The following is a 57,671-nucleotide window of genomic DNA, read 5'->3' as shown; positions in this document are numbered from 1 at the left end:
TGCGGTGTCGATCGCCTGGACCTTTATCGATCGCTCCTATTGGGCCCTGTTTGCCGGTACGCTGACCGGTGCCGTGTTGCCGACGCTCTGCTATTGGGCGAGCTCGCGCTGGCGTCCGGGCCTGCCGCGCAAGGTCGCCGGCATCGGCGAGCTGATCAATTTCGGCGCCGGCATCACCGGCTTCAACTTCGCCAATTTCTTTGCCCGCAACCTCGACAATGTGCTGATCGGCAAATATTGGGGCGAGGCGCAACTCGGCCTCTATGACCGCGCCTACAAGCTGCTTCTGTTTCCGTTGAGCCAGATCACCAACCCGCTGTCGAAGGTGATGGTTCCGGCGCTTTCCAGGCTTAAGGACGAGCCGGATCGCTACCGCAGCGCCTATCTGCGCGTCATGCCGCTGATCCTTCTGGTGGCGCTTCCCGGCGTCGCCTTCGCCACCGCGATGTCGGATGTGCTGATCCCCTTCGTGCTCGGCGAGCAATGGCGCGCAAGCGCCTCGATTTTCCTGGCGCTCGGCTTTGCCGGGCTGCTGCAGCCGCTCAACAATCCGGCCGGGTGGCTTTTCGTCAGCCAGGGCCGCTCCGGCGATTTCATGCGCTGGGGCATCATAACGGCCGTGACGTCGGTGCTGGCTTTCATGCTCGGCCTGCCCTATGGCGCGCTGGGCGTGGCGATCGCCTATGCGATCAGCGAATATCTGCGGACGCCGTTCCTGTGGCTTTATGTCGGCAGGAGCGGGCCGCTGCAGGCGCACCATGTGCTTCGCGCGGCAACGCCGTTCGTGCTTGGCGCCCATCTGGCGCTGGCCGTGATCTGGTTCATCAAGCCCCTGCTGCCCCAGCAGCATGTCGTCGCCCTGGCCAGCGGCGCCGTGCTCTCCTACCTCATCACCATCGTCATCGCACTGGCATTCGCCTCCGGCCGCGAAGCCTTGCGCGAGGCCCTCAAGATGCTGCCGGCAAGGCTGCCTGCGGCGGCGGCGCGCGAAGCGCAATAATTTGGGCGTCTTCGACTGCTACGGACATCTCCTCCAGGACCAGGTCTGAACCATGCACTACCGATCGATCTCCGATATGAACGACGCCATCGTCAGGGGCCTGCACCGGCTGCCGCGCGATATCGACCTCGTGGTCGGTGTGCCGAGAAGCGGCGTTTTGGCAGCGACGCTGGTCAGCCTTGCCGCGAACATCCCGATGACCGATCTCGACAGCTTCCTGGCAGGTCGGATCTATACGTCTGGCGTCACCAAGCGCCGTGCCGCTCTCGACCGCAAGGTTTCCGAGATGCGCAAGGTGCTGGTGATCGACGACAGCGTCGCCGGCGGCAACGCCATGCGCGACGCACGCGCCCGCATCCAGGCTTCGGGCATCGAGGCGGAGTTCACCTTTGCCGCCGTGTTCGGCCTTGAGCCCCAGCACCAGGAAACCGACCTCGTCTTCGAAGTCGTGCCGCATCCGCGCATGTTCCAGTGGAACTTCATGCATCATAAATTCCTGGCGCAATGCTGCGTCGATATTGACGGCGTGCTGTGCCTCGATCCGACAGAGGCGGAAAACGACGACGGCCCGGCCTATGAGAAATTCCTCAGCGAAGCGCGGCCGCTCCATGTCGCGACCCACAGGATCGGCTGGCTGGTCACCAGCCGGCTGGAGAAATACCGCGCGCTCACCGAGGCATGGCTCGCCAAGCATGAGATCAAATACGACCAGTTGATCATGCTCGATCTGCCGAGCAAGGCGGAACGGCAACGGCTCGGCGCGCATGGCAGTTTCAAGGCCGACTTCTACCGCAAGTCCGATGCCATCCTGTTCATCGAGAGCGAGCACGAACAGGCGCTGAGGATCACCGAACTGTCAGGCAAGCCGGTGCTGTGCGTGGAAACGCATATGGTCAGCTTTCCCAACACGCTGTCGCTGCCGGCACTTGGTCAGGCGGCCAGGAACCTGCCGGCAAGGCTGCGGCAGATCAAGTCGCAAGAGGGCCGCAAGAGCGCTGCCAAGACCATTGCCCGCGCCCTGCTTGGCGCCCGCGGCTACGAGACGCTGAAAAGCCGGGTCAAACGCCCGGCCTGACCTGCTCAGGCGGCGCCGTTAGGGCAATTCCAGGAAAAGTGTGAACGGTTTTCCCGGGAAAAGCGCATAGCGCTTTCCCTTGGGAATTGATCAAAACAAAGAGTTAGAGGAGTTCGCCGTTTCCGTGACACGGCGAACTCCTCTAGGCCGCCTGTCGCGCGCGTTGCTGCATCGCCCTGTCCAGTATCGAGAAGAAGGTGATGAACTGGCGATCGGGATCGAGTTCCGGGCGCCCGGCGAAGCTGCGGGCGAGGCTTGAAAGCCGGTCATATTCCTGGTTGTCGTTCCACAGCCGCCTGACGGCCGCGACCCAATCGGCCAGCGGAGCATCGTAATCCAGCACCACGCCACCGGAGCCGACAGCCTCGGGCAGACCGCCGCGCCGCGAGCCGACAACCGGGATTCCGCTGCAATGGGCCTCCGAAGCGACGCGGCCCCACGCCTCTTCCCACTTGCTGGGAGCAAGCAGGATCTTCGTGCGGCCATAGACCGTCTTCATGTCGCTGGTGCGGCTCTCCAGGACGACATTGCCCAAGGGAGCGATCGTCTGTTCGATCCGCGCCCGGTGATCGTCGTCGAGCTTCCAGCTTTCGACGAACAGGAATGGGATTTCGCGGCAGGCGCCGGCGATCCGCACCGCGAGTTCAAACCCCTTTTCCTCATAAGGGTTGATCAGCGTGACGAACTGGCCCGTCGTTGGCGTCGAGTAGTGCGCCGGGTTGATGGTGGGCGGGATTACCACCGCCTCGATGCCGAACTCCTGTCTGTAGGTACGTGCGGTGAAGTCCGAATTGGCGATGTAAAGCGCTGAATGCAATTCGCGCAGATCGCCGCCCAATTCATGGAACTCGACATTGCGGAGATAAACGACCAGAGGCACGCCCTCCGCCTGCAGCGCCTTGCCGATCGGAACCGATTTGTGACACTGGACCACGGCGACATCGGGTTTCAGCCTGTCGACGGCATAGCCCGCCGCTTCCCAGGGAAACCAGGCCCGCACCACCGGATAGCCGGGATAGCTGTCGACAACCGCCGGCTGCCGCAACAGCTTCATCTTGGCGCGCGCCTTGAAGCCGAAGACACCATCACCGAACAGGGCGGCGAGCACAGCGGCTTCATGACCGTGCTCGATCAGCTGTTCGGCCAGATGATGCGTGCTCGACTGAACGCCGCCGCTGAACTCAGGCGGGTAGCCGTTGCCGCCTGCAAAGAGAACTTTCATGATCGGGCTCCTTGTCGCATCTCGTATTCCTTGCTCGGAGACAACAGCAAAGTCCGCCGCCTCTCTTTTCGACGTCAGGCAAGTTTCGGCGGCTCCAGATTGGCGAAGGGATTGGTACAGGATTGCCAGCCGGTAAATCGGATCGGGTCGTTGGGCGAACTGCGCCAGGCGTAGTCCGTCAGCATATGGAATTCGGCGACGACCCAGCGGTCGAAATGCAGCAGATCTTCCCGCTTCCGCTGGGGCAGCAAGCGGCGCGCGGCCCCCAGTTTGAGCTCCTCCACCAAGGTGACGGCGTCACTCAGTTTTTCGCTCGGAAAGTTCCATGGATTCCTGTCGCGGAACGCCAGCACGAACTGCTGCAGATGCTCGATGCGGATGTTCAACTTGCCAAGGTATTTTTCCAGCGTGACGCGCACCAGATCCTCGTCCGAGAACGAGGAAACGGCGGCGTAGGCGACCCCTGTCGAAACCACTCCGCCAGCCATGACGGCCAGGGCCGAGCGTCGGGAAATCTCGATCATGCGATACCTCCTTTCACGCGATCCGGCTCGCCGCCCGCAAGGACAGCGCTGCCGCGGTCAGGCTCGGGTTGGCGCAGGAGCAGCTCGGATAGGTGCTGGTGCCGACGACGACCAGATTTCTGAGCTGGTGGTGGATCATGCCGCTGTCGATGACCGAATCGGCTGCGCCCGTACCCATCCTCAGCGTGCCCTGGACGTGCGATTCGGTCGGCCGGATGCCGCGATCGAAGAGCTTTTCGACCGGCAGCGGCGCCAGAAGGCCAGGCAATTTCTCCAGAGCGCGCGCCATGCCCTTCACCGCATAGTCCGATGGCGCCTTGAAGCTGACGAAGGCATTCTCATCCTCGTCAAGCGTGACGAAGTTCTCGGGATCGAGCAAGTCCTCGGTGACCACGACAAGCGGCAGCGCCTGGCGTAGCCGCCCTTTTTCGGCACGCAGTCCGTGCTGCCAGCGGTTCTCGAAATAGACCAGTGCCGCCGCATGCTCCGATCGGTGAGGACCATCATAGAGGCCGAAATTCAGGCCGGTGGTGATGGTGCTGCCGTCGAAATTGTCGACGCCGTCTAGATAGACCTCGAAATTCCAGCCGTAGGATTCATGCAGGCCGCTGCCGACGAATTCGCCGCCCAGGCCGGATCGCAGCATGATCGCCGCGCTCTGGATGGCATTGGCGCCGAGAATGAAGAGATCGCCGCTGACCTGGTATTCCTTGCCGTCATGGCTGAACGTGACCGAACGGACAGCGCCGCCGACGTGATCGAGCCGGCGCACTTCCGCACCGAGGCAGACCGAAACGTCGGGATGCTCGAAGACGTGCATCAAGCCGTTGTTGACGGTGAATTTGGCGTCGACCGGACACAGCCAGCAACGCAGATTGGCACAGCACGAGGTGCGTTGCGATGTCGGCAGCCGCGCCCGCGCGGTTGGCATGACGAAGTGCTGGCCGGGCTGCGCCGCCTTCATCATCCTGTCCGGTGTCGACATGCGATGCGGCGGTTGCGGAAACGGCTTCGAGCGGGGCAGCATCGCCGCCATGTCGGGATCGCCGGAGATCGACATGATGTCTTCCGCGTCGCAATAGAACGGCTCGACGTCGTCATAGCTGATCGGCCAGTCATTGCCGATGCCGTAGGTGCTTTTCAGCCGGAAATCATTGGGATGAAATCTTGGCGTCTGCGCGAACCAGCAGTTCGTCCCGCCACCCAGTCCGATCGTGTAGTTCCACGGCTTGTTGGAATTGGTCTTGTAGGTCGTCTCGTCTTCGATGTCGGTGTTGACGTTCTGCTCGAGCTGCCATTCATGGGTGTTGTGGCGTCCCCACTCCAGCACCAGAATGCGCGCCTTTCGGCGCTTGGCGAACTCATGCAGGAAGAAGGCCGAACCGAAGCCGGAGCCGATCGCAACGAGATCGAAATGGTCCTTGGTGATTTGCCCCGGCTTTACGTCCAGCACCATCGGCTACAACTCCACACAGAAATACGCGCTCAGTCCCAGCGCCCGCAGGCCATGTGCGGACCGGTCTTGCATCCGTCTGCCAGGACCTGGTCTCATGCCGCCATTCTGCCGATCGAGTGATATTCGATGCCGTGGCGGGCGATGACCTTGGGGTCATAGAGGTTGCGGCCGTCGAAGATGACCGGCGTAATCAGCGCATCCTTCACCGCATCGAAGGAGGGCGCACGGAAGCTCTTCCATTCCGTGGCGATCAGCAGCGCATCGGCGCCGCGCAGCGCCGCCTCCTTGGTGCCGCACAGAAGCAGGTCGTCGCGCAGTCCGTAGATGGCCTGGCATTCCTGCATCGCCTCGGGATCATAGGCCTGCACATTGGCGCCGGCCTTCCAGAGCGCTTCCATCAGGACGCGCGCCGGCGCCTCACGCATGTCGTCGGTGTTGGGCTTGAAGGCCAGGCCCCAGAGCGCAAAGGTCTTGCCTTTGAGGTTGCCCTTGAAATAGCGGTCCACCTTGTCGAAGAGAACCGATTTCTGTGCGTTGTTGCGCTCCTCGACGGCGCGCAGCAGCTTGGCGTCGAACTTGACGCCTTCGGCGGTCTTGATCAGCGCCCGCACGTCCTTGGGGAAGCACGAGCCGCCATAACCCAGACCCGGATAGATGAAATGGTAGCCGATGCGGGGATCGCTGCCGATGCCCTTGCGGACCTCCTCGATGTCGGCGCCGAGCTGTTCGGCCAAATTGGCCATCTCGTTCATGAAGCTGATCTTGGTCGCCAGCATGCAGTTGGCGGCATATTTGGTGAATTCGGCGCTGCGCACGTCCATCACGATCATCTTCTCGTGGTTGCGGTTGAACGGCGCGTAGAGTTCGCGCATCACAGCCTCGGTGTCCTCGCTGTCGGTGCCGACGATGATGCGGTCCGGCTTCATGCAGTCGGCGACCGCGGACCCCTCCTTGAGGAACTCGGGATTCGAAGCGACATCGAAAGCCAGGTCCTCGCGGCCTCTTTTCTTCAACGTGTCGGCGATCCTAGCTTTCACCCTTTCGCAGGTGCCGACCGGCACCGTAGACTTGCCGACGACGATCTTGGGTTTGTCCATTTCGCGGCCGATGGTCTCGGCGACGGCCAGCACATATTTGAGGTCGGCCGAGCCGTCCTCGCCCGGCGGCGTGCCGACCGCGATCATCTGGATCTCGCCATGCCTGACCGCGGCGGCGGCATCGGTGGTGAACTTGATGCGGCCGGCAGCATGGTTTTCCTTAACGAGGTTTTCCAAACCGGGTTCGAAAATGGGGACCAGGCCCTGGTTGAGCCGCTCGACCTTGGCGGCGTCGATGTCGACGCACACGACCTGGTGCCCGACTTCGGCAAGGACCGCAGCCTGCACGAGGCCGACATAGCCAATTCCAAACACCGTCAAATTCATTCGGTTTCATTCCCATGCAAGGCAGCGGACCGTTTTCGGTCCCGCCGGTTCAAATCGACTTTCCCAACTACTTTACACTGCATGCCAGCGATTCCGGAAATTGACAGGGTTCGCCGAGCGCCGTGAAGGCAACCCGCTCGATCTGCAGGGAAAGCTTGCGGCCCGGATCCGCGAACGCTCCCATCCAACCCTTCATCGTATCGCTGCCCCAAAAACTGAAGAATATCTTCTGTGCATGGCTGGGCAGCTTCGCCGGGTCGGTAATCGTGTTCACCAGCTGGCCGTTGACGTACCATCGCAAGCTGTCCTTCTGCCAGACGAAGGCGTAGTCGTTGAAGGCGTTCTCCGTGCCGCCCGGCACGTTGACGAGCTTCTCGTTCTTGCCCTTGCCCGCGATATAGGCATTGACCTGCACCTTGGAGGTGTCCTTGGTCAGGACCTCGAAGTCGATCTCGTCCCAGGGCTGCTTGTCGCTGGGACCGATATAGGTGAAGAACGCCGCGTTGAGGCCGGAGCCGGTATCGGTCTTCAGCCGTGCCTCATAGGTGCCGTAGCCGAAGCGCTGCTTGGTCTGGATCTCGCCGCAGACGTAGTCGCGATCCTTCAACGTCTGCTTTTCGAAGCCGAGCGACAGCACATTATTCGACAGTCCGACCATGCCTTTCGACCAGGTGCAATTCTGATGGCTGCCGTTGTTCCAGCCGTCGGAAACATACCAGCGCGCACGATCGAAGCTTTTGAAATCATCGACGAAGGACGGCGATGTCGGAATGTCCTGGGCGTAGGAAGGGGTTGCCACGAAAGCGCCAAGAGCAGCCAGCAGCAACGCACCGAGCGACCCCAGCCGCCGCCGGGCGGCTTGCCCGGCCCGATATGAGAGAGACGGTGCGTCAATTGCTGTCGTAGGTTTCGGATTCGAATTCATACCAAACTCACCTTTGCGCTGTGTGTCCCCAACCCAAAGTCGACGTTCGAACCGCTCCTGAACGGGCCAACCTTGACCTCCCTTGTGACCCTCTCGATTGCTTCCCGCCCTGCATCAAATCTGTTGCAACAGTTCCGAGCCTTCACGTTCAACCTCTGCCTGCGCCTGCCGGCCAGGCGAATTCCGCCGAGGTGGCCGAATCGGCATTCTCGTCGAAGACCATATCCAGCGAATGACGGAGCTCTTTCATCATGCCGTCCTGGCGCGACAGCGCCGCGATGCGGCGTTCGCAATTCAGGATCGACTGTGTCAGTGCGCTGACTTCCGAAGACCGCTTGTCGGAAGCTGAGCCGTTTTCCATGGCTTCGACCAGGAAGGCGGCGTTGGTCGACGTTGTCCGGTAGCGATTCTCAAGCCCGGTTCTCTCGGCCTCGATCTCGGCCGCAATCTGCTCGAACAGCTTTGCCAGACGATCAAGACGTGAAACATCGGCCTGCCGGTCGCGGGCCGGATCCCTTGATCTGAAACCGAATATCGAGGCCATGGACTCAGGTTCCTGTCATCGCCGGCTTGTGGGCCGGGCTTCTGGCCGATCCCCGCAGCCGGGGCTCAAAAACTCGTGTTGCGTTGTCCTGCTCCGGAGAGACATCAGACCAATCCGATCGGGGGCCAGTTCGGCTGGTCGTCCACTATGCTGCACCGCAACATAGACTGCCATCGTCGGAGCCGCGAGGCAACCACCCAATTCGTAAACTCATAAATCCGGCCGAAATGGTTTCCGTGATGACGTGCCGCGAGGACAAATTGCAAGCACCGGGGCCCGCTCTCAGCGTTCCTTGCCCATGCTGGTTCCGGCCATCAGAAAACGCCGCGGCGGGACATGTTTTTGGCTGGACATAAGGCCGACGCGACGAAACAGCGCCTCGAGCTTGTCGGAAGCCACGCCCTGGACGATGGGGACGAGGTTGGACAGGCTGGCGAAAGCGTAAGCCGCAGCCGATGCCAGCCCCCGCTCAGCCTTGACGTCAAGGAAATTGCGCAGCCGATATTTGTCGCGCACGTGCCGTTCATGCCGCCTTAGCACCGCCTTCGAGCCTTCTGGCAGACTGTCTATCGCCAGCAGCGCCAGATCCGCATCGGCCAAACGCTTCAGGTCCTGGGTCTTGTGGCGGCCGCTCAGAGAATCGGCGCGGACGACGGCGCCGTAGCCGCAGGAGCGAATGACCTTGAACCGTGCCCCGCATGCGACCGCGCGGGCGTAGAGTTCATAGTCCTCGCCCAGCCGCAGGCTCTCGTCGTAGCTCAACCCGTGGCGGTCGAGGAAGGCACGGCTGATCACCGGCTTCAAAAAGCCCAGTTCGCCCCTCTGCACGCGGCGCCTGGAGATGTTGCCTTCGACGAAGCGCTCGAAATCGAGGAATTCCGGATCGGCGGCAAATTGCGGCGCGACGATTTTCGTCGCGTCGCCCGTCGCATCATCCCTGATCAGCATGATGTTGTCGGCTGCGAAATCCCAATCGGCGCCGGCAAACAGGTTGCGAAACCGGCCTTCGAGGAAGAAATCGTCGGCATCAAGAATGCTGATGAACGGCGATTTCGAGCCGGCGATGGCTGCGTTGCGGGCAAAGGAGGGGCCGCGATTGACATCGAGGCGCATCACGGAGAGCCGCCCGCTGCCATCATCGGCGGATCGTGCGACATCGGCGGTGTGGTCGGTGGAGGCATCATCGACAACGACGACCTCCGCCACTTCCGGTTCGCGCAACGCGGATGCGATGGCGACGGCGATTGTCGCTGCGGCGTTTTTTGCCGCGATGATCACGCAGACCTCGGATTTCGTCATCGACATGGATTTGCCTCTCGTACAGGTAATATCGATTTGCCCTCGCCCCGTACTCCTTCGATGCCCTACAGAATTGCCATCAGCACCCAATTTGCCTTCATTCAGCGCCTCCCCGGCCGCTCGAAGATGCGGCGGCTGATATCGGCGGACGCCGCCCAGCCGGCTTCGGCCAGATAGCGGACCGGCGCGCGGCCGCACAGTTCCCACAGCACCGTTCGCCGCTGTGGCCACCGCAGCGACGGCAGCCACGGCGCGATGACCATGCTGAGCAGATCCTCATTGCCGATGCGCGACAGGATCCTGGTCGCGCGCTGCGACAGCAGCGTGCCAGCACCGCCGAGTAGCACATCGGCGGCGCGCAGGCCAAGCAGCAGCGTGTCGTCCAAACCTTGCACGGTTGCGGCATCGAGCAAACGCTGCTGATCCGCCTCGTCGAGTCGGCCGGCGCTGGCGCTGATATCACAGACGTAGCCCGCGCAAGGTTCCCGGTTGAAAAGTGCCTTGGCAACGCTGATGCAGGACAAAAGCAAAGTATCGGCAACCGAGGTGAACGGCACCGTCGCACCGGCGATTTCGACCTGTCGTTTGCGCCGCAGGAACCCGTCCGCGTCGCGCGGGCTTGGCGAGCCGGGCTGCTGGAGGCGGTAGTGGAGATCTACCGTGGACGACCTCGGCCCGTCGTCCCGGGTCATGTGCTGTTCGCCGAGGAAGCGGACCCACCAGACGGAGTTCGACTTGCCTGATACCTCATAACCGATCTTGCGAAGGGCATCACGCGCCCTGACAAATCCGAGCGGCGAAACCAGAATGTCGACATCGCCGGACGGCTTCATGAAGTGGTCGTCGTAGAGAAGCTGCTGCTGGAACGGACCCTTCAGAAAAACAAAATCGATCTCGCTGGCGCGCAGCACATCATGGACCGCCATGGAATCCATGATGCAGGACGCGTTCATCGAAACCGTTCTCCTGCGGTAGGTGTCGAGCCATCGGAAAAGCTCAGGCGGCCTCTCAAGCGCGGGTGCGCGCGAAAGGGCCTTGAGGACAAAGGTGGCGACCTTGTTCAGCCTGGCGATGTCGGCAATTTTGGCACCGTCCAGATCACGCATCGAAATGTCGCCCGCGCCGGCGTGCGGCCCGGCAAAATAGAACCGCAGGCAGGCCTGCACGTAGGCCACCTCGTCGGCACAGCCGGCGGCGCGCAATCGTTCGTATGAGCCGTCAGGCAATGCCATTTAGCGCACAATCTCCAAAGAAAGCGGTTTGCGCGAACACTTATGCTGCATGTGCGAAGCAAACATCACCAAAAACCTCGGTGCCGTAAAGCCTTTCCTTTTGCAGTGCGAATTTTTGCAACCGAGCGCCTATCGAGATCGCGTCGGAAAGAAGNGGTGCCGTAAAGCCTTTCCTTTTGCAGTGCGAATTTTTGCAACCGAGCGCCTATCGAGATCGCGTCGGAAAGAAGTGAGAACCGCGGCTGAAATATCCTTGTCAGGTCTTTTGCCGATCCCCGGCCGAATTTTCCAAACAGAAAATTCTTTCCATTAGCGACGCCTAAAAATAGGCACAAAGCAAACGACTTATGCAAGCAAAATCACATGCTTAAAGAATCAGCGCGGGCGCTGCCATCGTGCCCAAGGAATCGGCTAAAAAGTGACAAGTTTTCGGCATGGCCGCTCATGTCCTGACGCCAGCAACGTAATTGATTAACGGAAGGTAAAACAGTCTTGACTCATAAATGCTGCCGTGCAGCTATTGCATTGCAGCATAAAAGTGCTGACGGCACTCGACAGGCCGTTTCCAGTCCTAAATCGGAGAGTAAAATGGAACAGAATGTTGAAAAGCATGAATACGAGACACCAAGCCTGACGGTTCATGGTTCGATTGAGACCATCACCCAGGGTGGCGGCGGCAACACGGCGATCGACGCATCGTTCCCCGCGCACACGCCGATCGGCGACCTGACGTTCTCCTGAGACTTATAGCCGTTTCCAGAGTGACATTTCGGGACTCTGGATTCAAAAGCAGACGTAAGAGGGTCGGGGGGCCAGCCTCCCGACTTCTCCTGCGCCAACCGGAGATGTCGAAGCGTTTTGTCAGTGAGGTGCGGGGATGAACTGGAAGCAATCCGACCATGATCTGGCCGACCACGATAGCGTGAGTGCGACCAAGGATGCCGTGGCTTGCGAGTTCGGCGATGGCTTGGCTCTGCTCAATCTCAAATCCAATGTCTACTACAGCCTGAATGGCGTCGGCGCCTTCATCTGGGATTTGATCCAGGAGCCCCGGTCGCTCGGGGACATCCGCAGCGCCGTTCTTGCGCGCTATAATGTCGACCCGGTGCGCTGCCAGGCCGATGTCGACGCATTGCTGAAGGGCCTGGCCGAAAATGGGCTTGCGAGACGGCATCATGAGGCACTTGTCTAAGCCGACCCAGCACAAGGCGCTGGTTTGGCAGGCCATAGTTTCGCGGGCCCTGGTTTCGCGGGCCCTGGTTTCGCGGGCAACGGCTTTACGGCAGGAACCCGCGAGGGAAACAGGCCTCAAGCAGTCGAAGCGCGGCGGAAGCCGGCACGGGCTGGTCAGGATTTTCTCCCTGAGCGGCTCGGAAATGATCTTCCTTGGCCATTGCCTGCTGGTGGTGGCGACAGTTCGGCTGGGGCTGACCCTGCTGTCCTACAATCGTGTACGCAGCCTGGTGACGCGGCTCGACGCGCGGCAGTGCGCCTCGATGGGCGAACTGCGGCGTGTCGCCTGGGGTGTTGCCGCCGCGGCCCGTTTCGTCCCTTACGCTACGTGCCTGACCCAAGCGCTCTCCGGCCAGTATATTCTCGCCCGCCAAGGCAATGAATCGACGATACGCATCGGCATCGAACGTGGTACGGGCGAGCAGTTGAAAGCACATGCCTGGCTGGTCAGCGACAACCATATCGTGCTTGGCGGATCGATCGATGGCTTCGCCCATCTCGTCGACCACGGCAGCCGATGAGCGGCGTCGCCGGAATCCTGCTGCGCGGAGCACACGCACCGGCGGTCGCGGCGGCAGACATTCAGCAAATGCTGGCGCGCATGCGCCATCGCGGTCCCGACGGCGGTTCATGGTGGCTGGACACCAGCATCGCCCTTGGCCACGCCTGGCTCAACACATCGGATGAGGTCGGTCCAGGCCCTTTGACGATGGCTGGCGGCCGGCTCGCCATCACCGCCGATTGCCGGCTGGACAACCGTGACGAGTTGCTGGCCAGGCTCGGTATCCGCGACCAGTCGGTGGCCGACGCGATCGTGCTGATGCGGGCCTATCTACGCTGGGGCGAAGCTTGTCCGGAGCATCTGCAAGGCGATTTCGCGTTCGCCATCTGGGATGACGAGCGGCAATCGCTGTTTTGCGCGCGCGATCATTTTGGCGTCAAGCCGTTCTACTACCACGCGGCGGACCGGCGTTTTGCCTTTGCGTCCGAGATCGGGCCGATCCTGGAGGTCGAAGGTATCCGCGCACGTGTCAGCGAGCGCCAGATCTCCGGCTTCCTGGCCGGGCTTCCCGACGACCCGCAGTCGACCCCCTACAGCGATATATTCAGCCTGCCGGCCCGCCACAGCGTAACCGTCACCGCGCAACAGGTGATGTTGCGTCGATACTGGCAGATCGAGCCGTCGGCGCGGCCCTTGCGGTCGGATGCATCGGAGGAATTCGCCCATCTGTTCTCGCAATCGGTGCGCAACCGCATGCGAGGGACCTCGGCAGTCGGCGCAATGCTGAGCGGCGGCCTCGATTCCTCATCTATCGCCTGTGTCGCCGGCCTGCAGAATGCCGCTGCGCGCAGGCCGAAGCTGCCGACCTTCTCGCTGATTTTCGAGAGGGGCTCGCCGATGGACGAGCGGCCCTTCATCGATGCCGTTCTCGACCAGCAGAAGGTCGACGCGACGCTGATCCCGGTCGGCAACTATGCCCCATTCGCCGAATTCGAACGCGTGCTGGAAGAACAGGAAGGAACGTTCCTGGCGCCGGGCCTGACGCTCACCCGCGGTATCTACCGGACTGCCGGCGCCAAGGGCATCAAGGTGCTGCTGGACGGCCATGGCGGCGACGAGGTCGTTTCCCAAGGCCATGGTCACCTGCACGAGCTTGCGAATGGCGGCCGATGGATGGATCTGTGGCGCGAGGTCCGCAGCGCCTCCAATACCTATGGCGACAGCACGCTTGGCCTTTATCTCCAGTTCCTGACCCTCTACGGGCCGGCCTGGCGCATCGCCAAGCTGAGGCATCTGGCCAACCGTGCCCTGAACAGGATCCGCAAGCCCGCGCACGTGCAGCGCGCACGAAGCTGGCGCGACCTGATCAATCCGGACCTTGCCAAGCGCACCGAGCTTGTCGACCGGTTTCACCGGGCCGGCTATATGCCGCCCGGCGTTCAGGCCAGCGACGCCTTGAGCCATCGCTGGATCCTGTCGAACGGCTATGTCCCGCATGCTTTCGAGGTTCTCGACAAGGCCGCCGCCAATTTCGGCGTCGAGCCGCGATACCCATTCTGGGATAAGCCGCTGGTCGAGTTCTGCCTGGCGTTGCCGGGCGAGGAGAAGCTGAGCCACGGCTTTGGTCGCTATGTGCTGCGTCGCGCCATGCAAGGCGTATTGCCGGAGGCGGTGCAGTGGCGGCGCGACAAGATCGACTTCACCGCCAATCTCGTCAACGGCATGCTGCGCAACCATCGCGACCTCCTGGAACAGCTGCTGGTCTCGGATGCGAACCGCATCGCGCCTTATGTCAATCTGCCGCAAGTGAGTGCTGCCTATGCGCGACTGCTGCGCCAGCCCGATCAGGCAGCCCCCCTGGATGTCCAGTATGTCTGGCGCTCGGCCTCGCTGTCGCTCTGGCTGCGGCAAGTCCAGCAAGGCGGGAGCCCCACGTGATGCCGCGCAACGAGCCGCTCGCTCTATACAATGATGATGCCTGTTCACATGGCCGGGCCATGCGAAAACGCCGCTTCTACCGCGCCTATGGTCTGACCATCGCGTCGGAGGTGATGTTGCCCGAACTGCAGCCGGCGCCGCCGGGGGCGGCGGATCTCGTGATCGCTGTCGGCGCGATCGACCTGCCAAAGCCGGCGCTCGAAGCCGCGGCCGACTTTCGCTTCGAGCCGGACCGGCAATATCTGGCTTGGCATGCCGTGGGCGCGTTCCTGATCACCGATTTCAGCCGTATCGACATCGAACCGGCGCCCGGCGTCGACGATGCGCTGCTCGCGTTTCCGCTGCTCGGTCCGGTCATGGCGCTGCTCTTGCACCGGCGCGGCCTGCTTGTCCTGCATGCCAGTGCCATCGCCGCCGCCGGCACGAGCGCCATCTTCATGGGTGACAAGGGAGCCGGCAAGTCGACGACGGCAAGCGCGATGATCCGGGCCGGGCATCGACTGCTTACCGATGACGTGGTGGCGCTGGACCTTGCCAATCCGAGTGAGCCAATGACCGTTCCGGGCTTTCCGCAGATCAAGCTGGCGGCCGACGCCGCTGCGGCGATCTCGCTCGGGGAAGCGGAAGTGCGGCCGCAAGTGCATCCGGCGATCGACAAAATGCAGCATCGCCTGAACGGTGACTTTTCAGGCGACAAGGTGCCGGCGACCAGGATCTATGTCCTCGAGCGCGGCGAAAGGGCTGACATCACGCCCTTGCCCGCCATTGCCGCCCTGCCGGCCATCATCAAATTCTCCTATGTGACGCGCTTCGGCCGTGCGGCGCTGCCCGACGACTTCGCGGCGGCGCATCTTCAGCAATGTTCATGGATTGCTAACCATATCGGCGTGTACCGGCTGGAAGTCCCGACGGGCCTGGACAGGATCGGCGAAGCCGTGGAGCTGATCGAAAAGGATCTGTCGGCTGGCAGCCGGCGGCCGTGAGCACAACCATGTCGAAGCCAATCCTTCGCCTGTCGCTGTTTCGAGAAATTGCCGCATTCGGCGCCGCCATTGCCCGGATCGGCGGCCGGCGAACATGGACGGCGCTGTTCTTCCTCATCCTCGGCAGCCTGACCGAGGGCATCTCCATCCTGCTGCTCATCCCGCTACTGCATCTGGTCGGACGCGCCGACCAGGATTTCGCTGTTCGGCTGCCCAACAATGATTTCGTGCGCTGGCTGGTGCCTGACGGCACGCTGCAGCTGACGACCGTGCTTTGCGCGCTGGTCGGGCTTGTTGCAGCGCAGGCGGCGTTCAATCGCTTCAAGTCGGTCTACATGGCCAAATTGCTGTTCGATTTCGTCAACCGCGTTCGCATGAACCTGTTCGAAAGCATCGGCAAGGCGCGCTGGGGCGTTTTTACCCGCATGCGCAGTTCCGATCTCGATCATGCCCTGACCGGCGACATCGACCGCGTCCAGGGCGCGGCGTTCTCACTGCTGATGCTGGTGCAGATCGCCGTTCTTCTGGCTGGCTATCTCCTGGTTTCCATGTTCATCTCGCCGGTCATGACGCTGTTTGCCGTCGTCATCGGCATGCTGATGTTCGTGGCGCTGCGGCCCTTCCGGGCACGGGCCACTGCCTTCGGCCGTGTGCTGACCGCCAATCGCCAGGATCAGTACCGGACGGTCTCGGAATTTCTCGGCGGCATCAAGGTGGCCAAGAGCCTGAATGTCGAGGACAGCTATTTCGCGCAGCTGCGGTCGACGCTTGAAAGGATGAAGGCCGACAACATCGACTATGTGCGCAACAGCACCATCGGCACCGCGGTATTCCAGGTGGCGAGCGTGGTGGGCCTGAGCCTGTTCATCTATGTGGCTTTGGTCCGCTTCAACCTGTCGCTGGCCGAGATCGTCGTCCTGCTCCTGGTCTTCATGCGCATCGCGCCGCGCTTCATGGACATGCAGACGCAAGCCCAGCAAGTGCTGATCAACCTGCCCGCCTTTACGGCAATGCGCAGCCTGCAGGCACGTTTCGACGCCGAACGCGAACCAGGCCATACCGAGTTCGCCGACGCCGGGACACTCTCCCTCAATACGGGATTGAATATTCGCGGTGTCTCCTTCGCCTACGGAGATGCTGGCGCCAAGATGGTGGTGAGCGGCATCACCTTCGGCCTGCCGGCCGGCAAGGTCACCGCCCTGATCGGCCCGTCCGGATCGGGCAAGAGCACGATCGCCGATATGCTGCTTGGCCTGCTGGAGCCTACCACCGGCATGATGCTTGTCGACGGCGTCGAGATCGATGCCAGCAATCGCCGTCGCTGGCGCGACCAGGTGGCCTATGTGCCGCAGGACGTGTTCCTCCTGCACGACACGATCGCGGCGAACCTGCGCCTTGCCGCGCCACGGGCCAGCGATGGCGACCTGTGGGCCGCGCTGCATCAGGCGCACGCCGGCGAGTTTGTCGAACGGCTCGACCTCAGGCTCGAGACGGTGGTCGGCGATCGCGGCGTGCGGCTTTCGGGCGGCGAACGCCAGCGCATCGCGCTCGCACGCGCGCTGCTGCGCAAGCCGTCGCTGCTCATCCTGGACGAGGCGACCAGCGCGCTCGACTGGCAGAACCAGTCGCTGATCGTCAGGTCGATCGACGAATTGCGCGGCACGATGACGATCCTGACCATCGCGCACCGGCCGTCGATGATCGCCTTCGCCGACTGGGTGGTGGCGATGGAAAACGGCCGTATCGTCGAGGTCGGCCAATATCAGCGGCTGAAGGAAAAAACCGGCAGCCGGTTGTCGAGGATGCTGTCGGGGGAACAGTCAGAGAGCGAACCCGCCGATGTCGCGTGAGCCGGCGACCAAGACGCGCCGAAACGGATTCACGCGGCGCCTGGTCTCTTGTTTCGAAGCATGCCTCCAAACCGGGGGCAGGTTTGAGCAATCTGCATCAATGCAGGCCGCGCCTGGCACCGCCCAGCTTCTCGCTTTCGGCGACCTCTGGTGCGTTCAGTTTGCGCTCGGCGTCACGGGCTATGTCGGCAGGCGTCGGAGCGCTCCTGGCGATCATGGTGTAGATGAGCACGAAATAGCCGGCCTGAATGATCACGGCGCAGATGATGACGCGCACCAATATCGTGCCTATCGACGCACCGCCCAGCCAGGACCAGCCGACGACGATCGCCAGAGCGAAAATCATCCCGAGGATGAATTTTGGAAGTGCCATGCCCAACAGCCCATAAACCGGCTCGGGTATTTATCACGATTGCCCCACCCGAGCGCCGTCCCTTGTCATGTGGGCTTGTTAAGGTCGCCCACTCTCGACCGGTTGCTTCCGGCCTTTTCCACCTGTCGTCACCGTGACAGGTATAATTTGCAATTCTATTAAGGCGAGCAATAGGCGGCAAGGGCAACTTCGGATATTTTTGATCGAGCTTTTGCGATCGACTCTGCCATGCTGCAATGCACGCGACGGGAGCTAAGCCGATCTGCTCTCCTCGGCATTTTCAGTAAGATAGACAATATTAAGTAGTATTTTATACGGTTTTCACCATGCATTAGGGCAGGATAAAGCACTAGTTTGCAGCTTGCCTTGACAGATAGGTAGGTCTGCCTAAAAACGGCCCCACAAAGGCCCCTATTTTTTCGGCCGTGCCCATTTATTGTCACAAATGTGCTAAATACGCCGAAATTTGTGCATGACAAGCTTATTATTTAGTCAATTCATGACGTGACTATTTCAATGGGGTGGTAAATTGTGTGTTGCGCTGCAACATTTTTTTGGTATGGTGCGCTGAACCATTCGTTCAACGCATGGAGTTTACGGCATGAGGGACGTTGCCAAGTCGGCCACGGCGAGCTTTTCGCAGGCTGACATCGATTTTCCGCCACCGATCGGCGGCTTGCTCAAACGCAGCTTCGATATCGCCGGTTCACTGATTGGATTGATCGCACTCAGCCCGCTGTTTGTCATGATAGCGCTGCTGGTCAAGTTTTCCGACGGCGGCTCGATTTTCTACGGTCACAGGCGAATTGGACGCGGCGGGCGGATTTTTCCTTGCCTGAAGTTCCGCACCATGGTTCCGGACGGCGACAGGGTATTGGCAACCTATCTCGCCACCAACCCGGACGCCAACGCGGAATGGATCGCCACCCGCAAGCTGAAGAACGATCCGCGCGTTACCCGTGTCGGAGCAGTGCTGAGGAAACTCAGCCTCGACGAGCTGCCGCAGATCATCAACATCCTGCAGGGCGACATGAGCCTTGTCGGCCCTCGTCCGGTCGTGCGCGACGAGCTGGAGATCTATGGCACGTCCGCCGTCTATTACCTGAAATCCCGCCCGGGCCTGACTGGCCTGTGGCAAGTCAGCGGCCGCAACGATGTGTCCTATGACAGCCGCGTCGCCTTCGATCGCCACTATGTCGAGAACTGGTCGCTGTTCGAGGACGTTCGCATCATCATCAAGACCGTCCCGGCCGTCTGGATGTCGCGCGGTTCTTACTGACCGGCCGGTGGCCAATGCCAGACATTGGCATCGGCCATTCGACGCAAGCTCATCGGGCGATGGGGCTATAGCGGATCGGAACGTTGAGTTGAAAACAGATTTGTTCGAAGCCTTTCGCAGCGGCCCGGATTCCGGCCGGCTGCGGCGGGCGCGTTTGCTGGCCACATGCCTTGCCATGGCGCTCGTCGTCCCGCATATCGCCGCCGCCAGCGACTATCGCCTCGGCTCGCAAGACAAGCTCACCATCCGCGTCGCCGAATGGCAGACCGTCGAAGGCACATTTCGTGACTGGTCGGCGGTGAATGGCGAGTACACGGTCGGTCCATCCGGTACGCTGTCGGTGCCGTTCGCCGGCGAGTTGCCGGCATCCGGCAAGACCACGTCCGAAATCGCGGCGGCGATCGGCGAGGCTTTGCAGAAAAAGCTCGCTTTGTCAGACCGACCGGAAGCCTCGGTCGAGATGGCGCAGTTCAGGCCATTCTACATTTCGGGCGAAGTCCAGAACCCAGGCCAATTTCCTTATGTCCCAGACCTGACGGTGTTGAAGGCGATCAGCGTCGCGGGCGGCATCAGGCGCAACGCCGATTACGGCCCCCAGCTCGGCAAGGACCTTGTCACCGCCAAGGGCATGTTCGACATCTCCGACGACCAGCGCATTCGACTGATCGTCAGGCGCGCCCGCATCGATGCGGACATGGCCGGCAAGGCGAGTTTCGACGTGCCTAAGGAAGTCGAGGGCGATCCAAGGCTGCCAGCCATCGTCGCGGACGAGATGACGATCCTGACGGCCGACCAAAAGGCGCTGAAGCTGAAACTCGAGGCGCTCGACGATCTGAAAGGTGTCTTGGAGTCCGAGATCGAATCGCTGCAGAAGAAGATCGTCAATCAGCAGCAGCAGGTCGACCTGGCGCAGCAGCAACTCGCCAGCATCGGTCCGCTGGCGCAAAAGGGCCTGATCGCCAATGCCCGTCTGCTGGATTCGCGCCAGTCCGTGGCCGACCTGCAGGGCAAGATCCTGGACTACGAAACCGCCATCCTCACCGCCAAGCAGGCGATCAGCAAGGCGAAGCAGGATGCTATCGATGCCCAGAACACCTTGAGTTCAAGTCTCGCCACTGACCGGCAGCAGACCGAAGCCGACCTGAACGAGGCCGCGTTGAAGGTGAACATGCAGAAAGGCCTGATAGCCCAGGCCAGCGATCCCGCGATGGCGGCCGCTATAACAAACGATCAGCAACCTACCCTGCTCTATTCACTGGTGCGCAATCTCGATGGCAAGACCACCGAGATAGCCGCCAAGGAAGAAACCCCGGTGCTGCCTGGCGATGTGATCAAGGTCAAGCTGGCGCCGCTGGCCAGCCAGTAGACTTGCTAAGCGCTGAGCGGTTCATCATTTTACAGAAATGCAGAACCGCTTCATACGCTCGTCGCCTTCTGTGAGCGGATGGTCCGCGGATATTCGCATTTGCACGTTCTGAGATTGGTTTTCGCGGCGCCGTAACTGGAAGTGCCGGCCGGACGCCCTGGCGCTTCTGGAGCACGGCTTTTGGACAGTAACAGCTGCGCGCCGGACGTCCTGGTCGCTCGGAGCACGCGAGTCTGACAATCCAGCGTTTCAGTCTATTTCGCGGAGGCATGGATTTCCCGCCTCGCGCCCGGCCTGCTTGAGCCTTCGATCAGGGGAATTTGTATTGACGCGACTTCAGGTCCCGAGACGATAGCTCACGCCTGATCGGCGACCGCCGGACGGCGGGCATGCCGAGGCCAGTCAGCCTCGCCCCCGGCCGCGTCAGCCGGCTCGGGACGAGGCGACCGCCGCCTGCGGGTAACGGGCAGCCGCGCCAGCTTGAAGAAGCTGAAATACATCAGGAAAGAACCCATGATGTAGGGGTTGAGAATCTCGACCTCGACGAAGGAGCGGATCAGCAGCAGCACCATCACGCCGAAAAGGATCACCGAGTCCGCCTGCCATGCCTTGAAGATCACCGCCGAGACGTGGCCGTAGAGCGTGCGCAGCATGATCAGCGACACCAGCGTCGCTCCGACGAAGCCGAGTTCGACGAGGGCCTCGATGTAGGTGTTGTGGAAGTGAAAGCCGGTGCGGGTGGTGATGTAGAATTCGTTCCACAGCCGCTCGGCTTCAGCGAAGCCCTGCACCCAATAGGCGGCATAGCCGACGCCGAGAATCGGCGATTTCTGCACCGTGTTCCAGCCTTGTTCCCAAAGATAGGTTCGCCCGGTGAGCGTCGAATCCTTGCCGAAGAGGCCGAGGACGAAGTCCATCAGCCCGAGATTCAAGGCGACGAAGGCCGTCACGACCAGCAGGCCGGCGCCGATCAGGAAGATGACCCGGCGATAGCGGCGTGACAGAAGTTTGCTCATCGCAAGAAGCGCCACCAGCGCCAGAACCGCGGGTATCGAGGCCATCGAGGTGGCGGAATGCGAGGCGACCAGTACATAGGCCGACAGCAGCACGACGGGCACCGCCAGTATGAAGCTCAGCCGGCCGCGTCTGTAGAACGCAAGGAAGACAACGCAGAAATAGATGCCAAGCGAGCCGACAAAGCCGATCTGATTCTTGGAGGCGAAGGCGCCGACGAAGTTCACGGTGCCGTCGAGGACATCCTCGGAATAATTCCCGACCTTCACAGAATAGAGAAGGACGACGAATATCCCGACCAGCGCCCCTATGGTCAACGTGCGCACGCTGACGGTGCGCGCAGCTATGTAGGCGCAGGCAATATGGGAAAAATACTGGACCGACGTCCTTGCGGTGACGCCGGGAGCCTGCGACCAGAAAACCGAGAAGCAGACATAGGCCGCAAACAGCAGCGGCAGCCAGGCGCTGGACAGATGTCGCAAAAACCGCCGGTAGTCGACCAGGATGAGCGGAAGCCAGACCGCATAGTAGGCCAGGATCAGCACCTGGCCGAAAATGACCGAATAGGAAAACGCCCAGATCGAGACGACTACGGCAAAGGCGCCATAGACCGAATTCTTCTCGGGATCGATCAGCAGGGACTTTGGAATCTTCATCTCAGAGTCTCGCCGACACGACCCAGGGCCGGCAAGCCATGAGCCGGCCGGAATCTTCGCAAATATGGGCGTGCAATAAACGGCGTCTCCATTGTGCAGTGCAATATAACCTATTGCGCCCGGCGCTCAATGGCAAATCCGGTCACCTTGTCTTACAGCGAGGCATCTGCGGAGAGATCAGCTGGTTGCGCGTCCGAGACGCTACCAAAGCGCTCCGCCGGTGATCTGGATGTTCTCCATGGTGATGCCCTTGGCGAGATCCGAGCACAGGAATACCGCCAGAGCCGCAATCTCCTGCGGCTGCAGCATGCGCTGCTGCGGGTTGCCTTTGGCGATCTCGGCCCTCGCTTCCTCAGCGGTGCGCCCCTTGCCTTCGCGCTCGACGACCTGCGCCACATTGCGGCGCATCAGTTCGGTCTCGACCCAGGTCGGGCTGATCATGACACAGGTGACGCCATGCGCTGCCCCTTCCAGCGCCACGCAGCGTGTGAGGCCGAGAAGGCCGGCCTTGGACGCGCAGTAGGCTGGGTTGTCCTTCCAGCCGACCGAGGCGGCGGTTGAGCCGATGTTGACGATGCGGCCCCAGCCGCGCTCAATCATGCCCGGCAGCACGGCGCGGGTGGCACGGAAGGCGCCTGTCAGGTTGGTGTCGACGATCTTGTCCCACAGCGCGTCGGAATGGCCGCAGACCGGCTGCTCGGCGGTGGTGCCGGCAGCGTTGACCAGAATGTCGGCCGGCCCGATGGCCGCTTCGGCTTCCGCAACAAAACGGTTGATGACGTCGCTGTCGCGGACGTCGAGATGGGCGGCGTGGACCCTGGTGCCATGGGCGGCGAGAGCCGTACGCACGCGCTCGATCTCGTCCGCGCCTGGATAGTAGGCGGCATCGGACCTGTCAGAGCTGGCCGGCGCGATGTAGGAGCCGACGGCGACATTGGCGCCGGCTTCAGCCAAAGCCGTGGCAATGGCAAAGCCCATGCCCGAGAACCCACCGGTAACGATGGCGCTACGGCCGGAAAGGTTTGTCATGGCGCACGGTCTCCACTTCGTTCCGGGCAGGCAATCAGGCCTGACCGGATTTGGCAATCACACCGGCGCAGCCTCCATCGCCAGCGTTTCATGTTTGCTGGAGCGGTTTGCCTAACCATTCGCGATAGAAGCCTTCGAGGTCGGGCTCGAAATCGTGGACGATGGGATAGCCAGGTGCCGCCGCCTCCACCTCGTGCAGCGTGCCGCACTCAGGACAGATGAATTCGCGGATTTCCATCCACTCGGGATCGGGGAGATCGCTGTTCGGATAGATTTCGCGCAAAGCCTCCTCGGTGTTGCGGACGTTGATCGCAGCCTTCAGCTTCCAGTTCTTGCGATAGTCGCCGAAGGAGTGGCCGCATTCACAGCGGGTAATGCGCTCATCGCCGCTCTGGCAGATGAACAGATGATCCGAGACCGGCAGCAGGATCGGGTCCGTCCAGGCAACGCGATCCTGATAGACGGCAACCATCTTGAAGAAACGGTCATCGTCCTTGTAGGCACTCATGATCCGCCTTGTCTGTGGCCAGGGCAGCTTGCCTGCGGCCAGATCGCCCAGGACTTCCTTGCTGTACGAGGTCATGGTTTTGCTCCCGGCATGAAGATCGATCTGGCATCGACGTTCCAGAACTCGCTGAATTCGCTGGTGAAGCGCGGCGACAGCTTGATCGCGCTGGCGTACATTTTCTTCACCTCGGGGGCGAAATCGGCCTTTTCGACGCGGCCGCGCTCCTTGGCGATCCAATCCGCCACCGGAATCGCCTTGACCAGACGCTGCTTGCGCATGGCGGCGCGGCGTTCGGCCGTGGCGTCGATATCGGCGATGGGATAGCCGTCTTCGTCGTCCTTCAGCACGATGCCGAAAACCTGGTCCGCCGCTTGCCGGGTGAGAAAGCCGTTCTCGACATCCCATGCCGTCTTGATCGGATCGCGCTCCAGAACGTCGCCGTAACCGCCGCCGCCATTGTAGGAATGGCTGAAGATGTCGCCGGACTTGTGCGGCGAGGTGATGTAGGGGCCCTCGACCACGACATGGTCGCCACCGATGTTCCGCTCGTAGTCGGAGACATGCGGATCGATGCCGGGCGCATGCGCCAGCGGTTCGCCTTTTGCCGCGAGTTCGTGAATGTCTGAGTTGCGCACCGAGCGATGCTTCTGGCAGGTCGGCGCCGGATAACCGCCGCACATGCCGCCATTGTCGAACACGCGCGAAGAATGTTCGGAGGTGTGGAGCCGCAGATGCGACGTCTTGTTGATCAGCCAGGTCGAGACGAAGGAACAGCCGCCGCGATATTTGCCGGCACCGCCGGAGTTGGGCACGATCGAGCGGCCGATATAGACCATCGGCATCGACTGTTCCCAGACCTCGATGTTGCCCATGTCGGATTCCGGGTTCCAGCCGACATAGGCGGTGTCGAGACCATCCTTGATGGCGAGCGCGCCGGAGCCGGCGGCGGCGCATTCAAAATGGGCCATGCCGAACGGCGTGCCGTACTGGCTCTCGCCACCCATTTCGATCATAGGACTGTTGACCTGGCCGACGAAGGCTTCCTCGACGAAGCCGCGGGCGATGAAGCCGCGCGACAGCAGGCGCTGGAAGACACCATAGGCCGGCAGCAGCAAGGCCCATGAGGTGGCGGTCGCCACCATTTCGTTGTCGGGGTTGGTCCAGGTGCCGTGCGGCAGTTTCAGTTCGGTTGCCATCCAGGCGCCGTCATTGACCAGCCCTTCGAAATTCATGTGCTGGGTCAGCGTCACGAACATGCCGCCATCCATGCCGGCCGGCGTGCAGTTCATCGAATGGTAGCCCCAGGGCTGCGTGCCCTCGAAGTCCATGGTGATCTTGCCGTCGGTGGTGATCTCCATCTCGATCGGGATATTATAGAGCCAGTCGGGATCGCCGAGCAGCTGGAAGCCGGGCTTTCCCGCCGTGACATGGCCGTAAAAAGTGTGGCCGCGATAGATGCCGGGCACGGTAAGCTGGCGGGTGCGGGCGAGCTGGGCGCGGCGGCCTTCCTCGATGAACTCCTTCGAGACCTTCATCCAGTAGTCTAGGCCGATCTCCGAGATCAGCTGCTTGACGCTTTCGCGCATGTCGATGCAGGAGGCGACCTTGGCCTTTTCGTCCAGCACCCAGTAGATCGGCATGCGCAGATTACGTTCGCAGCGGATCACGTAGTCGCGGCGGATCTCGTCATTCTCGCCGATCTTCTCGGCGCAGACGAACAGACCCTCGGTGAAGCGCTCCTGCGCCAGACACACGTCGCCGCCCGGCGTGATGCCGCCGGCTTCCAGCTCGTGGCAGACAGCGCCGGCCCAGCCGACCAGCGTGCCTTCATGGAAGATCGGCACGACGTCCATGACGTCGGGCACCTGCACGGTGCCTATGAAGGCATCGTTGTTGGCGAAGATGTCGCCTTCGCGGATGCGAGGGTTGTCCTCGTAGCCGTTTTTGATCATCCATTTGATGAAGCGGCTCATCGTATGGACATGCACCATGATGCCGTTGGAGAGCGCAATGGCGTCGCCCTCGGGCGTGTAGATGGCGACCACCATTTCGCCGACCTCTCGCACGCCGGGCGAAGCCGAGATGCGGCGGGCCATTTCGCGTGCCGAGACGCAATAGGCGCGCAGCTTGGTGTGCAGCGTCTCGAATTTCAGCGGATCCTGGTTGCGCAGCGTGAGTTCGGTGATGCCGTCATAGCAACCGGTCTCCTCCATCAGCCGCTCGGAATCGAGCAATCTTTCGCGAAGGCGCAGGGCCGAGGCAGGTTTGTCCAACATGGCGGTCGCCCTCTCAAGCGTGGGTGTAGTGCAGCAACGTCCATTCATCGACATGGACGCGGTCCTGCGGATGAACCACGAGCGTGGTGGCGGGATGTTCGATGATGGCCGGGCCGATGACTTCATGGCCGGGCTGCAAAAGGTCCATCTCGTAGAGATTGGCCTTGTGCCAGCGCCCACCGATATACGCCTCGCGCACACCCTTGTGGGCGGAAGCAGGATTGGAAGCGCCGAGGGGTCGCTTGAGCAGCACCGGCTTGACCTTGTCAGCGGTGGCGATCAGCCCGAGTTCGGTGATGGTGAAGCCGGCTTCGCCATAGCGCGACACGCGATGGTTGACCTTGGCATAGACGGCCTCGAACTCGTCGAGAACCCTGCGCATCTCGTCGGCCGAATCGACCTTGGCAAGTGGCGCCATGACCTCGACGTCCTCGAGCTGGCCGGTGTAGCGCATCATCAGGAACGGCACGGTCCTGATCTTCTCCCTGGCATGGCCGTCGGCGATCATCTCGTCGACCGCGGCCCTGGTCAGGTCGTCCCAGACAGTGGTGACCTTGGCGCCGAAGGCGGCCAGCGTAGCCTCGTCGGGACGTGACGTGATGTCGTGCTGCGTCGAGACGGAATGACGGCGCATGAAATCGGCCGTGGTGCAGCCGAAGGCGGAGAAGGCGGCCGCGAACTGGAAGGTGATGATGTCCTTGAAGCCGATGCCCCTGGAGCAGCCGGCCAGATGCAGAGGACCGGAGCCGCCATAGGACAGCAGCGTGAACTCCGAAGGATGAATGCCTTGGCCCGAGATGACGCGGCGCAGCGCGTTGTTGGCGTCGGATTCCAGCATGTCGATCATGCCTTCCGCGGCTTCCTCCAGTCCGACGCCCAATATGTCGGAGCATTTCTCCTGGAAGGCACGGCGCGCCTTTTCGACCTGCAGCACGACCTTGCCGCCGAGGAAGTAGTGCGGGTTGAGGCGACCGAGAATGGCGTCGCAATCGGCGATGGTCGGTTCGGTGCCGCCGCGATCGAAGCAGATCGGACCGGGATCCGAGCCAGCGCTTTCCGGCCCAAGCGAGACCTTCTTGGTCAGCGGATCGACCTTGAGGATCATGCCGGCGCCGGCGCCGATGGTGTCGAGATGCAGCGTCGGCACGTTGAGCTTGAAACGGTCCATCAGCGGCTCGTTCTCGATCCGCGTCTGGCCGCGCGTGATGACGCCCATGTCGAAGGAGGTACCGCCCATATCCGAGCAGATCAGCGAGTCGTTGCCGATCAGCTTGCCCACATAGGCAGCGCCCAGAATGCCGCCGATCGGGCCGGAGATCATGGTTTCATGCAGGCGCGGATGGTTGATCGAGGTCAGGCCGCCGAAGGAGAGCAGCGTCTGCACGCCATATTTGAAGCCGTATTTCTTCGAGACATCCTCGATGCCTTTGAGCTGCTTGCGGCCACGCGAGGTGGCGTAGGCTTCGATCAGCACCGAATTCAGCCGCGACTGTTCGCGAATAACCGGGCGAACCTCATGGCTGGTGTAGACGATGATGTCGGCGCCGGCCTTGTCGACCTCCGCGCGGCAGATCTCGGCGATGCGCTTCTCGTGCACCGGATTGACGTGCGAGAAGATGGTCATGATGCAGATCGCCTCGACCTGGTCGGCGATCAGTTTTTTCGCGGCGGCGGAGACCTCGTGTTCGTAGAGCGGCAGCACGATGTCGCCGAACTGGTCGATTCGCTCGGTGACGCCATGCGTGCGGCGGCGCGGCACCAGCGGATCGGGATGGTGATGGGTGACCGCATGCAGCCGGTCGGCGTAGGAATAGTCGGCCCAGGCCTGCAGTCCTCGGCCCATCAGGATCATGTCTTCCAGGCCCTTGGTGGTGATCAGGCCGAGCCTGCGGCCGGTGCGCGACAACAGTGTGTTGAGCATGCCGGTGCCGGAATAGAGCACGACGTTGACGCCGGAAAACAGTGATTCGAGCGAGATGCCCCAAGCATCCGCCGCATCCTCGGCAGACGCGAGAAAACCTTCGGCTTCGTTCTTCGGCGTGGTCGCCGACTTGCCGATCTTGAAGTGGCCGTCCTGATCGACAAGGATCGTGTCAGTCATGGTGCCGCCGGCGTCGATACCGATGACGATTGGATTGCCGACGATGGGGGCGGTGAGATTGGGTTGGGTCACGGTCGCCTCGGGATCTGGTCTAGGTTGACGCTAGGCTAGATTCGACAGGCGGCTTCGCGCCATATGCCTAAAGACATAATGACGGCTGGGCTGACATCGCCGAGAAAAGGGCATGCGCATGGACAATATCTGGGCGCCGCTCGCCAAAGCGATCGCCGCCACCGGCACCGACAGGCATGTCGACTGCCTGATCGACCTGATCGGCGCCGACATCGAGCACGACCTCGTCACGGTGACGCGCTATTCGGCGACGCAGACGCCGGAATTCGTCAAGCACCGGCGCTTCTCGGATGAAATGGTCCGGCGCTATCTCGACAACTACTACGTCTTCGACCCGTTCTATGCCTCGTGGCGGCGCGAGCGAAGGCTGGGCATCATGCCGCTGAAGCGGCTCGCCGACGACGAGGCCAAGCGCGGCCAGTACATTGCCGGCTTCCTGGCACAGTCGGAGATCTGCGACGAGGTCGGCATCATGCTGGCCGATGGCGGTGACTGGTGCCTCGGCATCTTCCTCGATCGCTCGACCGCTTCTTTCAAGGACAGCGAGATCGCCCTGCTGGACGAGCGGCTGCCGGTGTTCGAGGCGCTGCATGCGCTCGACATCAAGGCGCGCGGAACCGAATTCTCCCGCACATCGGCACCGACCAGCCCCGGCGCCTCGCCCCGGCAGGAGCCGACCATTCCGGCCAGCCTGTGGCCGGAGCTGTCGCTGCGCGAGCGGGAGCTGGTCCAGTTGATCCTCGCCGGCCACCCGACGGCGAACATCGCCGAGCGCCTCGGCATCACCGTCGGCACGGTCAAGAACCACCGCCGGCGTATCTACGAGAAGCTCGACATCACCACCGAGCGGGAATTGTTTTTGCAGTTCTTCCAGCATCTGGTCGACTGACAGCCGGGGTTCGGACAGCTAGGCGGTTTACGCTTTTTCCCGTTGCAGGTTAGAGCTCATCCTCCCAATTGGCGCCGCCATAGAACACACGGAAAATCACCACTTGGTCGGATTCCACTGTAAAGGTCACCGTTACACGGCGCTCAAAACCGACAACCCGAAGCCCCGGCCGCAGATCGTCACGGCGTGTTCCGCGCTCCGAGGCGTAGTCGAGACCCTGGCAGTAGGCTTCGATACGCTCGATATAGCGTATGGCCGTGACGTTGCCGGCGGCGATCTCGATGGTGTCGTATATCCATCTTAAGTCCGCTAGGGCTTCCGGCAACAGAACAATATGCCGGCGCTTCACACATCCCTCTTAAAGCGGGCGGCGTGGTGAGCGCGGATGTCGTCAAAAGCCTGGTTGGCTGGGATAACTCGGGAAGGGTCTGCCTTCCATCTGTCATAGGTCGGCACGACTTCCTCGCGCAGCCAACGCTCTACGGCCGCGTCGCGCTCTTGCAGGGCACGAAGCCCGGCGCGGATCACTTCACTGCTGGTCGCATAGGTTCCTGATTCAACGAGACGGTCGATGAAAGCAGCCTGCTCTGTTGGCAGGCTGAAGGTGCGCTTTTCGGTGGCAGCCATGATTTCTCCTATGATGTCGGTGTGATTATATCATACCAATATCGAATAGCGTTAGAAAATCTGTCGGGCGAAGAACCGACATGGGGCCTGCTAGCAGTCTCAAAATTCCTCTTGCGGAACCGCGCCGTCCCGGCTTAGTCTCTGCCTCGTCACAAAAATGAAATTTAATTCCATTTGTGTGCAAACCTTCTAGCCAGCATCGTGCCCCAGGAAAAATGAACGGCCTAATCGACTGAGAAAATATTTGATATATCATCTACCAGAACGGAAATAGCTGACATGGTCCAGCAGACATCGATCCAGCCATCGGCGCCCTGGTTGCGGCTAGAGGTTGACGATTCGGACTGGAACGACGCCGAGGTTTCGGGCCTGGTGCGCTGGTACCACCAGATGCTGCTCATCCGCCGTTTCGAGGAAAAAGTGCTCGATCTCGCCAATGCGGGGCTGGTGCATGGTCCGGCGCATGCCAGCATCGGCCAGGAGGCGACGGCGGTCGGCGCCATGTCCGTGCTCGGCACGGGTGACCGCATCAACGGCACCCACCGCGCCCATCACCAGGTGCTGGCCAAGCTTGTCAACGCGCAGACGCCCGGCGGATTCGACCCGCTGCATGACGCTTTCAACCCGGACATGCAGGGCTCGGTGCGCGGCCTGATGGCCGAGATCATGGGCCTCAGCGCCGGCTATTGCGGCGGCCGTGGCGGCTCGATGCATATGCGCGACGACGCCTCGGGGATTCCTGGCACCAGCGCCATCATCGGTGGCAACCTGCCGCATGCGGCAGGCTACGCGCTCGCCGACAAGCTGCTTGGTACCGGCAACATCTCGGTCGCCTTCTTCGGCGACGGCACGATGATGGCAGGGCCGGCCTATGAGGCGATGAACATCGCCGCGCTATACCGGCTGCCGGTGATCTTTTTCGCCGAAAACAATCTCTATGCCGTCTCGACTCACATCAACGAGCAGACGCGCGAGACGCGGCTGGCCTCGCGAGGACCTATGCTCGGCTTTCGCGGCATCGAATGCGACGGCATGGATGTGGTGGCCGTCCACCATGCCATGCGCAAGGCGCGCCGGACGATCGAGGAAGACGGCGGCCCGGTGCTGGTCGAGGCGCTCTGCTACCGCTTCCTGCATCAGAGCGGCGCCCGCCCGGGCAGCGAATTCGGCTACCGCACGCGGGCCGAAGAGGACGCCTGGAAAGCGCGCGACCCGCTTGCCACCATGGCGGCTCGCCTGAAGACGATGGGCATCCTGAACGATTCGGACCTCGGTACACTCGACCAGCGCGTCATGGAGGTGGTCAACACCGCTGCCGATTCGCTGACCGAAATGAGCGGCAACGCGCTGCGCATTCCTGATCATCTGTGGCCGGACCCAAGCGACGTCGACAACCAGATCCGCGGCGATCTTTCCGAACTGAAGAGCGAGCGCTTCCTCGAGATCGAGGACGTGCCGCCGGCCGAGACCAAGCCGGTCAAATTCATGGTTGCCGCGTCCGAGGTCATCGCTCGCGCCATGGAGCAGGATCCGCGCATCATCATCATGGGCGAGGACGTGCACCGGCTGCGCGGCGGCGTTTCGGGCGCCACAAAAGGTGCGCTGGAACGCTGGCCGGAGCGCGTGCTGGCGATGCCGATCGCCGAGAACGGTTTTGTCGGGGTGGCGCTGGGTGCAGCGCTTTGCGGCTTGCGGCCGATCGTCGAGATCATGTTCGGCGACTTCTGCCTGGTTGCCGCCGACCAGCTGTTCAACGCGGTCAGCAAGGTGCGTCACATGTTCGGCGGCGGTTTTCCGGTGCCCATCGTGGTCAGGGTGCGCGTCTCGCCGCACACCGGCTACGGCTCGCAGCATTCGGGTGATCCGTCCGGCCTGTTCGCCCTGTTTCCCGGCTGGCGCATCGTCGCGCCGACGACGCCCTTCGACTATATCGGCCTGATGAATTCAGCGCTGAAATGCGACGATCCGGTCGTCGTCATCGAGCATGTCGAACTGTTCCCGAGCGAAGGCCCTGTGCCTGCGGACGACCGCGACTATTGCGTGCGGCTCGGCAAGGCGAAGATAGTCAGGCCGGGCAGCGCCTGCACACTGCTCACCAGCGCCAGCATGGTTGCTGTCGCCAGACAGGTGGTCGAGGAGACCGGCGCCGATGCCGAGATCATCGACCTGCGCAGCCTCGACCCGACCGGGCTCGACTGGCCGCTGGTGGAAGCCTCGATCCGCAAGACCAACCGAGTGGCCGTCATCGAGCAGGTGCAGCGTGGGCTATCGCTTGGCGGACGACTGACACAGGAGATTCAGGATCGCGTGTTCGATTATCTCGATCACGAGATCCTGCATGTGACGGGAAGCCTTTCTGCTCCCGTCGTATCGGCCCCGCTCAACCGCGCCGCACTGGGCGGCGCTGAAAAGCTCAAGGCCGCGCTTCAATCCCTCACTGGCGTGGGCGGATAGAGCGAACGCATTGCCACAAAGATCCGACAAGAAAATGGGAGAACTGACATGACCATCCTACCGAGAAGCAAGACCAGAGCGACGATGCTGGCAGCCGTGCTGCTGGCCACCAGCGCCTTCTGGGCGCCGGCCAGCTTCGCGCAGGACAGCAAGCCGCTGGTCATCGCGCGCAACATCGACCTCAACTCGCTCGATCCGCACCGCGCGTTCTGCGACACCTGCCAGATCTACAATTCCAGCGTCTATGAATCGCTGCTGACGCTGGACAAGGACAACAAGCTGATCCCGTTGCTCGCTTCCAAATGGGAAGGCAATGCCGACCAGAGCAGCTTCACCTTCACGCTCGACCCGGCCGCCAAATTCTCGGACGGTTCGCCGGTAGAGGCCAAGGACGTGAAATGGTCCTGGGAGCGGCTGAAGAACCTCAAGGGCAGCGCCTCGTTCCTGATGGACAATGTCGCCTCGATCGAGACCCCGGACGCGCATACGGTGGTCGTCAAGATGGTCGCGCCGAGCTCCGAATTCCTCAACATCGCGGCGGCGCCCTACGCAGCGGTCGTCAACAGCAAGGTTGCTTCCGAAGCCGGCGCCAAGGCCGATGCGGAAGCCTCGACGACAGACAATGCCGAGGCCTGGTTCCTGGCGCATTCGGCCGGCAGCGCGCCGTTCGTGCTGAAATCCTATGAGCCCAATTCGGAGCTGCGGCTGGCACGCAACGACAAATACTGGCGCACGGCGCCGGCGCTGAGCGAAGTCGTCATCCGCCAGACCAAGGATGCAGTGGCGCAGGCGCAGATGCTGCAGAGCGGCACCGCCGACATCGCCATGCAGATCGACCCGGACACGGCCAAGACGATGACCGGCAGCGACGTGAAGATCGAGACCGTGCCATCCTACAACTTCATCTATGTGGCGCTGTCGCCGGGCGCCAAGGCCAACAAGGTTCCGCTGACGCCCGAAGTGCGTGAGGCCATCTCGCTCGGCCTCGACCGTCCGAGCATCCTCGACTTCACCATCGGCTCCGAGGGCCAGTTGATCAGTGCGCCGATCCCGCTCGGCTTCCCCGGCGGTTCGGGCTTCGAGGCGCAGCCCTATGACGTCGCCAAGGCAAAGGAACTTCTGGCCAAGGCCGGACACGCCGACGGCTTCGAGATGGAAGCAGCGTTTCCCGGCATGAACGTCTACGGCGTCGACCTGTCGCTTCTGATGCAGAAGGTTCAGCAGGATCTGGCCAAGATCAACATCAAGCTCGATCTGCAGCCGATCCCCTTCGCCAACTGGCGCGAACGCGTCAATGGCGACGGCATCCCGATGACCGCGGTGTTCTACGCGCCGGACTATTACGGCACCTCGCAATACATCGATTATTTCGCCATGACCAAGGGCAGCCCGTGGGCACGCCGCGCCGGCGCGGAGCGCGACCCGTCGGTGCTCAACCCAAAGGAAGCGGAGATCTACAAGGCAGCCCTTGCGGCAAGCGGCGACAAGGCCGCCCAGCTGTGGCACCAGGCTGGCGAGGAGATGATCAAGGACAGGATCATCCTGCCGCTGATCAGCCCGAACCTGATCCTGGCCTACAAGTCGGACGTCAAGGGCGTGCGCTACAGCGCCTGCTGCAACCTGCCGCTGGCAGAACTCAGCCACTGAGCGAAAAAAAGCGGGAGGCGGCCCAGCCGCCTCTCGCTTCCTCCTCCTGGACGATCAGCAAATCCTGTTCTTCCAGCGCCAAATTCAATATATGATATATCAATGTGCGGAGACCTCGCTATGCATTCCCTGATCAACTCCAAGGACCAGTTGCTGCGCGAGCGTGCGGCCTCGGTCATTCCGGGCGGCATGTGGGGACACATGGCCACGCGCTATCTCGGCTCCGCCTATCCGCAGTTCTTCGAGCGCGCCGACGGCTGCCGGGTCTGGGACGTCGATGGGCGCGAATACATCGACCTGATGTGCAGTTGGGGGCCCAACATCCTCGGCCACCATCACCAGGCCGTCGAACAGGCAGCCGAGAAGCAACGTCGCCTGGGCGATGCGATGAACGGCCCGGGTGAAGTTCTGGTCGAGCTGGCGGAGTTGCTGGTCAAGACCGTCGCGCATGCCGACTGGGCAATGCTGCAGAAGAACGGCACCGACGCCACCACGGCCTGCGTGACAATCGCGCGTGCCGGCACCGGCCGGCGCAAGGTGCTGGTCGCGCGCGGCTCCTATCACGGCGCCGTGCCGTGGTGCACGCCTTCGCTCGCCGGCGTCACCGCCGAGGACCGCGCCCATCTCATCCATTTCGACTACAATGACGTTGCCGGCCTTGAGGCAGCCGTCGAGCAGGCCGGCAGCGATCTTGCCGCCGTCATCGTCACAGCTTTCCGCCACGACATCGCCCGCGACCAGGAATTGCCGACAGCCGCCTTCGCCAGACGGGCGCGCGAGCTCACCACCGCCGCCGATGCGGCGCTGATCGTCGACGATGTCAGGGCCGGGTTTCGCATCGACCTTGCCGGCAGCTGGGAGCCGCTTGGCGTACGGCCGGACCTGTCCGCCTTCTCGAAGGCGATCGCCAATGGCTATCCGCTGGCCGCCATCACCGGCACCGACCGGTTTCGCGAAGCCGCGACCAAGGTCTACGTGACGGGGTCGTTCTGGTATGGCGCCGTCGCCATGGCCGCCGCGATCGCCACCATCAACACGCTGCGCGATACCGACGCGATTGCCCGCATGACCGAAGCCGGCGACAGGCTGCGCTCAGGTCTCGACGCGGCAGCGAAGAAGCATGGCCTGTCGCTGCGCCAGACCGGTCCGGTGTCGATGCCGATGGTGCTGTTTGACGACGATGCCGAGTTCAAGCTGGCCAATGCCTTCTGCTCGGCCGCCTTGCGCGAAGGCGCCTATTTCCATCCCCGGCACAACATGTTCCTGGGTGCCGCGCACAGCGCAAAAGACATAGATCTCGCCCTGCAGGCGGCCGATGCCGGCATGGCCGCCGCGGCGCAGGTGGCTTGAACCAGCGCCCATGCGGTGGAGGCAAACAGATCGTTCAGCCGGCGGCCGACACCAGACGGCCGTTCTGCGCCGCGCGGCGCAGTTCCTCGGGCGTGACCGCACCGTCGTTCAGCCGTTCGAGAACCTTGACGAGCAAGCGGCCGCCTTCGATCATGTCCTGCTGAATGCCCTTGCGCACGCCGTTCTCGTCGCGCGCCCGCAGCGCGTCGAGAATGTCGAGGTGCCTGTGGCGGCCGTCATAGGTCGGCCTGGCGTGCGGGTACTGATAGTTCACCAGCGGCCCGTTGCGCAGCCAGATGCCCTCGATGATGGCCAGCAGCTCCGGCATTTGCGCCGCCTGGTAGATAGAGTGGTGGAATTCCCAATTGTCGCGGACGGCTTCGAACCAATGGCCATTGTCCTCGTTGGCAATCAGCCTGTCATGCACTTCGGCCAGACGGTCGATCTCGCGCGGCTCGATGCGCGTCGTTGCCGCCGCGCCCGCCATGCCTTCGAGATGCAGCCGGATGCTGCGCAGTTCCAGATATTGGGCCAGCGACAGCTGGGCGACGGTGATCGAACGACCGGCCTCCATCTCCAGGCCTTTTTCGCGCACCAGCTGCATCAGCGCCTCGCGCACCGGCGTTTCGGAAACCTGAAGGCTGGCGGCGAGGTCGCGGATCTTGAAGCGATGGCCCGGCCAGAAACGGCCTTCCATCATGGCGCGGCGAAGCTCCTCGTAGACGCGCGTCGTCAGATTGTCGCGCGCGATCGGCGCGATAGAAGCAGTCACATCCGCTCTCCGTTCTTGCAACAGCGCAGGCGTCGCCTGCGTCGCGTGGGCTGTGTATATGATACCACGAATGGCCTGACCACCGACATGAGACAGGCAACTGTGAGACGGGCAGCCATGGTGCAGACGGATATGAGACGGGGCGCATGACCGCGACGCCTTCACTCCTGTTTGGCGCCATAGCCGACGATCTGACCGGCGGCACCGAGCTGGCGTCGATGCTGGTGGCGCGCGGCATTCCAACGGGATGCACGGTCGGACTGAGTGCGCCGATCCCACCAGGCAATCTTGCCCATGTGATCCTGCTCAAGACACGCGTCATCGCGGCCAGCGATGCGGTGCGCCAGGTTCTGGAGGCGGCGGACCGGTTGCTTGAAGCTGGTGCCCGGCAGATCTTCTTCAAATATTGCGCCACTTTCGATTCGACACCTGCCGGCAACATCGGTCCTTGCGCCGAGGCGCTGCTCGAGCGGCTTGGCGGCGGCGTCACGCTGTTCACCCCGGCCCTGTGTGAGACCGGCCGCACCGTCTATCAGGGACACATGTTCGGCGGCGCCCAGTTGCTGGGTGAATCGCCCAAGCGCTTCGATCCGCTGACGCCGATGACCGATTCCAATCTGGTTCGCGTGCTGCAGGCGCAGAGCAAAGGCAAGGTCGGGCTGGTGCCCTATCTCGTCGTCGATGCCGGGTCGGAGGCCATCCGCAACGCCATACGAGAGCACAGCGCGGGCGGCGAGATACTGCTGATCACCGATACGATCCGCGAGCGCGACCTGGTTGCGATCGCGGAAGCGACCTTCGACCTGCCGCTGATGACCGGCAATTCCTCGGTCGCCGCGCATCTGCCGCCGGCCTGGCTCACGCATGGGCTGCTGAATTCAGGCGATCTCGTTGCCGCCAGCCTGCCGGCCGTCGAAGGGCCGGCAGCGGTGCTGGCCGGCAGCGTCGCCGACCGCACCATCGAACAGCTCGAGCGTTTTGCGCGCAACAATCCACTGCTGACGATCGACCTTGCCAGCGCCTTTGCCGGCGCCGATATCATGGCCGAAGCGCGTGCCTTTGCCGAGCGGCATTTGCCCGGTGCGATGATCGCCATTGCCACGACCGCGCCGCAAGCGACGGTCGAAGCGCTGCAGCAGGCGCACGGCCGCGATGTGGTGGCAGCAAGGGCGGAAGAGATCCTGGCCGGGATTGCACAGATTCTGGTGCGTGAACTCGGCGTCCGCCGGCTCGTCGTCGCCGGCGGCGAGACAGCCGGTTCGGTGGTCAAGGCGCTCGGCATCGACCGGATCGCCATGGGCGCCTATGAGGGCCCGGGACTGTCGCGCGCCATCGCCCACCTCCCCGACCTGCCATCCGATCCGCTGGCGCTGATACTGAAATCGGGAAAGCTCGGCGGCCCGGATATTTTCGCCGACGTCCTGCAAGACATGACACGGGCGACCACCGTCGCGCCGGCGATCGACACATGGCCACCGGCAAAACCTGTCATGTGGCCAACCACAGGAAAAGCATCGTGATGGACACCGAGACTGCACGCGCCAGCCTGATCACCGCGACGCAGACGCTGGACGCTAGTGGGATGAATGTCGGCACCACCGGAAACATCAGCGTGCGCACGACAGCCGGCATGCTGATCACGCCGACGGGAATAGCCACGAGCGCCTTGCGGCCGGAGCAGATGGTGGCGATGCAGCTCGATGGAGCCTGGGACGGTGCGTTCAGGCCATCGAGCGAATGGGAAATGCACGCCGAGATCTACAAGGCCTTTCCCGAGGCCGGCGCCGTCGTCCATGCCCATCCCGACCATTGCGTGGCGCTATCGTGCCTGCGCGAGGGACTGCCGCTGTTCCATTACATGGTCGCGGGTTTCGGTGGCGATGATGTGCGCTGTTCGGACTATGCGCTGTTCGCGTCAAGCGACCTGGCCAAGGTTGCCGTCGTCGCGCTCAAGGACAGGTCGGCCTGCCTGCTCGCCAATCATGGCATGATCGCTTTCGGCGGCGATCTCGACATGGCGCTCATCCGCACCATCAAGCTCGAGACCTTGGCTCGGCAATACCTTTTGGCGCGCAGCGCCGGCACACCGGTGCTCATCGAGGGCAGCGAGATACCCGCCATTCGCGGGCGCTACAAGAATTACGGTCAGCAGAAATAACCGGCCGAGCAATTCCAGGAAAAGTGGGAAGCGCTTTCCCTTGGGAATAGCGCCAAAACAAGGAACGGCTCTTCGCGCTCTTGAAGTAGAGAACCACTCAGTCGACCGCAAATGCGACGAGGGCTGTCACGCTCCGTGAAAGATCAGGCGGGGATCGGTTCGGCGGCAGGCGCATAGACGCTGACAGCCCCAGTGCCGACCAACTGGTCGATGGTCTCGGCGCTGTAGCCGAGCACGTCGGCCAGCACGGCAGCTGTGTCCTGGCCCAGCATCGGTGGCGCGGTGAAGTCGGCGGTCAACTGCGCGGCAAGTCCCTGCGCCGGACGCACCATGGCGACGGAACCGAGATGCGGATGCGGCAAGGTCTGAACGAGGCCGCGCTCGCGCACATTGGGACTGTCGAAGACTTCCGGTATCGATTTTACGGTGCCGGCCGGCACGCTGGCGGCGGCGCAAGCCGACATCCAGTGGTCTCGCGTTTTGGTCCTGAAGGCAGCCGCCAGCTGCGGAATCAGCGCCTCGCGGTGGGTGGCGCGCGCGCCTGCCTTGATGAAGCGCGCATCCCCAGCCAAATGTGGCAAGTCCACGACCTGCTCGCACAGGGCTGCGAACTGACGATCGTTGCCGACGGCCAGCGCGAAGCCGCCGTCGGAGGCTTCGAATATCTGATAGGGAACGACCGTCGGATGGGCATTGCCGTATCGGGCAACCTCTCGACCGGTGTTGAGGTAACCGCTGCCGACATTGATCAGCAGGCTGAGCGCGCAGTCGATCAGCGACAGGTCGAGGAACTGGCCCTTGCCGGTCGTCGCGCGCTCGTAAAGCGCTGCCAGGATCGACTGCGTGGCGACCATGCCGCAGACGATGTCGGTGATGGCGACGCCGACACGCATCGGCTCGCCATTGCTCTCGCCAGTGATGGCCATCAGGCCGCTTTCGGCCTGCATGACGAAATCATAGCCGGGCCGTCCGGCATCGGGCCCGGTCTGGCCGTAGCCGGAAATCGAGCAATAGATCAGCCGCGGGTTTGACGCGCTGAGTTCCTTGAAACCGACACCGAGGCGATCGGCGGTGCCGGCGCGGAAATTCTCGACGACGATGTCGGCCTTCGCTGCCAACTCGCGCACGATGGCCAGCCCCTGCGGGCTTTTCATGTCGAGCGCGATGCTCTGCTTGCCCCGATTGGCGCAGAGATAATAGGTTGAGACACCCTTGTAGCTCGGCACCGACCACGCCCTGGTGTCGTCGCCACCATCGATATTCTCGATCTTCCAGACTTCGGCGCCGAGATCGGCCAAGCTCATCGTCGCCCACGGACCGGCCAGCACGCGCGAAAGATCGAGAACCTTGATGCCTTCGAGCGGCAGGCGCGCGCGGCCAGCCGTGGCGGCATTTTCGGAATGGTCCTCAGTCACGATCAAAATTCCTTCGCGGATGAATTCGGCGGGCCTGTCAGACAGCCCTGAAAGTGTTGACCGGCTCCGGAAAATGACAGGCGACGCGATGCGAACCACCAGCCGGATCGAGCGGTGGTTCGACGGCAGCGCAAATCGCCTGCGCCTTGAAGCAGCGCGTGCGGAAGCGGCAGCCGGATGGTGGGTTGAGCGGGCTCGGCACGTCACCGGTCAGTACGATGCGCTCGCGCTTGCGCTCCTTCTCGGGGTTGGCGAGCGGCACCGCCGACAGCAGCGCCTGGGTATAGGGGTGCAGCGCCCTGGAGTAGAGTTCGGCCGCGGGTGCGATATCGACGATCTTGCCGAGATACATCACCGCGACCTGGTGCGAGATGTGGCGCACGACCGAAAGATCATGTGCGATGAACAGATAGGATGTGCCGAAGGACTGCTGAATATCCCTGAGCAAATTGAGCACGCCAGCCTGCACCGAAACGTCGAGCGCCGAAACCGGTTCGTCGAGGATCACCACTTGCGGGTTGAGCGCAAGCGCGCGGGCGATGACCACACGCTGGCGCTGGCCGCCGGACAGTTCGTGCGGATAGCGCTTGCCGTGATCGGGATTGAGCCGGACAAGTTCGAGCAGTTCGGCCACCCGCCCACGGCGATCGGCCGCCGACATGTCGCTCATGCGCAAAGGCTCGGCGATGTTGTCGGCAATGCGCATGCGCGGATGCAGCGACCCGTACGGATCCTGGAAGACCAGCTGGATGTAGCGCCGCATCAGGCGCATGTCTTCGTGGTTGAGGGCGAGCAGGTTCTGGCCACGGAACCAGCTTTCGCCACTGGTCGGCTCGATCAGCCGCATCAGGCAGCGTCCGAGGGTCGACTTGCCGCAACCGGATTCGCCGACGAGGCCCAGCGTTTCGCCCGGCGCCAAGTCAAAGGACACATCGGCCACCGCACGCACATGGGCAACCGCGCGGTCGAAGACGAGGCCGCCGCGAACCGGAAAATCCTTGACAAGATGGCGCACGGAAAGCGCTGCCGCCGGCTTGGTTTCGACTTGAATTTGCTCCACTGCGCTCATGGGGCCATGCTTCCACTGTCCAGTTCTGCCGCCGCAAGCGCAGCACTATGGAAGGGCGGCAAGGTCGTCGCGAAATGGCAGGCCGAGAAGCGGCCGCCTATGTCGTGCAAAGGCGGATCCTCGGTCCGGCAGCGTGCCTCGGCATAGATGCAGCGCGGATGGAAGGCGCAGCCGCCCGGCAAGCGGCCAAGTGCGGGCGGCGAACCGTCGATCGAGAACAGCCGCTCGCGGCTTTCCTCGAGGTTGGGGATCGAGGCAATGAGCCCGCGCGTGTAGGGATGGCGCGGGTCGGCGAACAGCTCGGACACGCCAGCCTGTTCGACGACACGGCCGGAATAGACGACCGCGACGCGGTCGGCATGACCGGCGACGACGCCTAGATCATGGGTGATCAGCACCAGGCCAAGGCCGAGCCGCTCCTGCAGCGAACGCAGCACGGCCAATATCTGCGCCTGCACCGTGACGTCGAGCGCCGTGGTCGGTTCGTCGGCGATTAGCAAATCGGGATCGTTGGCGACGGCCATGGCGATGACCGCGCGCTGGCGCATGCCGCCGGAGAATTCATGCGGATACTGGTTCACCCGGCGCTCCGGCTGCGGGATCGCCACCAGATGGAGCAGTTCCACCGCGCGCGCCATGGCCTGCTTGCGGGTGACGCGCTGATGCAGCCTGACCGCCTCGGCGATCTGGGCGCCGACGGTCATCACCGGATTCAACGAGGACAGCGGGTCCTGAAAAATCATGGCTATGCGCGCGCCCCTGATCTTGCGCATTTCGCGTGACGATTTGCCGACCAGTTCGTCGCCGTTGAAGCGGACCGAGCCGGTAACCACGGCGTTCTTCGAGGTCAGGCCGAGCGCGGCGAGCATGCCGACCGACTTGCCCGAACCGGACTCGCCGACAATGCCGACCACCTCGCCCTTGGCGACGTCGAGGTCGATGCCTCGCACCGCTTCAAACTGGTCGCCGGCCCGCCGGAACCCGACGCGCAGGCCACGAATCGAGAGCAGCGGCTCCTGCTCACCTGCCTTGTCGACGGCGCCGGAGCGCGCTGAAGATATCTGTGCGCTCATCGCCTAGTCCGACCTTGGATCGAGAATGTCGCGCAAGCCGTCGCCGATGAAGTTGAAGCCGAGCACGATGGTGAGGATGGCGACGCCGGGACCGAAGGCGATCCACCATTGATAGAAATGGACGGCGCCATCGGAGATCATCGAGCCCCATTCAGGCGTCGGCGGCGTGGCGCCGAGACCGATGAAGCTGAGCGACGCGGCAAGCAGCACGACCTGGCCCAAATCCATGGTCGCGCTGATCAGCACCGGAGTCCAGCAAAGCGGCAATATGTGCGTGAACAGCACGCGCCGCGGCCTGGCGCCGGCGGCGATTGCCGCCTCGACATGCTCGCGCTCCTTCACCTCCAGCACCTGCGCCCGCATCAGCCGGGCGTAGACCGGCCACCAGACCAGCACCATGGCGATGGCGGCATTGCCGAGGCCCGGCCCGAGCGACGCCGCGACGGCCATGGCGAGCAGCATCGGCGGGAACGACAAGGTCACGTCGACCAGCCGCATGATCGCCGCGCCGGTGAGGCCGCCGACGAAGCCGGAAATGGCGCCGAGCAGCGAGCCGATCACCACAGCCGAGACGACGACCAGGACCGCGATCGGCAACGAATGTGCGGCCCCGTGCAGAGTGCGGGCCAGCACATCGCGGCCGAGCGCATCGGTGCCCAGCCAATGCGCCCAGTTCGGCGGCTGCAGCCGGCGTGCGACCATTTCGAGCGGATCGAACTGCACGACCAGATTGGCGAAGACGGTCATGAACAGCCAGAACAGGATGACGATCGTGCCGATGACCAAAGGCGCGGTCAGCCATTCGGGAACAGCGGTGGAACGGGATCTGGTTTCGACCGCCGACATCAGCTCAATCTCACGCGCGGATTGGCCACGACATAGAGTATGTCGGTGATGAGATTGGTGACCAGGAAGGCGAGGCCGCCGACGATGGTAACGCCGATGATTGCCGGGAAGTCGAGCGCGCGCGCCGCCTCGACGGCATAGGAACCCATGCCCGGCCAGGAAAAGATGGTCTCGGTCAGCACCGCGCCGGTGATCAGATAGGCGAAGGAGTAGCCGATGACGGTCAAGGTCGGCACCATGGTGTTGCGCAGCGCGTGGACAATGACGACGCGGAATTCGCTGGCCCCCTTGGCGCGCGCGGTGAGCACGAACTCGCGGCTCATCACATCCAGCATGTTGGCGCGCACCAGCCGCGATATGGTGCCGGAAACCGTCCAGCCGAGCACGAAGGCCGGCAGAAGCAGGTGCCAGAGCGCATCCTTAAACACCGTCCAGTCGCCGGCCAGCAACGAGTCGATGGTCAGGAAACCGGTGATACCGGGCGGTAATGCCAGGCGGGCATCGACCCTGCCCGGCCCCGGCAGCCAGTTCAGCATGACGGAGAAGATGAACAACAGGCCGAGCCCCGACCAGAACACCGGCAGCGAAGAGCCGAACAAGGCGAACAGCCGCGCGCCATGGTCAATCAGGCTGTTGCGGAAATAGGCGGCCAGCACACCAAGCACAATGCCGAGCGTGGTGCCGAAGATCATCGCAGCGAAAACCAGTTCGAGCGTTGCCGGCAAGCGGTAGAGAATGTCGGTGCCGACATTGCGCTTGGTGATGAACGAGGTGCCAAGATCGCCGCTCAGCAGATTCCCAAGATATATCATATAGCGTTCCGGCAAAGGACGATCGAGACCCCAGCGCGCCTTGGCGGCGGCCACCACTTCGGGGTTGCTCATCTGCTGTTCGGCGACAATCGCGGTCAGCGGATCGCCCTTGGTCACCGTGGTGATCAGGAAGGCAATGGTGACGATGCCGAGCACCAGAAACGGCATGGCGATAAGCCGGCGCAAAATATAGCGAGACACGTGGCTACCTTCACAAGGAGGGGCTTCGTAAGATGGCACAGGGCGCTTGGAGATGCCATCGAGGGAAGCATATTGACAGTGGGGGAAAGCGCCTGTCAATATAAATGGAATTTAATTTCATTTTTGATACAACGCCGGCGACACCGGCCCGACAGGCGGACGACGACGCCAGAAAGACCTCAGCGTGCGCAAGCGAGCCACCAGGGACGAGACGGAGCTTGAAGTCGAAGGCGCGCAGCTTTCGTCGTCGCTGGTGCGCGGGCTCGGCATCCTGCGCGCTTTCCGCCCGGGCGATGCCTCACTCGGCAATCAGGACATCATTGCCCGCACCGGCCTGCCCAAGGCCACGGTTTCGCGCATCACCTATACGCTAAGCGCGCTCGGCTATCTCCTCTACGACAAGGACCTTGGCCGCTACAGCCTGGGACCAGCCACCGTGGCGCTGGGTTATTCGGCACTGAGTTCCAGTGCGGTTGTCCACGTCGCCCGGCCGCTGATGCAGCCGCTGGCCGATTTGACGGGGGCGGCGGTGGCGCTCGGCACCCGCGACAGCCTCAACATGGTCTATCTCGCCAACTGCCGGTCGGAGAGCCTTGTCACGCTGCGCCTCAACCCGGGCTCCTATCTGCCGATCTGGAAGACATCGATGGGGCTGGCCTATGCGGCGGCACTTTCATCCGAGGAGCGTGCCAGCCTTGTGGGGGCTTTGCAGGAGGCCGAGCCGGACAGGGCGGCGATGATCGCGGCGGCGATCGACGATGCGATCGCCCAGTATGCCGACAAGGGCTATGTGACGTCGTTCGGCGCCTGGCACAGCTACATCCATGCAGTCGGCGTGCCGTTCCGTCCGAGTGACGGCTCGCCGCTGGTTGCCATCACCTGCGGCGGCATCGGCGAGATCATCACGGAAGAGCGCGCGCATGCCGAGATCGGACCGGCGCTGGTGGCGATGGTGAAGGCGCTGGGCAGAGAGCTCGAGGGGAGTCCCGGGTAACGGGATTGGCCCAGACGATCGGACTCGCATGCCGGCTTGAACTTGCCTGATCGTGACCGCACAGTCGCCGTCGATGGTATGGCGGTCGCGCGTGGTTGGCGTCCATCGGGTTCAGGTGACGGGGGGAGAATCAGATGCCGATGAATTTTGCAGGACGGTTCAGCGGTCGAGCGGCGGTGATCACCGGCGGCGCATCGGGCATCGGTCTGGCAGTGGCTCAGAGGATTGTCGAAGAGGGCGGACGGGTTTCAGTCTGGGATCGCGATCCTGCTCAGATCGAACAGGCCAGGACTACCCTTGCCGGCCTCCACGGTGTTGCCATTGACGTCGCCAATGCGGCCGGCGTGGAACGCGCCAAACAGTCGGCGATCGAAGCGCTTGGCGGTGTCGACATCCTGGTCACCAGTGCGGCGATCACCGGACCCAACATGACGACCTGGAATTACTCGGTCGAAGATTGGCAGAAGGTCATCGACATCAACATCAATGGCGTCTTCTATTGCAACAAGGCGCTTGTCCCGCACATGCTCGAGCGCAACTATGGCCGCATCGTCAACATCGCTTCGATCGCCGGCAAGGAAGGCAATCCCAACGCTTCGGCCTACAGCACCTCGAAGGCCGCGGTGATCGGCCTGACCAAGTCGCTCGGCAAGGAGTTGGCCAAGACCAAGGTGACGGTCAATTGCGTCACACCGGCGGCCGTGCGCACCGCGATCTTCAGGCAGATGAGCCAGGAGCACATCGACTTCATGCTGTCCAAGATACCGATGGCGCGCTTCGGCGAGGTCGACGAGGTGGCGGCGCTGATCTGCTGGATCGCCTCGGAAGAGTGTTCGTTCACGACCGCCGCCGTATTCGACGTTTCCGGCGGCCGCGCCACCTACTGAGGCAGGACGCATCTCAATTCCGCGTGACGACGCAACGAACTGGAGCGTAGGGGCGTATAGTCCCAGACGTCGAATCGACGTTGACGCAACAAAGCTATGCGGGAAAGCTATGACGCGGCATGACAGTTCAGCATGCGTGATGACCTGCCGGCGCGGGGCAACTGGTTGGCGGTTGACGGACGCTGCAGCCATCCGACGGGAGCTTGCTTCTTTTGCTTAGGGCCGAGCCTTGCGCGCTGTCCGACGACGAGCTTCTGGACCGCTATCAGCGCGCCGCCTTCGACTATTTCCTCGAGAACGTGAACCCCGAAAACGGATTGGTCGCCGACACCTCGCGGCCGAATTCGCCGGCCAGCATCGCTGTCGTCGGCTTCGCGCTGTCCAGCTATCCGGTCGGCGTCGAGCGCGGCTGGATGGCGCGCGATGCCGCCGCGAAGCTGACGCTGGCCGCGTTGCGTTTCTTCTCGGCCGGCTCGCAAGGCAATGGCGAGGAGGTCACCGGCCACAAGGGTTTCTACTACCATTTCCTCGACATGCGGACCGGCCTGCGCGTCTGGCGCTGCGAACTGTCGATGGTGGATACGGCATTGCTGATATCGGGCATGCTGGTGGCGGGCGCCTATTTCTCCGGTGATGATGACGAGGAAGCCGAAATCCGCCAACTGGCCGAGGCGCTCTACCGGCGCGTCGACTGGCGGTGGGCACAAGGCTCAAGCCCGACCTTGCGACAAGGCTGGAAGCCGAGGAGCGGCTTTCTCCACTATGGCTGGGAGGGCTACAACGAAGCCACGATCCTCTACGTCCTGTCGATGGCCTCGCCCGACAGCCCGACCTCGGACAACAGCTACGAGGGCTGGACGGCGACCTATCAGTGGGAGAACATTTACGGCTACGACGTGCTGTATGGCGGTCCGCTGTTCATGCACCAGTTCTCGCATGCCTGGATCGATTTCGCCGGCATCCGCGACGCCTTCATGCGCGAGAAGAACTCGGACTATTTCGAAAACAGCCGCCGCTCGACCTATCTGCATCGCGACTATGCACGCCACAACCCTTACGGCTATGGCGGCTACGACGAGAACCTTTGGGGTCTTTCGGCGGGCGACGGGCCAGGCGGTTTTCGCACCAGCGTGGAGCGACAGCGCCGGCGGTTTTCCGGCTATGCCGCGCGCGGCGCGCCGTTCGGGCCCGATGACGGGACGATCGCGCCTTGGTCCTATCCGGCATCACTGCCTTTCGCCCCGGAGATCTGCCTGGCGGCGTTGCGCCATCTCGGTGATCGCTACCCCGAGGTGATCGACAATTTCCGACTGCCGAGCGGTTTCAATCCGACATTGGCGAACCGACGTAAATTCGGGAGGCACGGCTGGGTGTCGGAAGGCCACTATGGGCTGGATCAAGGCATCGTGGTGATGATGATCGAGAACCATCGGTCAGGGTTGATCTGGAGACTGATGCGGTCAAATCAACACATCCGCAACGGCTTGCGCAAGGCCGGATTCAATGGCGGCTGGCTGTCTCAGCCGGCAAGCCCGGCGTCGGGTGGCGGCGATGTCGCGTGACCGGACCAGGGCTGCCGCCTTTCCTGTCGATCACAACGACATTGAGCTGATCAAGGGCGCCCATCCGCCGCACCGGAAGAACCCGCAGCCGGACGGTCCCTACAACCTCGTCGTCATCGGTGCCGGACCGGCTGGACTGACCGCCGCCTACGAAGCGGCCGGCCTCGGCGCAAAGGTCGCGCTCATCGAGCGCAACCTGATCGGCGGAACTTGCGTCAATGTCGGCTGCATCCCGTCGAAGTCGATCATCCGCACCGCAAGGCTTTATGCCGACATGCGCGACGCCGAGAATTTCGGCGGCGACATGCCGGACCGTCTTCACGTCAACTTTCAGCGCGCCATGACGCGGATGCGGCAGATCCGGCAGCGGATCAGCCGCGCCGATGCCGCCGATAGCCTGATTGCCGAAGGCATCGACCTTTATTTCGGTGAAGCGCGGTTTTCCGGAAGGGACGCTGTCACGGTCGCCGGACAAACCTTGCGTTTCAGAAAGGCGCTGATCGCGACAGGCGCGCGCCCGAGGCTGCCGACGATCTCGGGGCTTGCCGACGCCGGCTATCTCAGCAACGAGACCATGTTCGATCTCACGGAGTGCCCGAAGCGGCTTCTGGTCATCGGCGGCGGACCACTCGGTTGCGAAGCGGCGCAGGCCTTCTGCCTGCTGGGCGCGAAGGTCATCCAGGCGCAGCGCGAACCGATGTTCCTGCCCGGTGAGGAACGCGATGCCGCCCAAATTCTTTCGGACGCGCTGGCGCGCGAAGGTGTCGAGGTTCGCCTCAACACCGAGGTGGTGGCGGTACGAACGGAAGGCGGCAAGAAGCTCGCCGACCTGGTGTGCGACGACATCACGACAACGATTTCCGTCGACGAGATCATCACCGGCATCGGCCGATCGCCCAATGTCGACGGTCTCGACCTGGAGAACGCCGGGGTGGCATATGATGCCGACGGCATCAAGGTGGACGATTATCTCCGAACCGCCAATCCACGCATCTATGCGGCGGGCGACGTCTGCCTCGCCTACAAATTCACCCATACCGCCGAGGCGACAGCCCGCATGGTCGTGCGCAATGCCCTGTTTCTCGGACGCAGGAAACTGAGCGAACTGGTCATTCCGTGGTGCACCTATACCGATCCGGAGATCGCCCATGTCGGCCTCTATCCGGCGGAGGCGCGCCAGAGCGGCATTCCGGTCAAGACCTATACGGTGCTGATGCACGATGTCGCCCGTGCGGTGATGGACGGCGAGGAGGAGGGTTTTGTCAAAATCCACGTCAGGGAGGGGTCCGACCGCATCCTGGGCGCCACGGTCGTCGCCAGCCATGCCGGCGAGATGATCAATGCGGTGTCGCTGGCGATCAAATCGGGCATGAGATTGCGGGCGCTGGCCGACGTCATCCATCCATTCCCGACGCAGGCGCAAGGCATCAAGATGGCCGGTGACGCCTATCGGCGGACAAGGCTCACCTCATCATGGAAGCATCTGGCGGGCCGCTGGTTGGCGTGGTCCAGGCGATGGTGACATTCGGCAGGGCGCGCAGCTGGTGCATCTGACATTCAGCGACGATGCGGCGCTTGACGAAAGCGGCGTTCGGCTGAACAAGTCGAAGCCGATTGTTGTGGTTTTGGGGCCGTCGCGCATGTCGTCTGGAATGAAGCCTCCGGCGCAAAGCCCAGAGCGTCCGCTTTGAAACCCGCGGACGCACAACCGCTCGACGCTGCCTCCGCGGCGAAAGCCGGGCGACGTGTGCTGGTTGTGTCCCACGATCCGGCCTTTCCGCCGATCTCCGGCGCGGATTTGCGGAACTACCGCAATGCTGAGTCTGCTGCGCAATTCGGCCCGGTCTGCCTGGTGTCTGTGCTGCCGCAGGCGACGGAAACAACCGATCCGTCGATCCGCACCGAAGCCTTGTCGATCAAGGGAGAGGCCCGCTCCGCTTCGATCGGGTGGTGGCGCATAAGGGCGGAGCGTCGCATCTCGCGCGTCGCCTTGACGCGGCTGGAGGCACTGGTTCGGGACTTCCGCCCCGATACGGTGCTGATCGAGGGCATCGGCCTGTTCAAGCTGCTGCGGCCTTTGCGGGCATTGACGAAACATCTCATCCTCGACATGCACAACGTCGAGTCCGACTTGGCGGGGCAGTTGCGGCACGTCGATGTGAAGCGGCCTGCGGTGGCGACGATCAGCGCGGGCATCAGGCGTCTCGAGAGAAAAGCGATTGCCCTTGTCGACCGGGTCTGGGTCTGCTCGAGCCAGGATCGAGAGCGGTTGATGGCGCTTTCCCGGCATAAGTTGCCGATCGATGTCGTTCCAAACGGAATTCCGCACGCCGGGCACAGCCCCGAAACGCTGCCCGCCGAGCCCGGATCCGGCGAAAGCTTTCCGGTGATCCTGTTCGTCGGCCATCTCGGCTATCCGCCAAACGTCGACGCCGTCCAGAGATTAGCCGGCTCCATACTTACGCGCATCCGACTGGCCTTGCCGACCGCGACATTGATTCTCGCTGGGCGCAACCCGACAACGGCCGTGCAAGCGCTGGCAGGATTGCGGGGCGTGGAGCTTGTCGAAGACCCCGAAGACATGGCGCCGCTTCTTTCGAGAGCGCATCTCACCATCATCCCGCTTGCGGCAGGCGGCGGCACCCGCATCAAGATTTTGGAGGCGATGGCGTGGGGCGTGCCGGTGATCGCCACGCCTCTGGCGGCCGAGGGCCTGGATCTGGTCGACGGGGAGGAGCTGCTGCTGTCGGATACCGATGAAGGGCTTGCCGGAATGGCTGTCGGACTCTGCCTGGATGCCGACCGCAGGGCACGGCAGCGCATCCGCGCGCATCAAGCGGTTTGGGCAAGGTTCGGCCCAGAAGCCATCCGCAATGCTGTCCGCGGCGGGCTGGGGCTGGACGAGGCTGGCACATGATCCGTCCCTCCACCAGATATGGAGGAGCCACATCGTTCCACATCGCTTGCAGGAGCCCCGCTTCGCACCACGTCCAGCCGGAATTTCGTGGTCTGCCCTATCAGGATGCGTGCTGAAGCTCTTGCCGAATGGGGCCGAGATAGGTTTGCGGATGCAAGCGTCCCCAAACATGGCCCCGGTCGGTCAGATGCGCGACCTGCTCTATCCAGCGTCTCGGCGCATCGGGGTCCCTCACCTCATGCCAGTCGTCGACGATAATGACAGGCAGGCCCTGGTAGAGCGGGTCGAGCGGCGAGGTCCTGGTGACGACGATGCAGCCGAGATAAAACAGCTCCCATGTCCTATGGCAGTCCAGGCCATTGCCTTCGGTGGACAGCACGAGCGGGTATTGCGAGTATAGTTGCCAGATCGAGCGCTGGGAGACCCGTTTCGTCAGGAAATCGACATGCGGACATCCGCCCAGGGCATCAAGCAGTTCCCGGCGCTGCCTCGAGCCATTGCTGATGCTGAAATCAGAGAACAGCCTGGGCAGGCGGCGGTCCACATGATCCTGCCGGGCGCGTATGATTTCCAGTTGCTTCACAAGCCCTGCCGGCGTGGCAAGGGACCGAGGCGTGTGAAGATCGAGCCCGATCGGGAAAGGCTTCACTCTGGGGTGAGTGCCGTCACAATTCTGGCTGTACCAAGAGACCAGGAAAGGGTTGGCGAGAAGTTGGTCGACGGTGTCCTTCGCCAGATCCGACGGCACCGAAGCATCTCCGTCGGTCGTCAGCAGCGTGAACGGTGCCGTGATCGTCGGCAGCACGATCCTGACGAACGTGTCGAGGTCGCAGGTTTGCGCATCCCTGGACAAGGTGCTCAGGCGCAGCCAGACAATGCCATGCGCGCCGCTGTAATGTTGGCGGAAAAATGCCTCGCTCTGCGTCGATGCAGTTGGCGCATTGCGATACCAGCGCGGCCCGGCGAAATCGCAGAAATGCCCGATGCCCTGCGACCACAGCACGGGCGGAACGTCAAGAAACCTTAGCGCCCTGGAATAGACGGCTCTTTTGACAGCCCTTCGAAACCTGCCCATCGGCAACTCCTAGCGCGGATGCCAATAGCGTTGCAACGTACTGCCTGGCATATTCGCCTTGAGCCGAACCCGGGCCAAAAATTTCGAGCCGTCTGGCGGCGTCGCAACTGGCTGACGATCTCGCCGGCTGCAGTGCCGCGACCAACTCCCGGCACGGACGGAGGCACGCGGCGGTCTACAGACTTGATCGTGGCAAAGGTCGAAGTGCTTGCGGTTCAGCGCAAGACCGCACGTCTCAATCGTGCAATTCCCGCGATATCGGCGGACCGAGGGAGAAATCGGAGAACGTTACCTCAAAGCCTTCGCGTTGCGGCGAACAGCACATCATGCCGATATCGACCGTCTTCGAGGTCGGGAAATAGGCAAGCCGCACAGGCTTCCAGTGGCCGTCGGAAGCATCGAGGTACTGGACGCGGATCGCCTCGGCGTGACGGGTCAACCGGATCCTGACGCCGTTCGGATCGGCATGAATGGCGACCAGCGACCAGTCTGACGTGTCGTTGGTGACGACAACGGAGAAATAGGCAAGGCCGTCGGTGTACTCGATACCGGCCTTGATCCAGTGCGTTTCGCTGAGCCGGACCATCAGCCCGGCCTGATCATAGAGGACTTCGTAGTCGCCTTTGACCGTGACTTCGGCGCTGAAATCGCCTTCGACCGGCCGGTGCAGGAAGTGGCCGTTGTCGCGCCAGAAACCGTAGAAGGTCTCGCGCCAGAAATCGGTCTCCTTACCGGTGCGCACACGAACGCTGTCGCCGTCGATAGAATGGTGCGGCGGCGGGTTAAGCCAGATCAGATCTTGCACTGTCATCCTTTCGCGCCCCTCCAATCCAGATGTGCATGGCGGTGTTGCCGGCATGGTCGGCAGTGACCGATCAGTCAGGCTGATCGGTCACTGCCGATCAGCCTGCGAACGTATAGGCCGTCTTCACCGTGGTGTAGAACTCCGCCGCATAGTGGCCCTGCTCGCGCGGCCCATAGCTCGAACCCTTGCGGCCGCCGAAGGGAACATGGAAATCGACACCCGCCGTCGGCAGGTTGACCATCACCATTCCGGCCTCCGAATTGCGCTTGAAGTGCGTGGCATGCTTGAGGCTCGAGGTGCAGATGCCGGAGGTCAAGCCGAAGGGCGTGTCGTTGGCGACGGAAAGCGCCTCGTCATAGTCCTTGACGCGAATGACGCTGGCGACAGGTCCGAAAATCTCCTCGCGCGAACTGCGCATGGCATTGGTGGCCTCGGTCAGCAATGCCGGCTGCAGATAGAAGCCTGGCGTCTTGCGGTCGAGCCGCTCGCCGCCGAAGGCGAGCGTGGCACCTTCCCTGACGCCGATGGCGATATAGTCCTCGTCCTGCTTCAGCTGCGTCGCGTCGACGACAGGACCGATCTGGGTCTGCGCGTCGAGCGCATCGCCGATGACCAGTTTGCTCATGCGATCCTTGAGGGCATCGACGAAACGGTCATGGATGGCCTCGGTCACGATCAGCCTGGACGACGCGGTGCAGCGCTGGCCGGTCGAGAAGAAGGCGCCATTGAGCGCGCAATCGACGGCGATCGCAAGATCGGCATCGTCGAGCACGACCAGTGGGTTCTTGCCGCCCATTTCAAGCTGGAACTTGCGCATGTGTTCGATGCTTGCCGCGGCAACGCGCTTGCCGGTACCGACCGAGCCGGTGAAGCTGATGGCGTTGACGTCGGGACTGTCGAGCATCGCCTGACCGACCACCGAACCCTTGCCCATGACGAGATTGAGCACGCCCTTTGGCAGGCCGGCGCGATGCAGGATGTCGACAATGGTCCAGGCGCTCTCTGGAACCAGCTCCGCCGGCTTGAAGACGACGGTGTTGCCGTGGGTTAATGCCGGGGCGATCTTCCAGGCCGGAATGGCGATCGGAAAATTCCATGGCGTGATGATGCCGACCACGCCGACCGCCTCGCGCGTCATCTCGACGCCGACGCCCGGTCGCACGCTCGGCACGACCTCTCCGGTCAAACGCAACGTTTCGCCGGCAAAGAAATCGAAAATCTGGGCGGCGCGAATGGTCTCGCCGATGCCTTCGGCCAGCGTCTTGCCTTCCTCACGCGCCAGGTTGCGGCCAATCTCGTCCTTGCGCGCCAAAATCTCGTCGGAGGCCTTTTTCAGCACCGCGTGACGCGCCAGCGGACCGGAGCGGGACCAAGCCGGGAACGCTGCCTTGGCCGCGGCGATCGCCTGCTTGGCCTGTTCGACACCCGCCGAGGCATAATCGCCGACGATGTCACCGGTATCCGAGGGGTTGATGTTGCGCGAACCGGCGTCGCCGACCCACTCGCCATCGATGAGGTTCTTTCGAAACAGCGTCATATCGTATGTTCCTGCTTGTTGGCCGCGCGGGCATCTGTCTGAACTGGTATTTGCCAGACAATTGCCTCGCGGGAAAGCAAACAGTGAACCAGCAGCCGCGACAAAAATCCCCGCTTGCGCCGCGCGGATGGCGGGCGACGACAATGCCCCATCGAGCCTCGATGCAGCCAACAGCCACGATGCATCGTTCGGCTTGGGCCCGATTTGGTCTGTACACAAATGTCCATAGCCTTGATTTGCCTGAGGCAGCGTGTCATGCGTCGTGTCGATGGCAGCTCTCGAAACGACGATTCAGCGCGCCGGCGCCACCGGCAATATCAAGGCCACTCGCGAAGACTGGCTGAAGCTTGCGCTTGAAACGTTGATCTCTGACGGTGTCGAACGCGTCCGCGTGCTGACGCTTGGACAGAAGCTCGATGTGTCGCGTTCCAGCTTCTACTGGTATTTCAAGAGCCGACAGGATCTGCTCGATCAATTGCTAGATTACTGGCGGCAGACCAACACCAGGTTCATCGTCGAACGGGCCAGGCGGCCTTCCGCGACCGTCATCCGCGGGGTGATGAGCATTTTCGAATGCTGGGTGGACGAAAAACTGTTCGATCCGCAGCTGGATTTCGCGATCAGGGCCTGGGCCCGCCGCTCGCCCGCCATCAGGCGCGCGCTCGACGAGGCCGACGAGGAGCGCGTCAACGCCATCCGCCACATGTTCATGCGCCACGGCTATGAGGAAGAAGACGCGTTCGTGCGAGCCCGCGTGCTGTATTTCATGCAGATCGGCTATTACTCGCTTGAGCTCAACGAGCCGATGAGCAGCCGCCTGCCTCACGTCGCCGGTTATCTGCGCAGCTTCACCGGCCAGGAGCCTCCGGCGGAGGATGTCGAAGACTTCTCGCGCTATGTCGAGAAAACGCTTTTGCGCAACCGATAGTACGGCCCGTTCGGCCCCGCGGCTGGCGACTTCGCGGGCGTGCATCGACCCAAATAGCAAGCACGTTTGCTGCCGACAGCAGCGGAGGCGCCCCTCTGCCGCATCGGCGCAAAGCGACATCATGGACCGTCATTCCGTCCTCCGCCAAGTTCTAGACACATATGTACAATACCGATAGGGTACGCCACACTGACTGGGTGGAGTGCGACAGGATGAAATCCCAATACAGGGCGATCGTCATCGGCGGCGGCGTGGTTGGAGCCTCGGTGCTCTATCACCTGGCGAAGTTCGGCTGGAGCGACGTCGCGCTTATCGAACGCGAGGTACTGACAGCGGGATCGAGCTGGCATGCGGCCGGCGGATTCCATGCGCTGAACGCCGATCCCAACATCGCCGCCCTGCAGGCCTATACGATCGACCTGCTCTCCGAGGTCGAGAAGGAATCGGGCCAGAGCATCGGCATGCACATGACCGGCGGCATCTCGGTCGCCTCGGCGCCCGAGCGCTGGGAATGGCTCAAGGCCTCCTACCGCATCTTCCAGACCATGGGCATCGACGATGTCCACCTGGTCGGTGTCGATGAGATCAAGCAGCGCTGCCCGATCCTCAACACCGACGGCATGCTGGGAGGCCTCTTTGCCGCGCGCGAGGGCCATATCGATCCCTCAGGCGTCGTGCACGCCTATGCCAAGGCAGCCAGGCTGCGCGGCGCCGACATCATCGAGCACAACCGGGTGCTGGAACTCAACCGCCGCGCCGATGGCGGTTGGGACGTGGTCACCGAGAAGGGCACGGTGATTGCCGAGCACGTCGTCAATGCCGGCGGACTGTGGGCCAAGCAGGTCGGCAGGATGGCCGGCATCGACCTGCCGGTATCGCCGATGGAACACCATTATCTCGTCACCGAGGCATTGCCCGAAATCCAGGCGCTGGACATGGAATTGCCGCTGATCGTCGATCTCGAAGGCTTCACCTACATGCGCCAGGAGCAGAAAGGCCTTCTGCTTGGGATCTATGAGGTCAACCACAAACACTGGAACATGGACGGGGCGCCCTGGGACTACGGCATCGAACTGATCCAGGAAGATACCGACCGCATCGCCGACGAGCTGGCGCTCGGCTTCAGCCGTTATCCCTGCCTGGAGACAGCCGGCATCAAGCGCTGGGTAAACGGCGCCTTCACCTTCTCACCGGACGGCAATCCGCTGGTCGGCCCGGTGCGCGGCGTGCCCAATTACTGGGTGGCGTGCGGCGTCATGGCCGGTTTCCTGCAAGGCGGCGGCGTCGGCAAGTCGCTGGCCGAATGGATGATCCATGGCGAGCCGGAAGCCGACGTCTACGGCATGGACATCGCCCGCTATGGCGACTTCGCCTCCAACCGCGAATACATCAGGCAGACCACCGGGCAGTTCTATTCGCGCCGCTTCGTCATGAGCTATCCCAACGAGCAGCTGCCGGCGGGACGGCCCTTGAAGACAGCCGGCGCGCATGACGCGATGGATGCCGCCGGCGCGCGCTGGGGCAATTCATGGGGCATGGAAGTGCCGCTCTATTTCGCGCCGCAAGGCTTCGTCGAGACACCGACGCTGAAGCGCTCCAACGCCTTCGACATTGTCGCACAGGAATGCCGCAAAGTGCGCGAAGGTGTCGGCCTGCTCGATATATCAGCTTTCTCGCGCTACGAGATCACCGGTTCGCGGGCCGAGGCTTGGCTCGACCGGCTGCTTGCCTGTGCGCTGCCCAAGCCGGGACGCGCCAAGCTCGCGCCGATGCTGGGCGAAAACGGCAAACTCAAGGGCGATCTCACCGTCTTCAACTGGGGCGATGGCTCCTGGTGGATCATGGGATCCTACTATCTGCGCCAATGGCATATGCGCTGGTTCGAACAGCATCTGGGCGACGGCGTCACCGTCCGCGACATTTCCGATGCGGTAGTCGGTTTCTCGCTCGCCGGACCCAATGCGCGAATGCTGCTCGAGCGGCTGACACACCAGGATGTCTCGCACGAGGCTTTCGGCTTCCTCGCCTGCAAGACATTGGATGTCGGCCTGGTGCGGGCCAAGGTCGGTCGGCTGTCGGTCATCGGCGAGCTCGGCTACGAGATCCATTGCGAGGCCAATGAGCACGCGGGCCTGCGCCGTGCGCTGCTGTCGGCAGGCAAGGATCTTGATGTGACCGAATATGGCTTCGGCGCGGTCAATTCGCTGCGGCTCGAAAAGAGCTTTGGCATCTGGTCACGCGAGTTCACGCAGGACTATACGCCTGATGAGACCGGAATGGGCCGCTGGATCGCTTTCGACAAGGGCGATTTCATCGGCCGTGAGGCGGCGCTGAAGGAGCGGCAGGTTAAATCCCGGCGCACGCTGGTGACGCTCGAAATCGACGCGGCGGATGCCGATGCCAGCGGCTACGAACCCATCTGGAACAAAGGCGGGCTCACCGGCTTCGTCACCTCCGGCGGCTATGGCCATACGGTCGGCAAGAGCCTCGCCATGGCGCTGGTCGAGCGCGAGGCGGCCGAGATCGATACGCAGTTGACAACCCACATCGTCGGCGTCGAAAGAGGTGCGCGCGTCATCGCTTCGTCGCCATACGATCCACTGGGCAAGGCGATGCGGGCATGACCGATCGAACCGGCGGCATCCGTGCAAAAGACCATGCAATGATTCACGTTCCCTTCAGAAATTCAGATCTGTCCGGCACGCCATGACCAGACGCTATTCCGCATTATCGCTGTTCAAGGAGGGCCTGGCCGGCCAGACTGGCTGGAAGCCGGCCTGGCGCTCGCCCGAGCCGAAGCCAGCCTACGACGCGATCGTCATCGGCGGCGGCGGCCATGGGCTGGCGACGGCCTATTATCTGGCAAAGAACCACAACATCACCAGGGTCGCTGTGCTGGAAAAGGGCTGGATCGGCGGCGGCAACACCGGCCGCAACACCACCGTGGTGCGCTCCAACTACTATTACCCGGAAAGCGTTGAGCTCTACGGGCTGGCGCACCGCCTTTACGAAGGGCTGGGCAAGGACCTGAACTACAATGTCATGCTGTCGCAGCGCGGCATGGTCAATCTGTGCCACTCGACCGCGGAGATGGAGATCGGCGCGCGTACCGTCAACGCTATGCAGATCAACGGCATCGATGCCGAATTGTTTTCTCCCGAGGATGTGCGCCGGGTGGCGCCGATCTACAATTTTTCGCCGGACGCGCGCTTCCCGGTGTTCGGCGGCATCTGGCAAGGCAGGGCCGGCACGGCGCGCCATGACGCCGTCGCCTGGGGCTACGCGCGGGCGGCGAGCCGGCTCGGCGTCGATATCATCCAGAACTGCGAGATCACTGATTTCATCATCGAAGGCGGCCGCTGTCGCGGCGTCCAGACGTCGCGTGGCGCGATCCGTGCCGACCGCATCGGCATGGCGGTAGCCGGGCATTCTTCGGTGCTGGCGGCAAAGGCCGGCTTCCGGCTGCCGATCAATTCCTATGCGCTGCAAGCCTGCGTGTCCGAGCCGGTCAAGCCGATCCTCGACACGGTGGTGCTGTCGCCCGGCTGCGGCGTCTATGTCAGCCAGTCGGACAAGGGCGAGATCGTCATCGGCGGCGGCCTTGACCGCATCCCTTCCTATGCGCAGCGCGGCAATCTGCCGACGCTGGAGGAGGTGATTGCCGGTCTTTTGGAAATGTTCCCGATCTTCGGCCAGCTCAAGCTGATGCGGCAATGGGCCGGGGTCGTCGATGTCGTGCCGGATTCCTCGCCGATCATAGGCGAATCACCGC

The 57,671-nt window shown here is 62.7% G+C and carries 49 protein-coding genes (2 of these 49 cut by a window edge); 24 read left to right on the top strand and 25 right to left on the bottom strand.

What is annotated here, in order from left to right; all coding sequences use genetic code 11:
* Together X735_RS149635 and X735_RS149640 are read left to right on the top strand one after the other, a co-directional pair.
* On the top strand, window positions 1-1,000 hold the 3' portion of the coding sequence (locus X735_RS149635; RefSeq protein WP_023811597.1) for a lipopolysaccharide biosynthesis protein. 497 nt of this gene lie to the left of the window's left edge; the window shows 1,000 of its 1,497 coding nt (coding positions 498-1,497); its start codon lies off the left edge, out of view; the stop codon is at window positions 998-1,000.
* Between the two features lie 52 nt (window positions 1,001-1,052).
* The gene (locus tag X735_RS149640) at window positions 1,053-2,075 is read left to right on the top strand and encodes a phosphoribosyltransferase family protein (RefSeq protein ID WP_023811596.1); all 1,023 of its coding nucleotides are present in this window, start codon (window positions 1,053-1,055) and stop codon (window positions 2,073-2,075) included.
* A gap of 142 nt (window positions 2,076-2,217) precedes the next feature.
* On the opposite strand, the gene X735_RS149645 is transcribed toward X735_RS149640, so the two are convergent.
* The 8 genes from X735_RS149645 to X735_RS149680 form a co-directional block, all read right to left on the bottom strand.
* Window positions 2,218-3,297 carry a glycosyltransferase gene (locus tag X735_RS149645; RefSeq protein WP_023811595.1) on the bottom strand — a complete coding sequence of 360 codons (1,080 nt, stop codon included), beginning with the start codon at window positions 3,295-3,297 and terminating at the stop codon, window positions 2,218-2,220.
* Between the two features lie 74 nt (window positions 3,298-3,371).
* On the bottom strand, window positions 3,372-3,821 hold the full coding sequence (locus tag X735_RS149650; protein WP_023811594.1) for a hypothetical protein: 450 nt from the start codon (window positions 3,819-3,821) through the stop codon (window positions 3,372-3,374).
* A gap of 13 nt (window positions 3,822-3,834) precedes the next feature.
* On the bottom strand, window positions 3,835-5,277 hold the full coding sequence (locus tag X735_RS149655; protein WP_023811593.1) for a GMC family oxidoreductase: 1,443 nt from the start codon (window positions 5,275-5,277) through the stop codon (window positions 3,835-3,837).
* Window positions 5,278-5,369: 92 nt separating this feature from the next.
* Window positions 5,370-6,701, bottom strand: a complete 1,332-nt coding sequence (locus X735_RS149660) for a UDP-glucose/GDP-mannose dehydrogenase family protein (RefSeq protein WP_023811592.1) — start codon at window positions 6,699-6,701, stop codon at window positions 5,370-5,372.
* Window positions 6,702-6,768: 67 nt separating this feature from the next.
* On the bottom strand, window positions 6,769-7,626 hold the full coding sequence (locus tag X735_RS149665; RefSeq protein WP_023811591.1) for a family 16 glycosylhydrolase: 858 nt from the start codon (window positions 7,624-7,626) through the stop codon (window positions 6,769-6,771).
* A 148-nt stretch (window positions 7,627-7,774) separates the two neighbouring features.
* Window positions 7,775-8,170: a hypothetical protein gene (locus X735_RS149670; protein ID WP_023811590.1), complete on the bottom strand. Its 396-nt coding sequence runs from the start codon at window positions 8,168-8,170 to the stop codon at window positions 7,775-7,777.
* Between the two features lie 282 nt (window positions 8,171-8,452).
* Window positions 8,453-9,475, bottom strand: a complete 1,023-nt coding sequence (locus tag X735_RS149675; RefSeq protein WP_023811589.1) for a glycosyltransferase — start codon at window positions 9,473-9,475, stop codon at window positions 8,453-8,455.
* Window positions 9,476-9,570: 95 nt separating this feature from the next.
* Window positions 9,571-10,701 carry a nucleotidyltransferase family protein gene (locus X735_RS149680; protein WP_023811588.1) on the bottom strand — a complete coding sequence of 377 codons (1,131 nt, stop codon included), beginning with the start codon at window positions 10,699-10,701 and terminating at the stop codon, window positions 9,571-9,573.
* A gap of 588 nt (window positions 10,702-11,289) precedes the next feature.
* Here X735_RS149680 and X735_RS1000000167580 point away from each other — a divergent pair.
* The 6 genes from X735_RS1000000167580 to X735_RS149700 all read left to right on the top strand — a co-directional run bounded on the left by X735_RS1000000167580 (window position 11,290) and on the right by X735_RS149700 (window position 17,207).
* Window positions 11,290-11,442, top strand: a complete 153-nt coding sequence (locus tag X735_RS1000000167580; protein ID WP_013891488.1) for a lasso peptide — start codon at window positions 11,290-11,292, stop codon at window positions 11,440-11,442.
* 136 nt (window positions 11,443-11,578) lie between these two features.
* Window positions 11,579-11,893, top strand: coding sequence for a PqqD family protein (locus tag X735_RS149685; RefSeq protein ID WP_023811587.1), 315 nt, complete (start codon window positions 11,579-11,581; stop codon window positions 11,891-11,893).
* Window positions 11,877-12,455 carry a lasso peptide biosynthesis B2 protein gene (locus tag X735_RS0134300; RefSeq protein ID WP_081734865.1) on the top strand — a complete coding sequence of 193 codons (579 nt, stop codon included), beginning with the start codon at window positions 11,877-11,879 and terminating at the stop codon, window positions 12,453-12,455. Before X735_RS149685 ends, X735_RS0134300 begins: the two co-directional genes overlap by 17 nt.
* Window positions 12,452-14,374, top strand: a complete 1,923-nt coding sequence (locus X735_RS149690) for a lasso peptide isopeptide bond-forming cyclase (protein ID WP_023811585.1) — start codon at window positions 12,452-12,454, stop codon at window positions 14,372-14,374. Before X735_RS0134300 ends, X735_RS149690 begins: the two co-directional genes overlap by 4 nt.
* On the top strand, window positions 14,371-15,357 hold the full coding sequence (locus X735_RS149695; protein WP_023811584.1) for an HPr kinase: 987 nt from the start codon (window positions 14,371-14,373) through the stop codon (window positions 15,355-15,357). Before X735_RS149690 ends, X735_RS149695 begins: the two co-directional genes overlap by 4 nt.
* Before the next feature lie 8 nt (window positions 15,358-15,365).
* A complete protein-coding gene (locus X735_RS149700; RefSeq protein ID WP_023811583.1) occupies window positions 15,366-17,207 on the top strand; it encodes an ABC transporter ATP-binding protein in 1,842 nt (613 codons plus the stop codon).
* A gap of 97 nt (window positions 17,208-17,304) precedes the next feature.
* Here the strand turns inward: X735_RS149700 and X735_RS149705 are convergent, their stop codons facing one another.
* A complete protein-coding gene (locus tag X735_RS149705) occupies window positions 17,305-17,580 on the bottom strand; it encodes a hypothetical protein (protein ID WP_023811582.1) in 276 nt (91 codons plus the stop codon).
* A 601-nt stretch (window positions 17,581-18,181) separates the two neighbouring features.
* On the opposite strand from X735_RS149705, the gene X735_RS149710 reads away from it, so the two are divergent.
* Window positions 18,182-18,859 (top strand): sugar transferase, encoded by a 678-nt coding sequence (locus tag X735_RS149710; RefSeq protein ID WP_023811581.1) that lies wholly within the window; start codon window positions 18,182-18,184, stop codon window positions 18,857-18,859.
* Between the two features lie 100 nt (window positions 18,860-18,959).
* A complete protein-coding gene (locus X735_RS149715) occupies window positions 18,960-20,225 on the top strand; it encodes a polysaccharide biosynthesis/export family protein (protein WP_031213391.1) in 1,266 nt (421 codons plus the stop codon).
* A gap of 356 nt (window positions 20,226-20,581) precedes the next feature.
* Here X735_RS149715 and X735_RS149720 read toward each other — a convergent pair whose 3' ends face one another.
* From X735_RS149720 to X735_RS149740, 5 genes are all read right to left on the bottom strand, one after another.
* Window positions 20,582-21,895: an O-antigen ligase gene (locus tag X735_RS149720; RefSeq protein WP_023811579.1), complete on the bottom strand. Its 1,314-nt coding sequence runs from the start codon at window positions 21,893-21,895 to the stop codon at window positions 20,582-20,584.
* 201 nt (window positions 21,896-22,096) lie between these two features.
* Complete coding sequence (locus X735_RS149725) at window positions 22,097-22,924, bottom strand: SDR family NAD(P)-dependent oxidoreductase (RefSeq protein WP_023811578.1); 828 nt, start codon at window positions 22,922-22,924, stop codon at window positions 22,097-22,099.
* An 88-nt stretch (window positions 22,925-23,012) separates the two neighbouring features.
* Window positions 23,013-23,507 (bottom strand): acetone carboxylase subunit gamma, encoded by a 495-nt coding sequence (locus X735_RS149730; protein WP_023811577.1) that lies wholly within the window; start codon window positions 23,505-23,507, stop codon window positions 23,013-23,015.
* Complete coding sequence (locus tag X735_RS149735; protein WP_023811576.1) at window positions 23,504-25,708, bottom strand: hydantoinase B/oxoprolinase family protein; 2,205 nt, start codon at window positions 25,706-25,708, stop codon at window positions 23,504-23,506. Before X735_RS149735 ends, X735_RS149730 begins: the two co-directional genes overlap by 4 nt.
* A gap of 13 nt (window positions 25,709-25,721) precedes the next feature.
* Window positions 25,722-27,881 carry a hydantoinase/oxoprolinase family protein gene (locus tag X735_RS149740; protein WP_023811575.1) on the bottom strand — a complete coding sequence of 720 codons (2,160 nt, stop codon included), beginning with the start codon at window positions 27,879-27,881 and terminating at the stop codon, window positions 25,722-25,724.
* 112 nt (window positions 27,882-27,993) lie between these two features.
* On the opposite strand from X735_RS149740, the gene X735_RS149745 reads away from it, so the two are divergent.
* Window positions 27,994-28,770 carry a LuxR C-terminal-related transcriptional regulator gene (locus X735_RS149745; RefSeq protein ID WP_023811574.1) on the top strand — a complete coding sequence of 259 codons (777 nt, stop codon included), beginning with the start codon at window positions 27,994-27,996 and terminating at the stop codon, window positions 28,768-28,770.
* Between the two features lie 49 nt (window positions 28,771-28,819).
* On the opposite strand, the gene X735_RS149750 is transcribed toward X735_RS149745, so the two are convergent.
* Entirely contained in the window at window positions 28,820-29,095 is a 276-nt protein-coding gene (locus tag X735_RS149750) for a type II toxin-antitoxin system RelE/ParE family toxin (protein WP_348625591.1), read from the bottom strand.
* A 20-nt stretch (window positions 29,096-29,115) separates the two neighbouring features.
* A complete protein-coding gene (locus tag X735_RS149755; protein WP_023811572.1) occupies window positions 29,116-29,397 on the bottom strand; it encodes a type II toxin-antitoxin system ParD family antitoxin in 282 nt (93 codons plus the stop codon).
* 279 nt (window positions 29,398-29,676) lie between these two features.
* On the opposite strand from X735_RS149755, the gene X735_RS149760 reads away from it, so the two are divergent.
* The 3 genes from X735_RS149760 (at window position 29,677) to X735_RS149770 (ending at window position 34,848) form a co-directional block, all read left to right on the top strand.
* Complete coding sequence (locus X735_RS149760) at window positions 29,677-31,851, top strand: alpha-ketoacid dehydrogenase subunit alpha/beta (protein ID WP_023811571.1); 2,175 nt, start codon at window positions 29,677-29,679, stop codon at window positions 31,849-31,851.
* Window positions 31,852-31,935: 84 nt separating this feature from the next.
* Window positions 31,936-33,498, top strand: a complete 1,563-nt coding sequence (locus X735_RS149765) for an ABC transporter substrate-binding protein (RefSeq protein ID WP_023811570.1) — start codon at window positions 31,936-31,938, stop codon at window positions 33,496-33,498.
* 120 nt (window positions 33,499-33,618) lie between these two features.
* Window positions 33,619-34,848, top strand: a complete 1,230-nt coding sequence (locus X735_RS149770) for an aminotransferase class III-fold pyridoxal phosphate-dependent enzyme (RefSeq protein WP_023811568.1) — start codon at window positions 33,619-33,621, stop codon at window positions 34,846-34,848.
* Between the two features lie 34 nt (window positions 34,849-34,882).
* Here the strand turns inward: X735_RS149770 and X735_RS149775 are convergent, their stop codons facing one another.
* Window positions 34,883-35,620, bottom strand: a complete 738-nt coding sequence (locus X735_RS149775) for a GntR family transcriptional regulator (RefSeq protein ID WP_023811567.1) — start codon at window positions 35,618-35,620, stop codon at window positions 34,883-34,885.
* Window positions 35,621-35,766: 146 nt separating this feature from the next.
* Here X735_RS149775 and otnK point away from each other — a divergent pair, with 146 nt between their 5' ends.
* Both otnK and X735_RS149785 read left to right on the top strand, forming a co-directional pair.
* A complete protein-coding gene (otnK, locus tag X735_RS149780; protein ID WP_023811566.1) occupies window positions 35,767-37,140 on the top strand; it encodes a 3-oxo-tetronate kinase in 1,374 nt (457 codons plus the stop codon).
* On the top strand, window positions 37,140-37,778 hold the full coding sequence (locus X735_RS149785; RefSeq protein ID WP_023811565.1) for a class II aldolase/adducin family protein: 639 nt from the start codon (window positions 37,140-37,142) through the stop codon (window positions 37,776-37,778). The genes otnK and X735_RS149785 overlap by 1 nt, the downstream gene beginning before the upstream one ends.
* Before the next feature lie 143 nt (window positions 37,779-37,921).
* Here X735_RS149785 and X735_RS149790 read toward each other — a convergent pair whose 3' ends face one another.
* From X735_RS149790 to X735_RS149810, 5 genes are read right to left on the bottom strand one after another with little or no spacing between them, the layout of a single operon-like run.
* Window positions 37,922-39,193, bottom strand: coding sequence for a CaiB/BaiF CoA-transferase family protein (locus X735_RS149790; RefSeq protein ID WP_023811564.1), 1,272 nt, complete (start codon window positions 39,191-39,193; stop codon window positions 37,922-37,924).
* A gap of 37 nt (window positions 39,194-39,230) precedes the next feature.
* The gene (locus tag X735_RS149795) at window positions 39,231-40,262 is read right to left on the bottom strand and encodes an oligopeptide/dipeptide ABC transporter ATP-binding protein (RefSeq protein ID WP_023811563.1); all 1,032 of its coding nucleotides are present in this window, start codon (window positions 40,260-40,262) and stop codon (window positions 39,231-39,233) included.
* Complete coding sequence (locus tag X735_RS149800; protein WP_023811562.1) at window positions 40,259-41,335, bottom strand: ABC transporter ATP-binding protein; 1,077 nt, start codon at window positions 41,333-41,335, stop codon at window positions 40,259-40,261. Before X735_RS149800 ends, X735_RS149795 begins: the two co-directional genes overlap by 4 nt.
* 3 nt (window positions 41,336-41,338) lie before the next feature.
* A complete protein-coding gene (locus X735_RS149805; RefSeq protein ID WP_081734862.1) occupies window positions 41,339-42,181 on the bottom strand; it encodes an ABC transporter permease in 843 nt (280 codons plus the stop codon).
* Window positions 42,181-43,194, bottom strand: a complete 1,014-nt coding sequence (locus X735_RS149810; protein WP_023811560.1) for an ABC transporter permease — start codon at window positions 43,192-43,194, stop codon at window positions 42,181-42,183. Before X735_RS149810 ends, X735_RS149805 begins: the two co-directional genes overlap by 1 nt.
* Window positions 43,195-43,378: 184 nt before the next feature.
* Here X735_RS149810 and X735_RS149815 point away from each other — a divergent pair, with 184 nt between their 5' ends.
* The 5 genes from X735_RS149815 to X735_RS149835 all read left to right on the top strand — a co-directional run bounded on the left by X735_RS149815 (window position 43,379) and on the right by X735_RS149835 (window position 49,554).
* Complete coding sequence (locus X735_RS149815; RefSeq protein ID WP_023811559.1) at window positions 43,379-44,188, top strand: IclR family transcriptional regulator; 810 nt, start codon at window positions 43,379-43,381, stop codon at window positions 44,186-44,188.
* Window positions 44,189-44,322: 134 nt separating this feature from the next.
* Window positions 44,323-45,075, top strand: a complete 753-nt coding sequence (locus X735_RS149820) for an SDR family NAD(P)-dependent oxidoreductase (protein ID WP_023811558.1) — start codon at window positions 44,323-44,325, stop codon at window positions 45,073-45,075.
* A gap of 212 nt (window positions 45,076-45,287) precedes the next feature.
* The gene (locus X735_RS149825; RefSeq protein ID WP_023811557.1) at window positions 45,288-46,637 is read left to right on the top strand and encodes a glucoamylase family protein; all 1,350 of its coding nucleotides are present in this window, start codon (window positions 45,288-45,290) and stop codon (window positions 46,635-46,637) included.
* Window positions 46,627-48,159: a mercuric reductase gene (locus X735_RS149830; RefSeq protein ID WP_023811556.1), complete on the top strand. Its 1,533-nt coding sequence runs from the start codon at window positions 46,627-46,629 to the stop codon at window positions 48,157-48,159. The genes X735_RS149825 and X735_RS149830 overlap by 11 nt, the downstream gene beginning before the upstream one ends.
* Window positions 48,160-48,672: 513 nt before the next feature.
* The gene (locus X735_RS149835) at window positions 48,673-49,554 is read left to right on the top strand and encodes a glycosyltransferase family 4 protein (RefSeq protein WP_348625590.1); all 882 of its coding nucleotides are present in this window, start codon (window positions 48,673-48,675) and stop codon (window positions 49,552-49,554) included.
* Window positions 49,555-49,654: 100 nt separating this feature from the next.
* On the opposite strand, the gene X735_RS149840 is transcribed toward X735_RS149835, so the two are convergent.
* From X735_RS149840 to X735_RS149850, 3 genes are all read right to left on the bottom strand, one after another.
* Window positions 49,655-50,629 carry a hypothetical protein gene (locus X735_RS149840; RefSeq protein ID WP_031213368.1) on the bottom strand — a complete coding sequence of 325 codons (975 nt, stop codon included), beginning with the start codon at window positions 50,627-50,629 and terminating at the stop codon, window positions 49,655-49,657.
* A 235-nt stretch (window positions 50,630-50,864) separates the two neighbouring features.
* On the bottom strand, window positions 50,865-51,440 hold the full coding sequence (locus X735_RS149845; RefSeq protein WP_023811553.1) for a DUF1349 domain-containing protein: 576 nt from the start codon (window positions 51,438-51,440) through the stop codon (window positions 50,865-50,867).
* Window positions 51,441-51,531: 91 nt separating this feature from the next.
* On the bottom strand, window positions 51,532-52,971 hold the full coding sequence (locus X735_RS149850) for an aldehyde dehydrogenase family protein (RefSeq protein ID WP_023811552.1): 1,440 nt from the start codon (window positions 52,969-52,971) through the stop codon (window positions 51,532-51,534).
* Window positions 52,972-53,239: 268 nt separating this feature from the next.
* Here X735_RS149850 and X735_RS149855 point away from each other — a divergent pair, with 268 nt between their 5' ends.
* The 3 genes from X735_RS149855 to X735_RS149865 all read left to right on the top strand — a co-directional run.
* Window positions 53,240-53,899 (top strand): TetR/AcrR family transcriptional regulator, encoded by a 660-nt coding sequence (locus X735_RS149855; protein WP_031213366.1) that lies wholly within the window; start codon window positions 53,240-53,242, stop codon window positions 53,897-53,899.
* A 212-nt stretch (window positions 53,900-54,111) separates the two neighbouring features.
* Window positions 54,112-56,523 (top strand): FAD-dependent oxidoreductase, encoded by a 2,412-nt coding sequence (locus X735_RS149860; RefSeq protein WP_023811550.1) that lies wholly within the window; start codon window positions 54,112-54,114, stop codon window positions 56,521-56,523.
* A gap of 82 nt (window positions 56,524-56,605) precedes the next feature.
* Window positions 56,606-57,671, top strand: the 5' portion of a protein-coding gene (locus X735_RS149865; RefSeq protein ID WP_023811549.1) for a sarcosine oxidase subunit beta. 188 nt of this gene lie beyond the right edge of the window; only the first 1,066 of its 1,254 coding nucleotides appear in the window; its start codon is at window positions 56,606-56,608; its stop codon lies off the right edge, out of view.

It is taken from the genome of Mesorhizobium sp. L2C084A000, assembly GCF_000502875.1.
GTDB lineage: Bacteria > Pseudomonadota > Alphaproteobacteria > Rhizobiales > Rhizobiaceae > Mesorhizobium.
This window is presented reverse-complemented; position numbering and strand designations above follow the sequence as displayed.

Excerpts from the sequence above, each read along its gene's own strand:
- X735_RS149640 (WP_023811596.1), top strand. The coding sequence starts at position 1,053 with ATGCACTACCGATCGATCTCCGATATGAACGACGCCATCGTCAGGGGC.
- X735_RS149645 (WP_023811595.1), bottom strand. The coding sequence starts at position 3,297 with ATGAAAGTTCTCTTTGCAGGCGGCAACGGCTACCCGCCTGAGTTCAGC.
- X735_RS149650 (WP_023811594.1), bottom strand. The coding sequence starts at position 3,821 with ATGATCGAGATTTCCCGACGCTCGGCCCTGGCCGTCATGGCTGGCGGA.
- X735_RS149655 (WP_023811593.1), bottom strand. The coding sequence starts at position 5,277 with ATGGTGCTGGACGTAAAGCCGGGGCAAATCACCAAGGACCATTTCGAT.
- X735_RS149660 (WP_023811592.1), bottom strand. The coding sequence starts at position 6,701 with ATGAATTTGACGGTGTTTGGAATTGGCTATGTCGGCCTCGTGCAGGCT.
- X735_RS149665 (WP_023811591.1), bottom strand. The coding sequence starts at position 7,626 with ATGAATTCGAATCCGAAACCTACGACAGCAATTGACGCACCGTCTCTC.
- X735_RS149670 (WP_023811590.1), bottom strand. The coding sequence starts at position 8,170 with ATGGCCTCGATATTCGGTTTCAGATCAAGGGATCCGGCCCGCGACCGG.
- X735_RS149675 (WP_023811589.1), bottom strand. The coding sequence starts at position 9,475 with ATGTCGATGACGAAATCCGAGGTCTGCGTGATCATCGCGGCAAAAAAC.
- X735_RS149680 (WP_023811588.1), bottom strand. The coding sequence starts at position 10,701 with ATGGCATTGCCTGACGGCTCATACGAACGATTGCGCGCCGCCGGCTGT.
- X735_RS1000000167580 (WP_013891488.1), top strand. The coding sequence starts at position 11,290 with ATGGAACAGAATGTTGAAAAGCATGAATACGAGACACCAAGCCTGACG.
- X735_RS149685 (WP_023811587.1), top strand. The coding sequence starts at position 11,579 with ATGAACTGGAAGCAATCCGACCATGATCTGGCCGACCACGATAGCGTG.
- X735_RS0134300 (WP_081734865.1), top strand. The coding sequence starts at position 11,877 with ATGAGGCACTTGTCTAAGCCGACCCAGCACAAGGCGCTGGTTTGGCAG.
- X735_RS149690 (WP_023811585.1), top strand. The coding sequence starts at position 12,452 with ATGAGCGGCGTCGCCGGAATCCTGCTGCGCGGAGCACACGCACCGGCG.
- X735_RS149700 (WP_023811583.1), top strand. The coding sequence starts at position 15,366 with ATGTCGAAGCCAATCCTTCGCCTGTCGCTGTTTCGAGAAATTGCCGCA.
- X735_RS149705 (WP_023811582.1), bottom strand. The coding sequence starts at position 17,580 with ATGGCACTTCCAAAATTCATCCTCGGGATGATTTTCGCTCTGGCGATC.
- X735_RS149710 (WP_023811581.1), top strand. The coding sequence starts at position 18,182 with ATGAGGGACGTTGCCAAGTCGGCCACGGCGAGCTTTTCGCAGGCTGAC.
- X735_RS149720 (WP_023811579.1), bottom strand. The coding sequence starts at position 21,895 with ATGAAGATTCCAAAGTCCCTGCTGATCGATCCCGAGAAGAATTCGGTC.
- X735_RS149725 (WP_023811578.1), bottom strand. The coding sequence starts at position 22,924 with ATGACAAACCTTTCCGGCCGTAGCGCCATCGTTACCGGTGGGTTCTCG.
- X735_RS149730 (WP_023811577.1), bottom strand. The coding sequence starts at position 23,507 with ATGACCTCGTACAGCAAGGAAGTCCTGGGCGATCTGGCCGCAGGCAAG.
- X735_RS149735 (WP_023811576.1), bottom strand. The coding sequence starts at position 25,708 with ATGTTGGACAAACCTGCCTCGGCCCTGCGCCTTCGCGAAAGATTGCTC.
- X735_RS149745 (WP_023811574.1), top strand. The coding sequence starts at position 27,994 with ATGCGCATGGACAATATCTGGGCGCCGCTCGCCAAAGCGATCGCCGCC.
- X735_RS149755 (WP_023811572.1), bottom strand. The coding sequence starts at position 29,397 with ATGGCTGCCACCGAAAAGCGCACCTTCAGCCTGCCAACAGAGCAGGCT.
- X735_RS149760 (WP_023811571.1), top strand. The coding sequence starts at position 29,677 with ATGGTCCAGCAGACATCGATCCAGCCATCGGCGCCCTGGTTGCGGCTA.
- X735_RS149765 (WP_023811570.1), top strand. The coding sequence starts at position 31,936 with ATGCTGGCAGCCGTGCTGCTGGCCACCAGCGCCTTCTGGGCGCCGGCC.
- X735_RS149770 (WP_023811568.1), top strand. The coding sequence starts at position 33,619 with ATGCATTCCCTGATCAACTCCAAGGACCAGTTGCTGCGCGAGCGTGCG.
- otnK (WP_023811566.1), top strand. The coding sequence starts at position 35,767 with ATGACCGCGACGCCTTCACTCCTGTTTGGCGCCATAGCCGACGATCTG.
- X735_RS149785 (WP_023811565.1), top strand. The coding sequence starts at position 37,140 with ATGGACACCGAGACTGCACGCGCCAGCCTGATCACCGCGACGCAGACG.
- X735_RS149795 (WP_023811563.1), bottom strand. The coding sequence starts at position 40,262 with ATGAGCGCAGTGGAGCAAATTCAAGTCGAAACCAAGCCGGCGGCAGCG.
- X735_RS149800 (WP_023811562.1), bottom strand. The coding sequence starts at position 41,335 with ATGAGCGCACAGATATCTTCAGCGCGCTCCGGCGCCGTCGACAAGGCA.
- X735_RS149805 (WP_081734862.1), bottom strand. The coding sequence starts at position 42,181 with ATGTCGGCGGTCGAAACCAGATCCCGTTCCACCGCTGTTCCCGAATGG.
- X735_RS149820 (WP_023811558.1), top strand. The coding sequence starts at position 44,323 with ATGCCGATGAATTTTGCAGGACGGTTCAGCGGTCGAGCGGCGGTGATC.
- X735_RS149830 (WP_023811556.1), top strand. The coding sequence starts at position 46,627 with ATGTCGCGTGACCGGACCAGGGCTGCCGCCTTTCCTGTCGATCACAAC.
- X735_RS149840 (WP_031213368.1), bottom strand. The coding sequence starts at position 50,629 with ATGGGCAGGTTTCGAAGGGCTGTCAAAAGAGCCGTCTATTCCAGGGCG.
- X735_RS149845 (WP_023811553.1), bottom strand. The coding sequence starts at position 51,440 with ATGACAGTGCAAGATCTGATCTGGCTTAACCCGCCGCCGCACCATTCT.
- X735_RS149850 (WP_023811552.1), bottom strand. The coding sequence starts at position 52,971 with ATGACGCTGTTTCGAAAGAACCTCATCGATGGCGAGTGGGTCGGCGAC.
- X735_RS149855 (WP_031213366.1), top strand. The coding sequence starts at position 53,240 with ATGGCAGCTCTCGAAACGACGATTCAGCGCGCCGGCGCCACCGGCAAT.
- X735_RS149860 (WP_023811550.1), top strand. The coding sequence starts at position 54,112 with ATGAAATCCCAATACAGGGCGATCGTCATCGGCGGCGGCGTGGTTGGA.